Here is a 55,193-nt window from a genome sequence, read left to right as displayed (position 1 = left end):
CTGTTTCGGATCGCCCGCGAAACGCACGTCGCGGTTGGTGAGGATACCCACGAGCTTGCCGTCCGCTTCCACGACCGGGATGCCGCTGATCCGGTGGCCCGACATCAGCGCCTGCGCCTCGCCGAGAGTCGCGGTCGGCTTGATCGTAATGGGGTTGACCACCATGCCCGACTCGAACCGCTTGACCTGACGGACCGCAATGACCTGCTCCTCGACGGTCAGGTTGCGGTGGAGCACGCCGATGCCGCCGAGCTGTGCCATGACGATGGCCATGTCGGCTTCGGTGACGGTGTCCATCGCGGACGACAGGATCGGAATGTTGAGCGCGATGCCGCGCGTCAGCTGAGTCCGGGTATCGGCCTGGCTTGGCAGCACGTCCGATTCCCCCGGATACAGGAGGACGTCGTCGAAAGTGAGGCCGAGGCGGATATCCATGAGAGCTGCCGTTCCTGGGTGTGGGGTGGCGCGCCATGTAACCAAACGCGCGGCGTACGGCTAGGCCCCACCTTCGCGGACGTGCTATAGCGGTGCGATACACGGATGGGGGATTGTTCGATGGGCCTGATCGTTGCCGCGCTCCTGCTGGCGCTGGTGCTGCTGTACCTCTTCACCAGCATCAAGATCGTCCATCAGGGCTATCAATACACGATCGAGCATTTCGGCCGCTTCACCACGGTCGCGCGGCCCGGGTTCAATTTCTACCCCGCGTTCTTCTACCGCGTCGGGCGGAAAGTGAACATGATGGAGCAGGTGATCGACATCCCCGGCCAGGAGATCATCACGAAGGACAATGCGATGATCTCGACTGACGGGGTCGTGTTCTTCCAGGTGCTCGACTCGGCCAAGGCTGCGTACGAGGTGTCGGACCTGTACCAGGCGCTGTTGCAGCTCACGACGACCAACCTGCGGACCGTGATGGGCTCGATGGACCTCGACGAGACGCTGTCGAAACGCGACGAGATCAATGCGCGGCTGCTGAACGTGGTGGATCATGCGACGACGCCGTGGGGGGTGAAGATCACTCGGGTCGAGATCAAGGACATCCGTCCGCCGGCCGATATCGTCAACGCGATGGGACGGCAGATGAAGGCCGAGCGCGAGAAGCGGGCGAACATTCTCGATGCCGAGGGCTCGCGGGCGTCCGAGATCCTGCGCGCCGAGGGGCAGAAGCAGGCGCGTATCCTTGAGTCCGAGGGGCGGAAAGAGTCGGCGTTCCGCGATGCCGAGGCGCGCGAGCGGGCTGCCGTTGCAGAAGCTTCGGCGACGCGCGCGGTGTCTCAGGCGATCGAGGAGGGTGGCGCTCAGGCGATCAATTATTTCATCGCCCAAAAATATGTCGAGGCGATCGGCAAGTTCGCGACCTCGCCTAATGCGAAGACGATCCTGTTCCCTGTCGAGGCTACGCAGTTGATGGGGACGCTTGGCGGGATCGGCGAGCTGGCGAAGGATGCTTTGCGGGATGCCGTTGCGTCGCCGCCGGCCAAGCCTCCCGCTCGGGGGCCGTTCGAGTTGTCGAAGTCGACTGAGATTCCGAAAAGCTGATGGACGTGATCGGGGCGGCTGGCGCGTGGCTGATCGCGGCGCTGGTGCTGGGGATCGCCGAACTGGTGGTGCCGGGCGTGTTCCTGGTGTTTCTCGCGATTGCAGCAGCGGTGACGGGCGTGGCGGTGTTCGTGTTGCCGGACTTGCCGGTGCCGGTGCAGCTGGCGGCGTTCGCGGTTTGGAGCGTGGTTACCGTGCTGATCGGGAAGCGCTGGTACCGGGATTACCCGGTCGAGGGTGGGGATGCGATGTTGAACGATCGGTCTGCTCGGTTGGTGGGTCAGGTTGTGGTGGTGGAGGCGGCGCTGGTTGGCGGGCGTGGCCGGGTACTGGTGGGCGACGGGAGTTGGCCAGCTCGGGGTGCGGATGCTGAGGTCGGAGCGCGCGTTCGGGTAACGGCGGTTGTCGATGGTGAGGTGGTGGTGGAGGCGCTCTAAACCCTCTCCAAGCCGCGTAGCGGCGCGGGTGAGGGCACGCCGTATAACGTGCCCTCACCTTCCCACCCGACTTCGTCGTGCGGGCCCCTTCCTCTCCCCGAGGGGAGAGGAATTTAGGCCGCCACTCTCACCTTCGGGGCCGCCTGACGGACCCCTTCGTCGACGTGTTCGGCGAACTGGGCGAAGTTTTCTACGAACAGATCCACCAGCTTGGCCGCAGTCGCATCATAGGCGTCCTTGTCAGCCCACGTCGCGCGCGGATCGAGGATTGCGCTATCCACGCCGGGCACGCTGACCGGGACCTGGAAGCCGAAATTCGGGTCCGTCCGGAACTCGGCATCGTTTAGGCTCCCATCCAACGCGGCGTTCAGCAAAGCCCGCGTCGCCTTGATCGGCATGCGGTTGCCGATACCGTACTTGCCGCCGGTCCAGCCGGTGTTGACCAGCCAGCAATCGACCCCACCCTTCGCGATGCGCTCCTTGAGCAAATTGCCGTATACCGAAGGATGCCGCGGCATGAACGGCGCGCCGAAGCACGTCGAGAAGGTCGCGTCCGGCTCGGTCACGCCGATCTCCGTCCCGGCGACACGCGCGGTGTAGCCCGAGAGGAAATGGTACATCGCCTGGTCGGGCGTCAGCTTGGCGATCGGCGGCAGCACGCCATACGCATCCGCGGTCAGCATCACGATGTTGCGCGGCACCGGCCCCATATTCTCGGCGGACGCATTCGGGATGAAGTCGATCGGATAAGCCCCGCGGCTGTTCTCGGCGAGCGTGTGGTCGTTGAGATCGAGCAGGCGCGTCGCCGGATCCATCACGACATTCTCGAGCACCGTCCCGAACCGCTTTGTCGTCGCGAAGATCTCCGGCTCGGCGTCGGCGGAGAGGCGGATCATCTTGGCGTAGCAGCCGCCCTCGAAATTGAAGACCGCGGTGTCGGACCAGCCATGCTCGTCGTCGCCGATCAGCGTCCGGCTGGCATCGGCCGACAGCGTCGTCTTGCCGGTGCCCGACAGCCCGAAGAACACCGCGGTGTCGCCGTTCGCGCCCATGTTCGCCGAGCAATGCATCGGCATCACGCCGGTCGGCGGCAGCAGATAGTTGAGCAGGCCGAACACCGACTTCTTCATCTCGCCGGCGTATTTCGTGCCGCCGATCAGGATCAGCTTGTCGGTGAAGTTCACCGCGATCACCGTCTCGCTGCGACAGCCGTGCCGCGCGGGATCGGCGCGGAAGCTCGGCAGGTCGACGATCGTATAGTCGGCGACGAAATCGTTCAGCGCCGCCTGTTCGGGCCGGACCAGCATCGTCCGGATAAACAGATTGTGCCACGCGAGTTCGGTGACGACGCGAACGTTGACGCGGTGATCGGCCTGCGATCCGCCGTACAGATCCTGCACGAACAGCTCGTCCTTCTGCGCCAGCACCGCGAAGAAATCTTCCTTCAGCGCGGCGAAATGCGTGGGCTCCATCGTCTTGTTGCTCTTGCCCCACCACACGGTCGCGTCGGTCTCGGCATCGCGGACGATGAACTTGTCCTGCGCCGATCGCCCGGTATGCGCGCCGGTCTCGACGACCAGCGGACCGTCGGCGGACAGCGTCCCCTCGTTCCGCTCCAGCGCGGCCTCGACGAGCTGCGCGGTGACCAGGTTCCAGTGTAAATTGGCGCGGGTTTCGATCCCCTGCGCGGATAGGCCGACGGCCGGAATACGCTCGCTCGACACGGGCTCTCTCTCCTAAGTTTTTATCGCATACGTATGTATGTCGTTGCGCCCGGCTGTACGGGTCAGCTTTCCACCGGTCAAATCCACTGAGCCACGACGCTGTCCCGATACGGCTCTAGTTGAGTGCCGCGGCGGTTTGCCCTACGCCGACACGCCAACGACCGAGGCAAAGCTTCCCAGATGACGGCAACGATCGCGCTGGTCGACGACGACCGCAACATCCTGACATCCGTGTCGATCGCGCTGCAGACCGAGGGCTTCGTCACGCGCGTCTATTCGGACGGCGAGACCGCGCTGAAGGCGCTAACCGACAATCCGCCCGATCTCGCGGTGTTCGACATCAAGATGCCGCGGATGGACGGGCTCGAACTGCTCCGCCGGCTGCGCGAGAAGAGCCAGATCCCGGTGATTTTCCTCACCAGCAAGGACGACGAGCTCGACGAGGCGCTCGGGCTCGCGATGGGCGCGGACGATTACATCGCCAAGCCGTTCTCGCAACGTCTGCTGATCGCCCGCATCCGCGCGATCCTGCGCCGTACCGAGCTGACGCAATCGCCGGGGACGGAGACCGAGGCAGAGGCTGCCGGGCCGCTGGATCGCGGTCGTCTCAGCATGGACCCTGCGCGGCACCGGACCCTGTGGGGTGGCGAGCCTGTTACGCTGACCGTCACTGAATTCATGATCCTCGAGACGCTCGCGCAGCGCCCCGGCATCGTCAAGACGCGCAACCAGCTAATGGATGCGGCGTACCAGGACGACATCTATGTCGACGACCGGACCATCGACAGCCACATCAAACGACTCCGCCGCAAATTCAGGCAGGTCGATCCCGCGTTCGACGCTATCGAGACATTATATGGTGCCGGGTATCGATTTTCTGAGGAATGAGCTGGGGGTCGACGGGCGCGATCTCACGCTGCGCTGGTCGGGCCAGATCTCGCTCACGCGGCGGATTCTCGCGGTCAACATCTTCGCATTGCTGCTGCTGGCGGGCGGGTTCTTTTATCTCGATTCCTACCGCAGCCGGGTGGTCGACAACCGTGTCGCACAGACCGCGCGTGAAGCGCGGCTGATCGGCGAGGCGATCGCTGCGGTCGACCCGGCGTTACGCGATCCACTGGTGCTCAGGCTGGCGCGCGATACCGGCTCGCGGATCCGGTTGTTCGACGGGACGGGACGGACGACCGTTGACAGCCGCGTGCTGGGCCTGCGCAATTTCGTGCTGATGGACCCGGACAAGGAAGATTGGGACCAGACGATCGCCCGCTTCCTGGACGCGGCGATCGACGTCATCGTCATGGCACCACGCCCGCCGCTCTACCGAGAGCGCAGCGGTACGCAGCAATGGCCCGACGTGACGGCGGTCCGCGGACGCAGCATGGTATCGACGACGGTCTGGCGGGCGCCCGATCGTACGCCGGTGCTGACCGCCGCCGCGCCGCTGCCGATGGGCGGCGTCGTGATGACCACGGTCAACGCACGCGATATCACCAAGACGGTGCGCATCGAGCGGTTCCGGCTCAGCATGGTGCTGCTCGGCGTGTCGATCGTCTCGATCCTGCTGTCGCTGTTCCTCGCGCGTACAATCGTTCGGCCGCTCCGCCGCCTTGCGCGTGCCGCGGTGCGGGTTCGCCTGGGTCGTGCTCGCGAAGTGGTGGTTCCCCGCCTCCCTTCGCGCCGTGACGAACTCGGCATGCTCGCGCGCGCACTCTCCGACATGAGCCTCGCGCTCAGGGCCCGCATCGATGCCACCGAGGCGTTTGCCGCCGACGTCACACACGAGATGAAGAACCCCCTCGCCTCGCTCCGGTCCGCGGTCGAGGGGCTTTCGCGCGTCAAGGATCCGGCGCTCCAGGCGCAGTTGCTCGCGATCGTCCGCGACGATGTCCGCCGGCTCGACCGCCTGCTCTCCGACATCTCCGAAGCGTCGCGGCTCGACGCACAGCTCAGTCGGGCGAAGTTCGAGCCCGTCGACGTCGCGGCGATGATCGACGGGCTCGTCGCGCAACGCGACGCACGCGGGGTCGAGCGTGGTATCCGCCTCCGGTTCGATCGCAACCCCGACGATCGCACGGTCATACTCGGCGAAGGCGCGAGGCTCGAACGGGTCTTCGAAAATTTGATCGACAACGCGCTCTCCTTCTCGCCCGACGCAGGCCTGATCGCGATCTCCGCCATCCGCGAAGGCGAGGACCTCGTCATCCGCGTCGAGGACGAAGGTCCCGGCGTTCCGGAAGAAGCGCGCGAAGACGTGTTCAAGCGCTTCCACTCGGTCCGCCCTGACAGCGAGACGTTCGGCCAGCATTCTGGATTAGGGCTGGCGATCGCGCGGACGATCGTCGACGGCCACCAGGGCACGATCTTCGTCGAATCCCGCGAAGACCGGCTCGACGGCGCGCGGTTCGTGGTAAGGCTACCGCTCGCCGACATGCCGGAGTAAAGACGCTTGGTGGTCGTCCCCTCCTCCGACAGGCTCCACGCCACCACGGTCGCCATCGGCGGCGTGGCGGTCATGATCGAGGGCGTGTCCGGATCGGGCAAGTCCGACCTCGCGTTGCGCCTGATCGACCGCGGTGCCGTCCTCGTCAGTGACGACCAGACGCTCGTGATCCGCGCCGGCAAAATGCTCCGCGCCCGCGCACCGGCGACGATCGCCGGCCGGATCGAAGTCCGGGGGATCGGTATCCTCGCCATGCCCTATGTCGAGGATGTTCCCGTCGGCCTGCTTGTCCGCGTCGATGGCGCGATAGACCGCATGCCCGAACGCCGCGCCCGAAAAATCGCCGGGATCGAAATCCGTCAGTTCGCGGTCGATCCGTTCGAAGCTTCCGCCCCGATCAAGGTCGAACTCGCATTGCGCAATCCGGAGCCTCTAGAATGATGTGTTCGCCATGACTCGACCGAAGGACATCCTACTCGTCACCGGCATGTCTGGGGCGGGCAAGTCGACCGTCCTCAAGACGCTCGAGGATCTCGGCTGGGAGGTCGTCGACAACCTCCCGCTGTTGCTGCTCGACCGCCTCCTCGATGCACCGCTTCCCGAAGGATCGACCGACGATTCGCGACCGCTCGCGATCGGTATTGGCGCAAGGACCCGCGATTTCGATCCGGAGCGGATCATCCGCCGGATCCGCGATCTGCGTGATCGGCACGGCTTGGAGGTCGGGATCCTGTTCCTCGATTGCTCCGGTAGCGAGCTCGAACGCCGCTATTCCGAGACGCGGCGGCGGCACCCGCTCGCGCTCGATCGTCCCGCCAATGACGGCATCGGTCGCGAGCGCGAGCTGCTCGCCCCGTTGCGCGACTGGGCGAACCGGCTGATCGACACCACCGACATGGCGGCGAACGAGCTCGCCCAACAAATCCGCACGAGCTTCGGTGGCGACGACCTCGGTGAGCCGACGCTGTCGATCCGATCGTTCGGGTTCGCCCGCGGGCTACCGCGCAACGCCGATCTGGTGTTCGACATGCGCTTTCTCCGTAATCCGCACTGGGACGCAGCACTGCGTCCCGGTACCGGGCTCGACGCAGACGTCTCTGCCTACATCATCGAAGATCCCGCCTACGAAGCCGCAGTGAGTCGAATCGAGGAGCTGCTGATGTTGTTGCTCCCGCGCTACCGGGCGGAGGGCAAGTCCTACGTCACGGTGGCATTCGGGTGTACCGGAGGGAGACACCGGTCGGTGCATGTCGCCGACCGTGTCGCCCGACGGTTGCGCGACGCGGGATTTTCGCCCAGTATCGTCCACCGCGACCTGGGGGCCGCTCCACAAGATGCGCTCGAAGGATCACCGGTCGTCTTATGAGTATGAAACGCTGATATGATCGGCCTTGTTCTAGTAACCCACGGTCGATTGGCTGAGGAATTCGTTCGCGCGATGATCCATGTCGTCGGCCCGCAAGAACGCGTCGAGCCGATCGCGATCGGTCCCGACGACGATATGGAAGAGCGCCGCGCGGATATCGCCGCCGCGATCCAGGCGGTCGATGTCGGCCGCGGCGTGATCGTGCTGACCGACCTGTTCGGCGGCACACCCTCCAATCTCGCCATCTCGCTGATGGAGCGCGGGCGGATCGAGGTGATCGCGGGGATGAACCTGCCGATGCTGATCCGGCTCGGCTCCGCGCGGAAATTGATGACAGTCGTCGCTGCGGTCGCGGCCGCACGGGAGGCGGGTCGCAAATATATCTCGGTAGCGTCCGAGGTTCTCGGCGAGGCAGCTGCGTGAGCCAGGTCTCGCGCACCGTCCAGATCACCAACCGCCGCGGGCTTCACGCGCGGGCCAGCGCCAAGTTCGTCACGCTCGCCTCCTCGCATCCGGTCGAGGTTAGCGTCACGAAGGACGGTTCGGATCACGTCACCGGCACTTCGATCATGGGGCTGATGATGCTTGGCGCGGCGATGGGCGACGCGATCACGATCAGCGCGAGCGGCGATGGCGCGGAGCATACGGTGGCTGCGCTGGCCGAACTGGTCGAGGCGAAGTTCGGCGAGGATTGACGATCTTCCCCCCTCCCGCTTGCGGGAGGGGTCGGGGGAGGGCATGAGCGACGGCGTGTTTACAAACCCCTCCCCCAACCCCTCCCGCACGCGGAAGGGGCGCTAGATGCCCCGCGAGATAACCGCCTTTTCGAACCCGCTGATCAAGTACGTCCGCGATCTGCGCGACAAGCGGCATCGGCGTGCGGCCAGGCAATTCCTTGCCGAGGGCCTGCGCATCCTCACCGAAGCGCGCGAGACCGGCCGCCTGCCCCGCACCTTGTTCTATGCAGCGGCCAGCGCGAACCATCCGTTGGTGCACGCGCTGTCGATGGACGTCGAGGATGCCGGCGGTGATTCGATCCAGACAACGCCCGATATTCTGTCGAAGCTGTCGGGCAAGGATAACCCGCAGGCGGTCGTCGGCGTGTTCGACGAGTTCGACGCGACGCTCGAAGACCTCGACCGCACCAGCGCCGGCATCTGGCTCGTCGCGGAACGGCTGCGCGATCCCGGCAATCTTGGCACGATCCTGCGCACCGGCGACGCGGTCGGCGCGGGTGGACTGATCCTGATCGGCGAGTCGGTCGACCCCTTCTCGGTCGAGGCGGTCCGCGCGAGCATGGGCGCGCTGTTCACGATACCCGTGGTGAAGACCGAATGGGCGCCGTTCCACACCTGGCTGCGCACCGGTCCTGGCCAGCTCGTCGGGCTCAGCCTCGACACCAACACCGACTACCGGTCCGCGACCTACACCGGCCCGACCTTCCTGCTCACCGGCAACGAAGCGCAGGGGATGCCGCCCGAAATGGCCGAGGCGTGCGACGTGCTCGTGAAGATCCCGATGCTCGGCAAGGCCGACAGCCTCAATGCTGCCGTCGCGACTGCCGTGATGGCCTACGAAGTGCTTGCACGGCAGGGGAAATCCGAAACTCTCGCCTGAACCTACGAATTTGGCCCGTTTGGCGATGCTTAGCGAGTCCGGTTCAGCTAAGGGAGAGCTGCGACGTGCGATAGCGTCGACCAGATACGGCAAGACAGGACGATTATGGCGCGCGGTTTCGACGATGGACGTTTCAAGAACGGCATGATGCGATCGGCGATTGCGGTGGTCGCAACGCCGATGCTGATGGCGACACCGCTGTTCGCACAGCAGGTTACGCCGCCCGTTGTCGTGCCGACTGTGCCTGCGGTCATGCCGACGCCGACGCTGGCGCCTCCGGTCATCACCGTACCGCCCCTGAGCGACACGCAGGCCGCCTTGCTCGACAAGCTGCTCAATGGCGACATCGTCGCACAGGGCCTGAAGTCCGCCGCCACGGTATCGACCAGCGCGCCGAGCAAGGACGAACTCGTCCGTGCCGCGCTCGACCATGCGCGCGCGGTGCATGCCGGTCGTCTCAGCGGCGCCGATTTCCAGAAGGATTGGGGCCTGCGCCCGCCCGCCTATGATCCAACCCCGGCGTTTGCCGACGCGGTCCGGCTCGATCGGATCGCCGCGTGGTTCGCGTCGCTGCCGCCGCCCTATGCCGGCTATGACGGGCTTCGTAAGGGCCTCCAGAATTACCGATCGATCGCCGCTACGGGGGGCTGGTCTCCGCTGGCGTCCGGCCCGGACTTCACGATCGGCGCATCCGGTCCGCGCGTGCTGGCGCTGCGCAAGCGGCTGGCGGCCGAGGACAAGGACGTCTCGACGAGCGGCGACAAATTCGATGCCGCGCTCGTCGACGCGGTGCGCCGTGCGCAACGACGCTACGGCCTCAACCCCAGCGGGATCGTCTCGACGCAGACGCTGGCTGCGCTCAATGTGTCGGCAACCGACCGCGTGCGTCAGATCATGGCGAACATGGAGCGCTGGCGCTGGCTGCCGCAGGACCTGCCGCGCGACCGGATCCAGGTGAACATCGCCGCCGCCGTGCTGACCGTGTTTGATGGCGACACGCCGGTGCAGTCGATGCGCGCGGTCACCGGGCGACCGGGCGACGAAACGCCGATGCTCTCGTCGACGATCCACAGCATCGTCATCAACCCGCCCTGGAACGTGCCGACGTCGATCGCTACGAAGGAATTGTGGCCGAAGGAACGCGCGAACCCGGGCTATTTCAAGCGCAACGGCATCAAGGTGATCGACGGCACGCGACTTCAGCAACAAGCTGGCGACCAGAGCGCTTTGGGGCGGTTCAAGTTCGACTTCGCCAACGATTATTCGGTGTACCTCCACGACACGCCGAGCCGTGCGAAGTTCGCAAGCTTCAGCCGGCTTGCGAGCCATGGCTGCGTTCGCCTTGAAAAGCCTGCCGAACTTGCCGACTTGTTGCTCAAGGGTGACCCCGCGTGGACGCCCGAGATGGTCGATGCCGCGGTTGCCAAGGGTGACACGGTCCGTGCTCGCCTGACCAAGCCTGTGTCGGTCTATCTGCTCTACTGGACCGCGTTTGCCAGCGGCAACGGCCAGATGAACTTCCGCGCTGATCCCTATGACTGGGACGGTATCCTCGCCTCCAAGATCGAGGCGCGCACCGCACGCCAGACGATCGCCGCACGCTGAGAGGGTCAGACATGACGATTTCCACCCGCACCCGTACCGCCATCGCCGGCGGCCTGCTAGCCGCCATGGCGCTGGCCGGCTGCTCTCGTTCCGAGCCTGAGCAGCCGCCGACGGACACCAACATGGTCGAGGATACCGGCGTGACCGAGACCGAGGCGGCCCCTGCCCCGGTCGAGGCGGCACCGGTCGAAGCCGCACCGGCAGCACCCGCTGTGGTCGAACCGCCACGCGAAAAACCGGTCGCGCCGGACGAGCAGATGCTTGACGATGCCGACGCCACGGGCATGACCGCTCGGGTTACGCGCGATGAGGCTCCGGTAGAGAACGACGCCGAACCGCAGCAGTAATGTGTTCTCCTGCGCATGCAGGAGTCCAGGGTTACGGGTGTTGACGTTTGTAACCCTGGACTCCTGCCTTCGCAGGAGAACCTAAGCCATCACGCCGCCATCGCCGCCATGACCCGGTCGCGCAGTGCAACGGGGCAGATCAGCAGGTCGGGCATGTAGACATCCCGACAATTATACACCAACGGCGACCCGTCGATCCGGCTGCAATGCAACCCGAACGCCGCCGCCACCGCGACCGGCGCGGCGGAATCCCACTCATACTGCCCGCCAGAATGCAGGTAGATATCCGCCTCGCCGCGGACCACCGCCATCCCCTTTGCGCCGGCCGAGCCCATCGGGATCAGCATCGCTCCCAGGACCTCGGCGACCTTCACCGCCTCGGGCGCGGGCCGCGTCCGGCTGACGACCATCCGCAGCGGATCGGCCGGTGGCGGTACGGGCACGGGTTGATCCGAGCGCAGGACGAGCCCCAATCCCGGCAGCGCGACCGCGCCGACCGTCGCGACCCCGTCGATCGCAAGCGCGACATGCACCGCCCAGTCGTCGCGCGCCTCGCCATATTCGCGCGTTCCGTCGACCGGATCGACGATCCACACGCGCGACATCGCCGTCCGCGTCCCGTCGCACCGCCGCTCCTCCGACAACAGACCGTCGTTCGGCCGCGCATCCTGCAGCGCGTGAACGAGGAAGGCGTTCGCGGTCTCGTCCCCGGCCTTGCCGAGCGCGCCGGGCGAGAACACGCCCGACCGTCGCACTTCGAGCAGCAACCGCCCCGCCGTCTCGGCCAGATGCGCGGCGAGTTCGCCGTCGGTCATCACGCTCATGGGATCAGCATCGCGACGATCGCATCGGCCGCCTCGTCGGGAGTCATGCCCGACGTGTCGATCCGGATCTCCGGGTTGGCCGGCGCTTCATAGGGGGAGTCGATCCCGGTGAAGTTGGTCAGTTTCCCCGCCCGGGCCTTCGCATACAGCCCCTTCACGTCGCGGCGCTCCGCCTCCGCGAGCGGCGTGTCGATATGCACCTCGATGAACTCGCCCGGCGCCATCATCTGCCGCACCATCTCACGCTCGGCGCGGAACGGCGAGATGAACGCGGTGATCACGATCAGCCCGGCATCGGTCATCAGCTTGGCGACCTCGCCGACGCGCCGAATATTCTCGACCCGGTCGGCATCGGTGAAGCCGAGGTCGCGGTTCAGCCCGTGGCGGACATTGTCGCCGTCCAGCAGGAACGTGTGCCGGTTCATCCGGGCCAGCTTCATCTCGACCAGATTGGCGATCGTCGACTTGCCCGCACCCGACAGCCCCGTGAACCACAGCACCGCCGCCTTCTGGTTCTTCAGCGCGGCGTGCGCCTCACGGCCGATATCGGTCGCCTGCCAGTGTACGTTCTGCGCACGCCGGAGCGAGAAGTGCAGCATCCCCGCCGCCACCGTCGCGTTGGTGATCTTGTCCACTAGGATGAACCCGCCGAGCTGGCGATTATCCCCATAGGACTCGAACACCAGCGGCCGGTCGGTCGAGAGGTTAGCAACGCCGATCGCGTTCAGTTCGAGCGTCTTGGCAGCAAGCCGCTCCATCGTATTGACATTGATCTGGTATTTCGGCTGCTGGACCGTCGCCGTCACGGTCTGCGTGGCGAGTTTCAGCCAATAGGGACGTCCCGGCAGCATCTCCTCGTCCGCCATCCACACGACGGTCGCCTCGAACTGATCGGCAGCCTCGGGCGGCGATTCCGCGGCAACGATGACGTCGCCGCGCGAGCAATCGATCTCGTCCGCCAAGGTCAACGTCACCGATTGCCCGGCGACGGCCTTCTCCAGGTCGCCGCCAAAAGTAACCACGCGCGCGATCGTCGAGGTGCGTCCGCCCGGCAGGATGCGCACCGGATCTCCCGGTGCGATCGAGCCACTCGCGACCAGCCCTGAAAAACCCCGGAAATCGAGGTTTGGGCGGTTCACCCACTGTACCGGCATCCGGAACGCGTCGGCCTGATCCTCGCTGACGTCGAGCGTCACCGTGTCGAGATGGTCGATCAGCGTCGGGCCGTCGTACCAGCGCGTGTTCGCACTCTGGGTCGTGATGTTGTCGCCCTTGAAGCCGGAGATCGGCATCGGCGTAAAACCGGCGATCCCGATCGACTCCGCGAACGCCGCATAGTCCGCCACGATCCGGTCGTAGGTCGCCTGCTCGTACCCGACGAGGTCCATCTTGTTCACCGCCAACACGAGGTGCCGGATGCCGATCAGGTGCGCGAGATAGCTGTGGCGCTTGGTCTGCGTCAGGATGCCCTTGCGCGCATCGACCAGGATCACCGCGAGATCGGCGGTCGACGCACCGGTGATCATGTTGCGCGTATATTGCTCGTGCCCCGGCGTATCCGCGACGATGAACTTGCGCTTCTCGGTCGAGAAATAGCGATAGGCGACGTCGATCGTAATGCCCTGCTCGCGCTCGGCGGCGAGCCCGTCGACCAGCAACGCGAAATCGATCTCCTGGCCTTGCGTACCGACCTTCTTCGAATCGCTCTCCAGCGCAGCGAGCTGATCCTCGAAGATCATCTTAGAATCATACAGCAACCGCCCGATAAGCGTGGACTTTCCATCGTCCACTGACCCGCAGGTGATGAACCGGAGCAGGCTCTTATGCTGGTGCTGGAACAGATAGGCGTCGATGTCCTCGGCGATGATGTCTTGCACCTGATAGGCGGACTCTTGCACGCGCGTTGCCATCAGAAATAGCCCTCCTGCTTCTTCTTCTCCATGCTGGCCGAGCCCGCGTCGCGGTCGATCGCGCGGCCCTGGCGTTCGCTGGTAGTAGTCAGCAGCATCTCCTGGATCACCGCGGACAGGTTGTCGGCCTCGCTCTCGACCGCGCCCGTCAACGGATAGCAACCCAGCGTGCGGAAGCGGATCGAGCGTTCGACCGGCACCTCGCCAGGCTCGAGCCGAAAGCGATCGTCGTCGACCATCAGCAGCATGCCGTCGCGCTCGACGGTAGGGCGCGGTGCAGCGAAATAGAGCGGGACGATCGGGATGTCCTCGAGCTGGATATATTGCCAGACATCGAGTTCGGTCCAGTTCGAGATCGGGAAGACGCGGATGCTCTCGCCCTTCGCTTTGCGCGCATTGTAGAGGTTCCACACCTCGGGGCGCTGCTTCTTCGGGTCCCAGCGATGATGCGCGGCGCGGAACGAGAAGACGCGCTCCTTCGCGCGGCTCTTCTCCTCGTCGCGCCGTGCACCGCCGAACGCCGCGTCGAACCCGTGAAGATCGAGCGCCTGCTTGAGCCCCTCGGTCTTCCACATATCGGTGTGGAGCGCGCCGTGGTCGAACGGGTTGATCCCGCGCGCCTCGGCCTCGGGGTTCTTGTAGACGAGCAGCTCCATGCCGCTCTCCGCCGCCATCCGGTCGCGCAGGTCGTACATCGCCTTGAACTTCCACGTCGTATCGACGTGCAGCAGCGGGAATGGCGGCGGCGACGGGTAGAAGGCCTTGCGCGCGAGATGCAGCATCACCGCGGAATCCTTGCCGACGCTGTAGAGCATCACCGGGCGCTCGCACTCGGCGACCACCTCGCGCAGGATGTGGATGCTCTCCGCCTCGAGCCGCTGGAGATGCGTGAGCGACACGGGGCCGGTATCTGGAAGTTTCGTCATCCCCCTCGACGTAGGGCGTCGGGGCGGCGCGTACAGCATCGTATTTCTCGCCCGCCCCAAAGATCGAGCATTACCCCTTGATCGGGTCCATCATCAGCGGGGCATGGCGATCGACCAGCGTTGCGCTCGCCGTGTTGAGGCCGATGACCTCGACCTCGCGACCGTGGCGACGCAGTTTGCCGACGACATCTTCTAGCGCGGCGACTGCCGTGACGTCCCAGAGATGCGCGTTGGTCAGGTCGATACGGACAGCGCGGGCCGCCTCGCGCAGGTCGAACCGGTCGGCGAAGATGTCGGCGCTGGCGAAGAAGATCTGCCCGCTTACTCGGTAGATACGCGTGTCGCTTGCCACGTCATGATCGATTGCGACGTCCATCATCCGCGTCACCTTCCACGCGAAGAACACGCCGCTGAGCAGCACGCCGACCCCGACTCCGAGCGAAAGGTCGTGCGTCGCGACGGTGACGACGACGGTCGCGACCATCACCACGCTCGACATCTTCGGGTGCCGCGCGAGGTCGCGGAGCGAGCCCCAGGAGAAGGTGCTGATCGACACCATGATCATGATCGCGACCAGCGCCGCGACCGGCACCTGCGCGACCCATGGCCGCAGCGGGACCATGACGATCAGCAGGAACACGCCCGCGACCATCGTCGAGAGCCGCCCGGTGCCGCCATAGCGGACATTGCCGACGGTCTGGCCGATCATCCCGCACCCGGCGATGCCGCCGAACGCGCCCGCCGCGATGTTGGCGAGGCCGAGCCCCGTGCACTCGCGCGCCTTCGAACTGGTGGTCTCGGTGAGTTCGTCGACCACGCTGGCGGTCATCATCGATTCAAGCAGGCCGACCGCGGCCATCGCGAACGCATAGGGCGCGACGATCCGCAGCGTGTCCCAGGTGAGCGGCACGTCCGGCAGCCCGAACGACGGCAGCGAATCCGGCAGGCGACCGAGATCGCCGACCGTCTTCAGCGGCATCGGGAACCACATCGCGATCGCGGTGAGGACGACGATGCAGATCAGCGGCGACGGGATCGCGCTAGAGATGCGAGGCATGAGGTAGATGAGTGCGAGGCCGCCGGCGATCATCACATACGCCTGCCAGCTGACGCCGACCATCTGCGGCACCTGCGCCGAGAAGATCAGGATGGCGAGCGCGTTGACGAAGCCGGCATGGACTGACTTCGAGACGAACCGCATCAATATGTCGAGCTTGGCGAGCCCGAAGGCGATCTGGAGTGCGCCCGCGAGGATCGTCGCGACGAGCAGATATTGCAGGCCGTGCGCGTGGACGAGCGCGGCGGCGACCAGCGCGACGGAGCCTGCCGCACCGGAAATCATCGCGGGGCGCCCGCCAGCGACCGCGATGACGATGCCGATCACGAAAGAGGCGAACAGGCCGACTTGGGGATCGATGCCGGCAACGAACGAGAAGGCGATGACCTCGGGGATCAGCGCGAAGGTGCCGACCATGCCGGCGAGAACGTCACGGCGCGCAGCCGTGGGGCCGCTGAACCATTCGGCTCGGTAACGAGAATATGATGTCATGTGTGTATCCGCATAGGACGCGAGAACCGCGGCGGTTGCGCGGGCGGTTCGTGATAAAAGCGTCGGTGCGTTGTCCGGCGGATCGGCGGCCGGAATAGCCACCCGGAATTGCACCGGGTCCAAGCGAGTGGGGGTTCGTTAGCGGAGAGTGTGCTGCGTGGCAACAATCGGCCTGTATTACCCCGTCGGTATAATCCTCGATCGCGACGTCGCGCATGCGCCCCTCCACCTACCTGCCGTCACCCCAGCAAAAGCTGGGGTATCTCTCGGGGCAGATGTCGCACGCCAAACAGGGATACCCCAGCTTTCGCTGGGGTGACGGATAGAGCGGGTAACGGACAACGCGGCGTGACGGGGTTTTACGAAGAGGCGGCTAGCCCGGCCTACGTATAAAGATCCACGACCTCTGCCCCCTCGCCCACCGCCTGCAACAGCAAGGTTCGGTGGCAATGGCATGGGTCGCGTTCGTAACAGAGCAGCGCGCTCGGCTTCTCCGCGGCGAGCCCGAGCATGATCGCGGCCTGCGCCTGCGCCTCGGGAAGTTCGAGTTGCTCATCGTACACCGCGGTAAGCGTCGCTACGTCGCCCTTCTTTGCCGCGTCACGTCCGCGCTTCGGCGTTCCGAGCGCCTTCAGATGCACATAGTCGATATCGACCTCGCGCAACGACGCAGCCAGCGAGGTCTTCGAGAACCCCGGCCGCCGCGACAACGGGAGCGCGCGGACGTCGATCACCCGCTCCACCCCCGCCGCCTTCAGCGTGCTGAGGAAATCGGCCATCGTCGTGGCTTCGTAGCCGATCGTGAAGATCTTCGCGGGGTGGGTCATGAAGGCGAAGTGGGATTACACCGCTGGCACGACAACCGCTGACATGACACGCGTCCCGCGCTATCTGACCGGAATGACCCACGATATTCACGTCATCGGCGGCGGCCTCGCCGGTTCCGAAGCCGCCTGGCAACTCGCAGAAGCGGGCCTCAAGGTCCGCCTTTCCGAAATGCGCGGCAGCGGCGAAGGCACGCCCGCGCACCAGACCGACGGGCTCGCAGAACTCGTCTGCTCGAACAGTTTTCGCTCGGACGATGCCGACAGCAACGCGGTTGGCCTGCTTCATCAGGAACTGCGCACGCTCGGTTCGCTGATCATGCGCCAGGCGGACATCCACCGCGTCCCCGCGGGCTCCGCGCTCGCGGTCGATCGCGACAATTTCTCGAACAGCGTGACCGAGGCGATCGACCAGCATCCGAACATCACCCTCGTTCGCGAACGCGTCGACGCACTCCCGGATGGTCCGACGATCATCGCCACCGGTCCGCTCACCGCCGCATCGCTGGCGGCAGGCATCGGCGCGGAGACCGGCCGCGAGGCGCTCGCCTTCTTCGATGCGCTCGCGCCGATCGTCCACCGCGATTCGATCGACATGGACACCGCCTGGTTCGCATCGCGCTGGGACAAGGGTGAGGGCAAGGATTACATCAACTGCCCAATGGACAAGGACCAGTATCTCGCCTTCCACCAGGGCTTGGTCGACGGCGAGAAGACCCCGTTCAAGGACTGGGAGAAGGACACGCCGTATTTCGACGGCTGCATGCCGATCGAGGTGATGGCGGAGCGCGGCGTCGATACGCTGCGCTATGGTCCGATGAAGCCGGTCGGGCTCGACAACCCGAAGACCGGTCGCTGGCCGCACGCCGTCGTCCAGCTTCGGCAGGACAATGCGCAAGGCACGCTGTGGAACATCGTCGGCTTCCAAACCAAGCTGAAGCATGCCGACCAGGTCCGTCTATTCCGCACGATCCCCGGTCTCGAGAATGCGGAGTTCGCGCGGTTGGGCGGGCTGCATCGCAACACCTTCATCCGCTCGCCCGAACTGCTCGACGAGACGCTGCGATTGAAGTCGCGCCCGAAGATCCGCTTCGCCGGGCAGATCACCGGGTGCGAGGGGTATATCGAGAGCTGCGGGATCGGCATGCTCGCAGGGTTGTTCGCGGCGGCCGAACTGACGGGCAAGACGTTGACGCCGCCACCGTATGCAACCGCGCTCGGCGCGTTGCTCGGCCACATCACCGGCGGTGCGGAGGCGGAGACGTATCAGCCGATGAACGTGAACTTCGGCCTGTTCCCGCCGATTCCCGGCCGCACCAAGAAGACCGATCGCAAGAAGATGTACACCGATCGCGGCCGCGCGGCGTTTGCGGAGTGGCTCAACTCTCCTCGGCAGCAGCCTGAACCGGTGGACAATTTACCCGAGCTGGCCCCTTCCGCTTGACCGCGGTCGTGGCGAATTCGGGCGCGGTCATCGCGCCCGATTTGTCACGATCCGCGTCGGCGAATTTGGTCGCCGCCTTCACCGCCCACTCGTCGAACGAAAGCTTCCCGTCGCCGTCCACGTCGAGCCGCGCGTAAGCCTTGCGCCGCTGGACGAGGTATTCCTCCCGCGTGATCTTCGCATCGCGGTCCTTGTCGTAGCGATCGAAGCGCTTCTGCTCGCGGGTCTTGTCGGTGGCTTGGGGCACGGCGTCGGGTAGCGGATCTAAAGCGAGTGCGGACCCGCCGATCTGCGACGTGGGTTGCGCTGGCAGAATGGGCCCCGGCCTCGCTTTGCCGCTGAACAGCATGAACCCCGCGACGATCAACCCTATCACCGCCGCACCACCCGTCAGGTATCGCCACATCGTCCCGCCCCCGCTGCCGCCCGTCATCCGGCGGGATGCTAGGCGCCCCGACGATCGTTCCCAACCCGATTGGTCAGTATCCGGTCAATCTGTGCCGCAGTAGACGCGCGATCCGTCGGGTGGGGGCAATTGCACCGTCGGCGGCCGCTGTTGCGTCGAACTGGGCCATCAGCGCCATCGCGCCCAGGGATCGACCGCGACGGGGCCATCGTCCGGTAAAGGCCGCTCGGAACCGCACCTTCGCCAGACTTCGCGCCCGCGCCGCGACGCGCGGATCCGTCATGCCGAGCGCCAAGTCGACGAGTGCCCAGCCCTCTCCGGCCAGCGCGATACGAGGATCATGCACGCCCAGGATCGTTCCGGCTGCTGCGAACAGCCGCCCGCCCCGATCCTTAGCGAACAGCGCGATCGCCGTGTCCGTAAGCTCTTCCTGCAGCAGCATTTCCCAGCCATCGGTCATCGCCGCGAGCGAACTGCCCGATACGCCGTGCGGCTGAACCACCTGCGCGATCGCCTGCAACATTGGCTCCTGCGGCGCCGCAGCCTCGTCGAGCCGTCCAAGCGCCTCGTACCACCATGTCAGCCGCATTTGTCCGACCATCGGCTCGCGCGTCGACCGGACGATCGCCGCCAACCGGTCATCAAGCGCGAACAGGGCCGCGAGACCGGGCCGCATTGCGGTCGGGGCGTAGCTGAGGGCAAGCGCGAAGGTGGCGGTGTCTCGGGTCATTCGGGTGCGATAGCGGAGCAACCCCCCGCACAGAAGCCGCATCGAGCGCCGAAGCCCGTTGGTTACGGCGCTGTTTACCATCTCTCTTGAGCCAAGCTTACCGGGTCATCCCGCATGGCACACCGGGCTCATCACAAGCCGACACGGGAATCGACGATGCGAAGTAAAGTGGCAAAGGCAAATACGGTTCTGGGACGCCTGCGCCGCGACATCCGGGGCAATACGCTCGCGATCATGGCCGCAGCCTTGATACCGTTATGTGCCATTGCCGGTTCGGCGATCGACATGGCACGGCTGTATGTCGTGAAAAGCCGCATGCAGCAGGCCTGCGACGCGGGTGTGCTGGCAGGACGGAAGTTCATGACCGACAGCGAGAGCAAGACGCTGGAGAAAACCGCGGCCGACCAAGCAGGGATATTCTTCGCGAACAACCTGCGCGCCGGCTGGATGGGCACGTCGAACGTCAATTTCGTACCCGTCAAGACAACCGAGAACCGGGTCGCCGGCACCGCGACGGTCGTGGTGCCGATGACCATCATGAAGGCGTTCATGGCGCCAGACGTCACGCTCAGCGTCACCTGCGAAGCACGCTACGACGTTGCCGACACCGACGTCCTATTCGTCCTTGATACAACCGGATCGATGGCGTGCCTGCCGTCGGACAGCGAAGCCACCTGTTCGGCCTATGTGAACACCCAGGTCAACAATAACGCCATCACGAGCTATTCTCGCCCGGCCAGGGTGCCGGCCGATGCAGCCTCCGGATACGACGGTCTGGACCAGACCAATGGGTATGCCGGGACGGTCGGCTATGCCGTTCCCGAAAAAAGCGGATCGCGCATTGCCGCGCTCCGCAAGGCGGTGGTCGACTTCTATTCGACGATGGATTCGAACATTCAGGCGACGACGCATGTTCGCTACGGTTTCGTGACCTACAGTTCCAGCGTCAATACGGGTGCCGCAGTGCAGGCCAAATCGATGGGCTACATGATCGGCAGCCCGGGCGCGCGGACGACATGGGACTATCAGTCCCGTAAGGTGACTGCCGACAGGAAAGAAGGCATTCCGATAATCACGACGAACACGACGAGCCAGAAGCTCTGCCCGACGGCGGCCAACCCGATGGTCACGCGGACACCTAGTGCAACCCCTAGTCAACCTTTCACCTACAACCCCTCCACTCTGCGCGCCACGGTCGCGACCCAGTATTGGGATACGGTCTTCAAGGTGTGTACGACGTCCACGCAGACCGTCAGCGCCGTATGGACGTACCAATCCTATCCCTGGGACGTCACGAACTATGTCGCCGGGAACAGCGTCACCGATCCCACCGAAATCAATGGCGCATCGTCGGCGTGGCTGGGCTGTATCGAGGAACGCGTCACCACGGCCAAGGCCATGACGTTCGATACGGATAACCTGCCTGCCGACCTCGATCCCGATCTCGTGCCATCCAACGATGACACACGGTGGCGTCCGCTCTGGCCGGACGTCGAGTATCAGCGGTTTTCGTCGACCAACGTCTTTACCACCAACACGATCAACGTGAACGACAATGGCGGCAATGCAAATCTTTGGGAAAAGATGAACTCGCCAACCAAGCAGAAGGGAGGATGGGTCGCGTGCGGCAAGCCCGTCCAGCGGTTGACTACAATGACCAAGGCGCAAGTACAGGCGTATGTTTCTGCGGCGGATTTCGTGGCTCTGGGCGGGACCTATCACGATGTCGGGATGATCTGGGGTACTCGAATGATGTCGACGTCCGGCATTTTCGCGGATGACAATGCGCCATGGCCCGGCCGCGGCGCAACCAACAAGGTGATCATCTTCCTAACCGACGGCGACATGTCGCCTTCCCCCTATGGCTATGGCTTGTACGGGATGGAATATTATGACGGGCGAGTAACCGGCGGCGATCTTGGGACGGACCGGCAGAAAGCCTATCACAATGCTCGATTACTGGCGGAATGCGCAAAGGCGCAGGACATGCAGATCGACGTCTGGACCGTATCGATCGCGCCAAGCGCCACCGCGGAGATGACGAAGTGCGCCACGACGGCGGATCAGGCGCTGTTCACCACGAGCGGCGAGGATCTGTCGGCGGCGTTCATCAGGATCGCCAAGCAAGTTGCCCGGCTACGGTTGTCGAAATGATCCGCCAAACCAAGATCCGCGTTCGCCGCAGCCGAAACCTCGCATCGGACCGAAGGGGCGCGACAATCATCGAATTCGCGATGGTGATCCCTGTCCTGATGATCCTCCTGATGGGGCTGTTCGATCTGGTGCATCAAATCTACGCGCAGTCGATTCTGGACGGCGCCCTGCAGAAGGCGGCACGGGATTCCGCCATCGAGGGCGGCGCAGCAAACGCGGGGACGTTCGACGATCAAGTCTGGAAGATGGTCAAGATGGTGGCGCCCGGCGCGACCTACGAGGCAAAACGCAAGAGCTATTCGACATTCCAGTCGATGAAACCCGAAGACTTCACTGACAAGAACGGCGACAAGATCTGCAACAACAGCGAAACCTTCACCGACATCAATGGTAACGGCACCTGGGATGCGGATCCCGGGCTGACCGGTCAGGGCGGTGCCGAGGACGTGACCCAATATACGATGACCGTCACCTACCAGCGCCTGTTCCCGGTAGCGGGACTGATGGGCTGGCCATCGACGATGAGCATCGCGGCAACCACGTTACTGAAGAACCAGCCGTATGATTCTCAACGCGTCCCGGTCGCCAATCCGAATGGGAAATGCAAGTGAGCAGGTTGAACGCTCTGCCGATGGCATCGGCCGCCCGTAAGGATCGCGCGGTCACCCGGCTGCGAACCGACCGCAGCGGTCTGGCGCTCATGGAGTTCGCGCTCGGCCTGCCTCTGGTGCTGACCATTGGCCTTTACGGCGTAGAGACGGCGAACTTGGCGCTCGCCAATCTTCGCGTCAGTCAGATCGCACTCAATCTTGCCGACAATGCGTCGCGGGTCGGGCTCGCGAGCAGTCTCACCACGGTGCAGTTGCGCGAAGTCGACATGAACGACGTGCTGCAGGCTTCGCGCATTCAGGGCGGGCGGATCAACCTGTCGAAATATGGACGGGTCACCGTCTCCAGCCTGGAGAACGCATCGGGGACGCAGCGCATCCACTGGCAGCGCTGCTTCGGTTTGATGAAGGGCGCCGGGTATGATTCGACTTACGGCACGACGTTGGCCACTGACGGTACCGACGACAAGCCGGCTACTCAGGGTACCGATGTGAGTACCGGCAAGGGCGCTAATGCCGGCATGGGTGACGCTGGAGCGAAGGTGACCGCACCGTTGTATTCAGGCGTCATGTTCGTCGAGGTCAATTATCAATATCAGCCGATTGCGCCGTATTGGATGACGGGCCCGAGGCGCCTTCACTACATCGCGTCGTTCATCGTGCGCGACAACCGCGACTTTACGCAGATCTACAATCCCAATCCGGGTGCGAGCAAATCCACCTGCGATATCTACGCAGCGTGACTGGACGGGACCGCGGCCGGATGGTCGCAGTCCCGTCGTAATCAATTACTTGTAGGTCACCTTCTTCACCGCCGTCACGACCTTCGCGACATCGACCAGCATCAGCTTTTCGAGGTTGGCCGCGTAGGGCATCGGCACGTCTTCGTTGGTCACGCGTAGCACCGGGGCGTCGAGGTCGTCGAAGCCGTGTTCCATCACCACCGACACGATCTCCGAGGCGATCGAGCAGGTTGCCCAATTCTCTTCGACGATGATCATGCGGTTGGTCTTGGCGAGGCTCTTCAGCACCGTCTCGGTGTCGAGCGGGCGCAGCGTGCGCAGATCGATGACCTCCGCGTCGATGCCTTCCTCGGCAAGCTTCTCAGCGGCTTCGAGCGAAATGCCGACGCCGATCGAGTAGCTGACGATCGTCACGTCCTTGCCCTCGCGGACGATCCGCGCCTTGCCGATCGGCAGGACGTGGTTGTCGAGCTTGGGGACGTCGAAGCTGCGGCCGTACATAAGTTCGTTCTCGAGGAACACGACCGGATCCTCGGTGCGGATCGCTGCTTTCAGCAGGCCCTTCGCATCCGCCGCATCATACGGCGCGATCACGATCAGGCCGGGGACGCTGGCATACCACGCCGCGAAGTTGTGCGAATGCTGAGCACCCACACGCGACGCCGCACCGTTGGGACCACGGAACACGATCGGGCAGCGCATCTGGCCGCCCGACATGTAGTTGGTTTTGGCGGCCGAGTTGATGATGTGGTCGATCGCCTGCAACGCGAAGTTGAAGGTCATGAACTCGACGATCGGGCGGAGGCCACCCATCGCCGCGCCTGCGCCGATGCCGGCAAAGCCGTATTCGGTGATCGGCGTGTCGATCACGCGACGGTCGCCGAACTCGTCGAGCAGCCCCTGCGTGACCTTGTACGCGCCCTGATACTGCGCGACTTCCTCGCCCATCACGAAGACGCGGTCGTCCTCGCGCATTTCCTCGGCCATCGCGTCGCGCAGGGCTTCGCGGACGGTCGTCTTGACCATCTCGGTGCCCTCGGGGATCGCCGGGTCGGAGAGGCCGACCTTCTCCGCCGACGCGACGAGCTGCTGCGTGCCGCTCTCGGCCTTGGCGGGCGACGCGCCTTCGGGAACCGGGGGTGCCTTGTCGTCCGATGGCGTTTCCTTCGGCGCGGCGTTGGCCGCATCGCCGGAGCGTGCCTCGGTTGGCTTGGCGTCGCTCGCGCTCTCGCCCTCTTCGAGGATCGTCGCGATGACGGTGCCGACCTTCACGTTGTCGGTGCCCTCGGGGACGGCGATCGAACCGATCGTGCCTTCGTCGATCGCCTCGAACTCCATCGTCGCCTTGTCGGTCTCGATCTCGGCGAGGATGTCGCCCGACTTGACGCTGTCGCCTTCCTTGACGAGCCACTTGGCCAGTGTGCCCTCTTCCATCGTCGGGGAGAGCGCGGGCATCTTGATCTCGATCGCCATCAGTACTTCTCCACCAGAACGTCGGTGTAGAGCTCGGCAGCATCCGGCTCCGGGGTCTGCTCGGCGAAATCGGCGGCTTCGTTCACGATTTTCCTGATTTCCTGTTCAAGGGACTTGAGGTCCGCCTCGGTCACGCCCTGCGCATCGAGCAGCTTCTTCATGTGATCGATCGGATCCGACTTGTCGCGAACCGCCTGGACCTCGTCACGCGTGCGGTACTTCGCCGGATCGGACATCGAATGGCCACGGTAACGGTACGTCTTCATCTCGAGGATGACCGGACCCTTGCCTGCGCGGACCCATGCCAGCGCTTCCTCGGCAGCACCGCGGCAGGCGAGCACGTCCATGCCGTCGACCTGGATGCCGGGAATGCGGAAGCTCTCGCCGCGGCGATACAGCTGGTCTTCGGCCGAGGCGCGATTGACGCTCGTGCCCATCGCGTACTGGTTGTTCTCGATCACGAAGATGATCGGCAGCTTCCACAGCTCGGCCATGTTGAAGCTCTCGTACACCTGGCCCTGGTTCGCGGCGCCGTCGCCGAAATAGGCCATGCAGATGCCGCCGTCGTTCGAGTATTTATGCTTGAACGCGAGGCCGGTGCCGAGCGAGACCTGCGCACCGACGATGCCGTGGCCGCCGTAGAATTTATGCTCGGTCGAGAACATGTGCATCGACCCGCCCTTGCCCTTCGAGATACCCGAATTGCGCCCGGTCAGCTCGGCCATGATCACCTTCGGGTCGATCCCGTAGGCGAGCATGTGGCCGTGATCGCGGTAGCCGGTGATCACCGAATCGGTCTCGCCGTTGAGCGCGGACTGAAGCCCGACAGCGACGGCTTCCTGGCCGATATACAGATGGCAGAAGCCACCGATCAGGCCCAAGCCATAGAGCTGGCCCGCTTTTTCCTCAAAACGGCGGATCAGCAGCATCTGCCGATACATTTCGAGCAGTTCGTCCTTCGACGCTTCGTACGGCTTTGGTTCGGCCGGTCGTTCGCGGTTCGTAATCGGCGGTTCGGCGATTGCGCGTGCTGGTGGGGGGGTCTTGGCCACGATGTGGGAAACCTCGTTTTCCGTAGGGGAGTTAAGGGAGCCTATAGGCGCGGACGGGGCGGAACATCAATTCCCGTCTGGGGTATGTCGGTTTTGGGGGCTTGGGATGGGGGTACGGTACGTCGCGCGAGCCCTAGTGATCAGCCTACCACCACCCCGGCGAAAGGCTGGGGTCCAATTGGTGAGGCTGCAGTAACGATGCCCATCGCTCAGTTGGCGACGTCTCCCAATTGGGCCCCGGCCTTCGCCGGGGTGGTGCCGATATGCTGGGGTAGCGGTGGTGACGATCCGGTTGCTCAGACGGGACACCTCCCGCTTCCTTGTTCTCCCGCGAAGGCGGGAGCCCAGTCTGGGTCCCCGCCTTCGCGGGGAAACATGCTTTCTTTGGTTGGGCATCCTCGGCCAGTCCACTATCCCCACCCCAAGCAAAGCTCCGGTTGCCCTGCCCGTTCACCCAAGCCTAAAGCCAACCGCAATGGCCACCACCGCAGACCCCCACCAGCATCCCTTACGGATCGCCAATTTCCGCGCCTATTGGCTGTCCCGCTTCACCGGCACGATAGCCGTCAGCGCGATGTCGATCGTGATCGGGTGGCAGGTCTACAACATCGCCCGTGAGACGATGGACATCCGCCAGGCCGCCTTCATGCTGGGCATGATCGGGTTCGCACAGTTCGTGCCGCTGTTCCTCCTCACCCCGATCACCGGCCTGGTCGCGGACAGTTTCGACCGCCGTTGGATCGTCCGCGGCACGACCGCGCTGCTGGTGCTCACCGCCGCGACCCTGTGGTTGCTGACCTGGACGGGCCACCTGACGCTCGGCGTGCTGTTCGTCGCCGCGGTCGCGTTCGGCGTGGCGCGTGCCTTCTCCGGCCCAGCCTATTCCGCGCTGGCCCCCAACCTCGTTCCCCGCGCTGTCCTCCCGACCGCGATCGCGATCAGCTCGATCGCCTGGCAGGTCGGCACCATAGCTGGCCCCAGCGTCGGTGGCCTCCTCTACGCGATCCATCCAGAGGTCGCGTACGGCGTCGCGACGATCCTGTTCGTCGTCGCGCTGCTCTTCATGTTCCTGATCGGCCCCGTACCGCAGCCCGCCGCGCAGACCGATCATCGCCCCCTCGCCCGGATCATCGAGGGCTTCACCTATGTCCGCCGCAATCGGCTCGTCCTCGCGACCATCACGCTCGACCTGTTCGCAGTGCTGCTCGCCGGCGCGACCTCGCTGCTCCCGGTCTATTCGCGCGACATCCTCCACGTCGGCTCGCAAGGCCTGGGCGTGCTTGCCGCCGGTATGGGCATCGGTGCGGCGATCACCGCCGTGTGGTTCTCGGTCCGCCCGATGAGCACCAACGTCGGCGTGAAGATGCTCGCGGCCGTCGTCGTGTTCGGCCTCGCGATCCTGACCTTCGGCGTCGCCACGCCGATCGTGAACCTGCTCGGCATCGCGCCCGGCACGATCGGCGGCATCCCCGTCCAGCCCGCCTTCGTCCTCAGCCTCGTCGCACTGATCGTCGCGGGCGGTGCGGACATGATCTCGGTCTATGTCCGCCAGTCGCTGATCCAGCTCCACACCCCCGACGCGATGCGCGGCCGCGTCAGCGCGGTGTCGCAGTTGACCATCTCCGCGTCGAACGAACTGGGGGAATTCGAGAGCGGCGTGATGGCGTCGCTGCTCGGCCCCGTCGGCGCGGTGGTGTTCGGCGGCGTCGGTGCTATTGCGATCACGATCGGCTGGGCGCGACTGTTCCCGGAACTTGGCCGCGCGAAAACCTTTGATCCCCCAGAGATCCTAGAGACCGAACCCGAACACGGAGAAGCCAAGCCATGAAGGCCACCTCGATCCTCGATACGATCGGCAACACGCCGCACGTCCGCCTGTCGAAGCTGTTCCCCGAATCAGAAGTCTGGGTGAAGTCCGAGCGCTCGAACCCCGGCGGCTCAATCAAGGACCGCATCGCGCTCGCAATGATCGAGGCAGCCGAGAAGGACGGCCATCTCCAGCCCGGCGGCACGATCATCGAGCCGACCAGCGGCAACACCGGCATCGGGCTGGCGCTCGTCGCGGCGGTGAAGGGATATAAAATCGTCCTCGTCATGCCCGAGAGCATGTCGATCGAACGGCGCCGCCTGATGCTCGCATACGGCGCGACGTTCGACCTGACTCCGCGCGAGAAGGGCATGAAGGGCGCGATCGAGCGTGCGAAGGAACTCGTCGAGCAGACGCCCGGCTCGTGGATGCCGCAGCAGTTCGAAAACCCTGCGAACATCGCCGTGCATGTCGCTACGACTGCACAGGAAATCCTTTCCGACTTCCGCGATACGCCGATCGACGTGATCATCACCGGCGTCGGCACCGGCGGCCACATCACCGGCGTCGCCGAGGCGCTGAAGAAGGAATGGCCGTCGCTCAAAGTCTACGCGGTCGAGCCCGCCGCCTCGCCGGTCATCGCTGGCGGCCAGCCCGGCCCGCACCCGATCCAGGGCATCGGCGCCGGCTTCATCCCGGTCAACCTCCACACCCAGGCGCTCGACGGCGTGATCGAGGTCGATGCCGCGGTGGCCAAGGACATGGCGCGCCGCTCGGCGACCGAAGAAGGCATGCTGGTCGGCATCAGCTCGGGCGCAACGCTCGCGGCGATCCTTCAGAAGCTCCCCGATCTGCCTGACAACGTTCGGGTTCTCGGGTTCAACTACGACACCGGCGAGCGCTATCTGTCGGTCCCGGACTTCCTGCCCGAACAGTGACAAAGCCTCTATCCCCGCGCGGCACGACGGTGCTGCGCGCCACTATCGTCGGAATTTCCGCGCTAGCGATCCTTGGGCCCGCGCTCGTGGTCGCCAACGCGCCGACGATCGTCCACGTGTCGAAGCGGGTTAAACTGCCGCCGGGGCGGGTCGTGCCGCAAGCCGAAGTGCCTCAGGTCGAACCGGTAAAGTTCGTCGACCTGACGCCCGACGATGCACGCGCGTTCAATGCGACCGTGCCGTTCTCGACCGCGCCCAACCCCGCCGCGCGGCCGTTCCTCTTCGCTGGCGGTGCAGAGGATCTGGCACGCGCCACCGACTGCATGGCGGCGGGCACCCTCTACGAGGCCGGGGATGATACGCTGGGTGAACGCGCGGTCGCTCAGGTCGTGCTGAACCGCCTGCGCCACCCGGCTTTCCCCAAGACGGTATGCGGCGTCGTATTCGAGGGCCAGGACCGTTCAACCGGTTGTCAATTCAGCTTCAGTTGCGATGGCGCGCTAACCCGCTGGCACCCGACTGATGACGCTTGGCGGCGTGCGCGCGAGGTCGCCGCGGCGGCGCTTAACGGCGCGGTGTTCAAGCAGGTCGGCTATGCTACCCACTATCATACCGACTGGGTCGTGCCATACTGGCAGTCGAGCCTCGACAAGATCACCGCGGTCAACACGCACCTGTTCTTCCGCTGGTCCGGCTGGTGGGGGACGCCCTCAGCATTCGGCCGTCACCCCGAAACCATCGAGCCCGTGATCACGCAGCTTGCCGCGCTCTCCGATGCGCACAAAATTGGCGCTGCACTCGTCGAGGCCAATGCGGCCTTGGCTGAAGCATCGGTCGCAATGGGGTTCGCTGCAGGGACGGAGGCGGAAGCTTCGGTCACGGCGAGCGCAGTCGACGGTGATACGGTTCTCGTTACATTGCCGCGCAATCAAACGGCCGATGGCCTCGTCGCACTCGCAACCCAAGCCTGCGGCGATAAACCATTCTGCCGCTTCATGGCCTGGACGGACGCCACAAAGACAGCGACGTCGATCCCGCTGGACCTCGCGCAAATGGCCGCATTGAGCTTTAGCTACATGCGCGATCGGGGGAGCAATTATGAACGTTCGCTCTGGAACTGTCGCCAGTTCAAGCGTGCGGACCCGACGCAATGCATCGTGACACGGGCGACGATGACTGCAGTACCGCAGTCTTCTCCAGTCGCACCGAACGCAGCCGCAGCGGCGGGAGAACTCAGCGGTGTTCGGCAAAAATCGAGCGCTGCAGCGTCGTCATCGCCAACGCAAACATCGTCTTCTGCAGCCGCCACGGTTACAAAATAGCGCCAACGCATCGCTCCCCGTCAGAGGGAAGCATACGGGGCGGATAGCTTTGGCGATCCGCCCCGTCTCCGATCAAGCCGCCATGAACATCTCGGGCGGCAGCGCCATCAGCGACTCAGCCCCACCCTCGATCTTGCGACGCAATGCGCCCGCATCCGGCAGGATCCGCTCGGCATAGAAGCGCGCGGTTACGAGCTTGGCCTCGAGGAACGCAGCCTCGCCCTCGCCCGCCGCCTTAAGCTTGGTCGCCGCGACCGCCATCCGCAGCCACATCGTGCCGACCGCGACGATGCCCATCAGGTGCATGTAGCTGACCGCGCCGGCACCCACGTTCTCGGGGTTCTTCATGCCATTGGCCATGAACCACATCGTCGCCGCCTGGAGCTGGCCGTTCGTCTTCTCCAGCGCCTCGGCGAACGATGCCGTCGCCGGATCGGCCTTCGCCGCAGCAACGTCGTCCGCCACCAGCTTGAAGAACGCCTGGATTCCGCGCCCGCCATTCTGCGCGAGCTTGCGCCCGACCAGATCCATCGCCTGGACGCCGTTGGTGCCCTCGTAGATCATCGCGATCCGTGCATCGCGGACATACTGCTCCATGCCCCATTCGGCGATGTAGCCGTGACCGCCGTAAACCTGCTGCGCGTTGGTCGCGATCGCATAGCCCATGTCGGTGCCATAGCCCTTGATGACCGGGGTCAGCAGCGAGATCATGTCACCGGCAATCTGCCGTTCTTCCTCGGTTTCGGCATGATGCTCGAGATCGGCCTGGAGCGCGGTCCACAGGATCAGCGCGCGCAGGCCCTCGGTCAGCGACTTGCCCTCCATCAGCATGCGGCGGATGTCGGGATGCACGAACAGCGTGTCCGCCTTCTCCTGCGGCTCCTTCGGCCCGGTCAGCGCGCGACCCTGGCGGCGGTCCTGCGCGTACTGGACGGCATTCTGGTACGCGACTTCCGCCACGCCGAGACCCTGGAGGCCGACGCCCAAGCGCGCGGCGTTCATCATGATGAACATCGCGGCGAGGCCCTTCATCTCCTCGCCGACGAGCCAGCCGGTCGCCGAATCATAGTTCATCACGCAGGTCGAATTTGCGTGAATTCCCATCTTGTGCTCGATCGAGCCGCACGTGACGCCGTTGCGTGCGCCCAGCGAACCGTCTTCCTCGACGAGAAACTTCGGTACCACGAACAGCGAGATGCCCTTCGAGCTGTCCGGCGCGCCCGGCGTCTTGGCCAGCACGAGATGGATGATGTTCTCTGTCAGGTCATGCTCGCCCGACGAGATGAAGATCTTCGTGCCGGTGATGGCGTACGAACCGTCCGCCTGCGGCTCGGCCTTGGTGCGGATCAGGCCCAGATCGGTGCCGCACTGCGGCTCGGTCAGGTTCATCGTCCCGCCCCATTCGCCCGACACCATCTTCGGCACGTACATCGCCTTCTGCGCATCCGAGCCCTTGGCGATCAGCGCGGCGATCGCGCCGTGCGTCAGGCCGGGGTACATCGCGAACGCCATGTTCGACGAGATCATGTATTCCTGGAACGCGGTCGACACGACGTGCGGCATGCCCTGCCCGCCATATTCGGGCTGGTTGCCGAGCGTCGCCCAGCCGCTCTCGACATACTGCTTATACGCTTCCTTGAAGCCGTCCGGCGTCGTCACCGAGCCGTCCTCATGCCGCGTGCAACCCTGCTGGTCGCCCGACAGGTTGAGCGGGAACAGCACCTCGGCGACGAATTTGCCGCCTTCTTCGAGCACCGCGTCGACGACGTCGGGCGAGGCCGCATCGAAGCCCGGAAGGTTATTGTAGCGATCGAGGCCGACGACATGCTCGAGGACGAAACGCGTGTCGCGGACGGGGGGCGTATACTGGGGCATGGTTTATCCTTGGTTGTCCTGGGCGCGGCTCACTTCGAGGAGGGCCACGAAACTGGTGAGTTCGTCGATGGCGAGATCGATATCGCGCTTCTGTGCGGTCAACAGCGCGATCCGCGCCTGGCTGCGCTCGATCACGACCTGCCGCTGCGCACGCCGACCATCGCCAAGATCGTAGAGGTCGATCATCTCGCGGATCTCGCCGAGGCTGAACCCGACGCGCTTGCCGCGCAGGATCCAGGCGAGACGCGCGCGGTCGCGGTGCGAATAGATGCGCTGGGTCCCGCGGCGCTCGGGCGCGATCAGCCCCTCGTCCTCGTAGAACCGCAACGCCCGCGCGGTGACGTCGAATTCGGCGGAAAGATCGGAGATCGTGAAGCTCTCGCGATCATGCCGCGGCTCGATCACCGCGTAGGATTGCGGGGTCGCCTGCAATCGAGGGGATGCTTGTGTCGCCATCCCCGGAGAAATAACTCTCGTTTACGTCAACGTCAATTGCCGCAGAGCAACTTTCCCTTCGTCGATCGTAGCGTTGCAGCCTCCGATCGCGACTCGCTGAGCCGGTCGACGGTCAGTGCAGCGAGCGAGGCGCGGCCGGTGCAGAGAGACTCGCAGGCTTCGGGGACTTCGGCGGGAAACACGATCCGGTCACCGTCGAAGCGCGCGTCGAACTTGCAGGTACCGAACGCGAGTTTCAGCGCATCGCCCGACCGCTCGACGGCTCCCGACGCGGCGCACGCCTGATCCTCGCCATAGTCGATACTGACGCCGATCCGGGCGGTTTTTCCGATGCCGACCACGCAGACCCGGTCCGTATCGCGCGCCCATGATCCTTGCAGTGGCGCATTCGGGTCGGGCACGATCCCCGCCGTCTCGGCCGCAGCCTCGAGCCGAGCCCCCGCGCTGTCAGCCACAGCAGTCGCCGGCTCCCGTCCACACGCGCCGAGCATGAGCGCGAGCAGCAGCACGCGCTTCATTCGGCCGGCACCAGCCTGCCTCCCTCGATCCGCCGGAAGAAGCAGGTGCGCTCGCCGGTATGGCACGCCGGCCCCGCCGCATCGGCGATCACCCACACCGCGTCCTGATCGCAATCGATCCGTAGCTCGGCAACACGCAGCACGTTCCCCGACGTCTCGCCCTTCTTCCAGAGCTTTTCCCGGCTCCGCGACCAGAAATGCGCTTCGCCGGTCGCCTGCGTCTTGGCTAGCGCCTCGGCATTCATGTGCGCGACCATCAGAACGTCGCCCGATACGCGATCGGTGACGACCGCGGTCAGGAGCCCGGCGGAATCGAATTTCGGATCAAGCGTCAGGCCCGTGTCGCGGCTGTGTGTCATGCCCTGGATATACCCGAAACCCGGCCCGATGCGACCAGCGGCGCGCAATGTTATTACAAACAGGCGACAAGCCGGCGATCCGCTCGTATAGGGCAGCTTCCGCACGACGTGAGAACCGGCATGCTGACGACAAACCCTTATGATGACGACAAACTCCGCGAAGAATGCGGGGTGTTTGGCGTTTCGGCCACCGATGGCGCGGCCGCACTCGTGGCGCTGGGGCTGCACGCGTTGCAGCACCGTGGCCAGGAAGCCGCCGGCATCACGACCTTCGACGGCGCGCATTTCCATACGCACCGCGCCATGGGCCACGTCGCCGGGAACTTCGACCGCGACGACGTGATCCGGTCGCTGCCGGGCACCGTCGCCTGCGGCCATGTCCGCTATTCGACGACGGGCGAGACCGCGCTGCGCAACGTCCAGCCTCTTTACGCAGAGCTGTCGACCGGCGGCTTCGCGATCGCGCATAACGGCAACATTTCCAATGCGATGCGCCTGCGTCGCGAGCTCGTTCGCCGCGGTTCGATCTTCCAGTCGACCAGCGATACCGAGACGATCATTCACCTCGTCGCGACGTCGAACTACCGCACGCTGCTCGACCGCTTCATCGATGCGCTCAAGCAGATCGAAGGCGCGTATTCGCTGATCGTGATGACGCCCGAGGGCATGATCGCCTGCCGCGATCCACTCGGCATCCGCCCCCTTGTCATGGGCAAGCTCGGCGACGCGGTGATCTTCGCCTCGGAGACGGTCGCGCTCGACGTCGTCGGTGCCACCTTCGTCCGCGCGATCGAGCCGGGCGAGCTGGTCATCGTCCAGGGCTCCGAGATCCGATCGATCCGTCCGTTCGCACTGATGGCGGCGCGGCCGTGCATCTTCGAATGGGTGTATTTCTCGCGCCCCGACTCGATCGTCGACGATCACTCGATCTATTCGGTGCGCAAAGCGATCGGCGCGCAGCTCGCGATCGAATCGCCGGTCGATGCCGACCTCGTCATTCCGGTCCCCGATTCGGGCACCCCCGCGGCGATCGGCTATGCGCAGCAATCGGGCATCCCGTTCGAGCTCGGCATCATCCGCTCGCACTATGTCGGCCGCACGTTCATCTCGCCGGGCGACAAGGTCCGCCACCTCGGCGTGAAGCTCAAGCACAACGCCAACCGCGCGCTGATCAAGGGCAAGCGGGTCATCCTCGTCGACGATTCGATCGTTCGCGGCACGACCTCGCTCAAGATCGTCGAAATGATGCGCGAGGCAGGCGCTGCCGAAGTCCATATGCGGATTGCCAGCCCGCCGACGCGGCACTCGTGCTTCTACGGCGTCGACACGCCCGAGCGCGAGAAGCTGCTCGCGGCCAAGCTCGATCTGGGCGGCATGACCGGCTTCATCCACGCCGACAGTCTCAATTTCATCTCGATCGATGGGCTCTACAAGGCACTCGGCGAGGCGAAGCGCGCGGATGTCCGTCCGAAATATTGCGATGCGTGCTTCACCGGGGATTACCCGACGACGCTGACCGACCATGACGAAGGTTCTGAAGTCGACCAGTTCGCGATGCTCGCCGAACGCGTCATCTGATCATCCCGGAGCGATTATGACGGACAAGCCTCTCGAAGGCCGGCTGGCGCTGGTCACCGGTGCCAGCCGCGGCATCGGCGCTGCGACTGCGATCGCACTCGCGGCAAAGGGCGCGCATGTCGTTCTGACGGCGCGAACGCCCGGCGGTCTCGAAGAGGTCGAGGCGACAATCCACGCGGCCGGCGGTTCAGCGACGATCGCTCCGCTCGATCTGGCCGAAAGCGAAGCCATCGCGCGGCTGGCGACGGCGATTGGCCATCGCTGGGATGCGCTCGACATTCTGGTGCTCAATGCGGGCATGCTCGGCTCGCTGTCGTCGGTGCCGGCGATCGATCCGAAGGAAATGGCGCAAGTCCTGACACTCAACGTCAGCGCGCAGGCTGCCATGATCGCTGCGTTCGACACGATGCTGAAGAAGGCCAAGTCGGCTCGCGTGATCGGCGTAACGTCCAGCGTGGGCCGCAAGCCTCGCGCGTACTGGGGCCTTTATGGTGCCTCGAAGGCTGCGTTCGAAACGCTGCTCGGCGCGTACGGCGACGAGATGGCCGAGATCAGCGCGATCCGCACCGCGATCGTTGATCCCGGCGCGACGCGGACCAAGATGCGGGCGCGGGCGTATCCAGGCGAGGATCCGAACTCGGTCAAGGAACCAACAGTAGTGGCCGACCGCATCGTCGCGCTGGCGATCGAAGGCTTCGAAGCTGGTCACTTCGAGCGGGTCGCCTAACCGTTCTCCTGCGAACGCAGGAGCCCAGGGTCACAATCGCCACCGCCCGCTACCCTGGATTCCTGCGTACGCAGGAAAGCGTTACCGCTTCACCAGCGTAACCTGCGCGACGTCGATCCCACCGCCGAGGAACCCGCCCTCGCAATACATCAGATAGTAGCGCCACAACGCCACGAACCGCGCATCGAACCGCGCCGGCAACCGCCCTTCCGCAACCGCGGCATCGAACGCAACGCGCCACCGCCGCAACGTCTCGGCATAATGCAGCCCGAACCCACGCCGGTCCTCCCACACGAGCCCCCGCGCCTCCGCCAACGCGCGAAACCGCGGCTCCGACAACAGCATCCCGCCCGGAAACACGTAGCGCTGGATGAAGTCGACACTCCGCGAATAGGACTCGAAGATCGCATCGTCGATCGAGATATACTGCAACGCCGCCCGCCCTCCCGGCTTCAACGCACGCCCGATCGCGCCGAGGTACACCGGCCAGTATTCCTCGCCGACCGCCTCGACCATCTCGATGCTCGCCACCGCATCATAGGTACCGGTGACGTCACGGTAATCGGTCAGTGCAACGCGGACACCGTCGAGGCCCGCTGCCGTGATCCGCTCGTCGACCTGCCGCTTCTGCTCAGTCGACAGCGTCAGCGCGTGCACGCCGACCCCCGCGCGCGCCGCCATCTCGGCGAACGATCCCCAACCGCAGCCGATCTCCAGGATCGTATCACCCGCCCGCGCGCCGGTCCGGTCGAGGATCGCGCGCAACTTGGTCGCCTGCGCCGCCTCATGCGGTTCGGCATCGTCGAACGGCTCGGCGAAGATCGCGCTCGAATAGGTCAGGCTCCGGTCGAGCCACGTCTCGTAGAAGTCGTTGCCGAGGTCGTAATGCGCGGCGATGTTCTTGCGCGAGCCAGTCGGGTCGTTACGCCGCATCCGGTGCCACGCGCGCGCTGCCAGCCGCACCACGCCGCCCGACCGTGCCGAGCTCCCGAGCGAGCGCCGGTTGCGCATGAACAGGTCGAACAGCGGCACCGGATCGGGGCTCGACCAGTCGCCTGCCGCCCAGCCCTCGTACCAACCGACCGATCCTGCCGTCGCGAGCCGCACCAACGCGCGCCAGCGATGCACTGTCACTACCGGCAAAGGCCCCAGCGCACGTCCGCCAATCAGCCGCCGTGTGCCGTCGGGCAGGCTCGCATCGATCCCGCCGCTCTCAAGCCCCGCGTCGATCCGATCGAGCAGACGGTGGAACACCGGCGCGACGATGCGCGCAACCGGGGAAACCTGGGCGGTGGGCACATCATCGAAAGCAGGAACGGCAGTCATCGCGGCGCTCCATGCAACAGGGGCGGCGGCTAGGAAAGAGGTGTCGGCGCGGAAACGGCTGGAACGTAATCAAGGCCACAACGCACTCCCCTCCCTGGAAGGGAGGGGCCGGGGGTGGGTTGGCGGGTTCGAGCCACTGACGGTCGACCGAGCGGAACCCGACCCACCCCCAACCCCTCCCTTCCAGGGAGGGGAGAAGATGCGACCCTAGCGCGCGTGCCGCCCGGCTTCGAGCGCGCGCTCACGGCCTTCGCGGTGGCCGACGATCTTCGCCGGGTACGCTTTTGGCCGACAGCCGGACTCCTCCGGATCATGAATCGCGTCGCCAGTTACCTTCGCCAGTTCCGGCACCCATTCGCGAATATAGTCCCCCGCATCGAACTTCTCCGACTGCGTCAGCGGCGCCATGATCCGCCCGAACATGTTCGAATCCACCCCGGTCCCGGCGACCCATTGCCAGTTCACCGAATTATTCCCGTAGTCCGCATCGACCAGACAGTCCCAGAACCAGCGCTCCCCCTCGCGCCAGTCGATGAGCAAATGCTTCACCAGGAAACTCGCCGTGATCATCCGCACGCGGTTGTGCATCCAGCCGGTCGCCCAAAGCTGGCGCATTCCGGCATCGACGATCGGATAGCCGGTCTTGCCCTCCTGCCAGGCCTTCAGGTCCGCTTCGGCCTCCTTGCCGGACCGCCACGGCAGCTTGTCGAACTTCGGTCGCCCGTTCGTATCGCCGTAATCCGGCATCGTCAGCACGACGCCATCGGTGAAATCCCGCCACGCCAGTTCCTTGCGGAACGTCGTCGCGTCGCCGTGGCCATCGACCGCATGCCACACCGCACGCGGCGAAATCTCTCCGAAATGGAGATGCGGGGAAAGGCGCGAGGTGCCCTCGATGGACGGCATGTTGCGATCGACGTCATAGGCCTCGACGATCGGCGCCATCGCCTTCGCGTTCTTCAACGCCTGAGCCTCGCCCGGCGTCCAGTCGCCGAACCCCGTCGACCAGTCCGGCTTGGTCGGCAGCAGATCCCACTCCGCCAGCGTCTCGCTCTTCGGCCACTTCGACGGCGCCGGGATCGTCCGCGGCGCAGGCTCGGGGTCGCCCGGCGGCATCATCTGGTTGAGCGCCTTCCAGAACGAGGAATACACCTTGAACTGCCCGCCCGACCCCGTCTTCACATCCTCGACGCGGGCAAGATGGTTGCCGTCATGCAGGCACAGCCGATCGCCGAGCGCAGCCTCGGCTTTGCGCCACCACGGCTCGTAATGGCGAATCGCATGCACCTGCCCGGCGCCGGTTTCGTCCATCAGCGCCGTCAGCACCTCGACCGCGTCCCCGCGCCGGAGGATCAGCTTCGACCCCTTGTCCGCTAGCGACTTGGCGAACGCGTCGAGCGTGTGGTGCAGCCACCACCGCTGCGCGCCGCCGATCTTCCATTTCCCCGGCGCGTCGTCGTCGAGGACATAGACCGGGATCACCGGCCCGGCATGCGCGGCGGCGATCAGCGCGGGGTGATCGTGAAGGCGGAGGTCCTGGCGCAGCCAGAGCAAAGAAGGTGTCGTCATCGCGCGTTCAATGCACCAACCCGCAGTCCGGCGTCACCCGCGGCGGCAAAAGTTTCGCCCAGCGTCAGGATCGACGCGACGTGCCGCTCGGCGATCGCCAGCGCATCGTCACCATAGCCGCCGCCGACCGTACTCGCGAGCGGCATGCCGCGATCGATCGCGAGACCAGCGACCAGCCGCTCGCGCTGCGCCAGCCCGTCCAGCGTGAGCGACAGCCGGCCGAGCCGATCGCCCTCGAACGGATCGACCCCCGCCTGATAGAGGATCAGCTCAGGCCGGAATTCATCGAGCAGCGGCACCAGGGTCGACTCCAAGGTCGCCAAATAGACTTCGTCGCCGACCTTGTCGGGCAGCGGCACGTCGACCGTCGACCGCGCCTTGCGCACCGGAAAATTCTTCTCTGCATGGATCGAATAGGTGGCGATTTCAGGCCGTCCCGCCAGCAGCGCCGCAGTCCCGTCGCCCTGATGCACGTCGCAATCGACCACCAGCACGCGCGCCACGCGACGCTCGTCGATCAACCGCGCCGCCGCCACCGCCAGATCGTTGAACACGCAAAATCCAGCGCCGGTATTCGCCAGCGCATGATGACTCCCGCCCGCCGTATTTGCCGCAAACCCGTGCTCCAGCGCGAGACACGCCGCCAGCCACGTCCCTTGCGGGACGATTGCGGCACGCGATGCCACCGCCGCCGTCACCGGAAACCCGATCCGCCGCTCCTTCTCCTTGGGCACCTGCGCCCCAAGCACCTCGGCGACGTAATCCTCGTCATGCACCGCCTCGAGCCACGCGGTCGGCGTCGTCTCGGCTCGATGCCACGTCACCGCATCGCCCTTGTCGAGAAGCAGGTCGCGGATCAGCCCGTTCTTGTTCCAGCGATAGGTCGAGCGCGTCGGCGCTGGCGTGACATAGTCGGGATGGTGGACGACATGGATCATGCTCCGTAGGTAGGAGCGCGCTGCCCGAGCCCCAAGCGGTTCGCCGCACAAGCGCCTGCGTTCCGGAGATTTTCGTGACCGATTACTCGACCCTTCCCTACCGCCCCTGCGCCGGCGTTATGCTCGTCAACGCCGACGGCAAGGTCTTCGTCGGCCAGCGCAACGATTCGCCCTCCGAGGCTTGGCAGATGCCGCAGGGCGGGATCGACCCAGGCGAGGACGCCGAAGCCGCCGCTCTCCGCGAGCTCGGCGAGGAAACCGGCGTCATGCCTGACAAAGTCGCGCTGATTGCGGAAGCGCCGGGTGAATTCGTCTACGACCTCCCGCCCGAACTGCTCGGCAAGGTGTGGAAGGGGAAATGGCGCGGCCAGGCGCAGCGCTGGTTCCTGTATCGGTTCAACGGCACCGACGCGGACATCGACATCGCCACCGAGCATCAGGAGTTCCGCGTCTGGCGCTGGAGCGATCCCGCCGACCTGCCGCGGCTGGTCGTGCCGTTCAAGACTGCGCTCTACGAACAGGTACTCGCCGCCTTCGCGCCACATCTCGGCGCATAACCGCATCGGTCCGCAGTTCCCATCGCGTTGCGCTGCCGTTACGGAATCCAGCGTGCGCCGCTTAACATGCCTCATCTTCGCCCCGCTGTTGCTCGCCAACGCGCCCGATCCGCAATCGGTGATGATTCCGGAAACGATCCGCGCGATGCTCGACGCGGCGCTGGAGGCGGGCAACGAGGCCGACGTCAACACGATCGCCAAATACGCGCGCGCCGCCGACCCTCTTAGTGGCGACGCGGTGCTCGCGATCGCCGAAAAGTGGAAGGCCGACCGCGCGGCTCAACGCACGCAGGTCATCCGTCAGGCCAGCTTTCTCGATCTGTGGAGCGGCAAGGCGGAAATTGGCGGCTATCTGACTACCGGCAATTCCGACACCGCCGGCGGCACCGCGGTGCTCGATCTCAACCGCGAAGGCCTGCGCTGGCGGCATAAGTTTCATGCGCAAGCCGATTATCAATCGAACCTCAACATAACGACGCGCGAGCACTACCTCGCTTCGTACGAACCCAACTACAAGATCGACGACCGTGCCTATGTGTACGGCGTCGCGCAATATGAGAGCGATCGGTTCCTCGGCTATTTCAACCGATATTCGACCTCGGTCGGCGCCGGTTACAGCGTCATCAAGACTGCGGGCACCAAGCTCGATCTTGAACTTGGGCCGGCGTATCGTGATACCGAGTTTACCGACAATACCGTACAGAGCAGCATCGCCGCGCGTGGCACCGCCAACTTCAGCATCCGCATTCTCAGCGGGCTGTCGGTCAGCCAGGTCGCGTCGGCCTATGTCCAGCGCTACAACAGCACGCTCAGCGGCACGACCTCGCTCAACGCCAAACTGATCGGGCCGCTGTCCGCCGCGCTGTCGTACAGCGTCCAGTATGAAAGCGAGCCGCCGGTCGGATCGGTCTCGACCGACACCACCAGCCGCGCGTCGCTCGTCTACAGCTTCTGACGCTGTTCCCTCTCCCGGCCGGTTTCGCTAGGGTCGGGTGATGAGGGGACTTTCAACGATAGAGCGCGATGCCGTCGACAAGGCGCACGCGGCTCCGATGCTAGGGCAGGTCGAGACCTGGGCGGCGATCAATAGCGGGACGCGCAACCTGCCCGGACTCGCGACGATGGCCGGTTTGCTAGGCGACGCATTTGCGGCCCTGCCCGGCGAGATCACACTGGTGGAGCCGACCCCGGTCGACAGCGTCGCGACGGACGGCGTCGTGTCGTCGATCGAGCACGGCAAGCATCTGCATCTAGTCGTCCGACCAGAGGCGCCAGTAAGGATGCTGTTCACCGGGCACATGGACACGGTCTATCCGGTCGATCACGCGTTCCAGTCGCTCCAGTGGCTCGACGACGGTCGGCTGAACGGGCCGGGTGTTGCGGACATGAAGGGCGGGCTTGCCGTGATGCTCGCTGCTCTTCAGGCGGTCGAAGCGAGCCCACTCGCCACCCGTATCGGCTATGACGTCGTCATCAACTCGGACGAGGAAACCGGCTCCTTCTCCTCCGCCCCGCTGCTGGCCAGCGCCGCGCACGGCAAAATCGCCGCGCTGACCTACGAGCCAGCACTCGCCGACGGCACATTGGCGGGCGCACGCGGCGGCACCGGCAACTTTTCGATTATCGTTCGCGGCCGTAGCGCGCATGCCGGCCGCAACCCGGAAGACGGTCGCAACGCGCTCGTCGCCGCCGCGGATATCGCGGTCCGGCTTTCGAAGGTCCGCGGCCCGCGTTTGGCGGTGAACCCGGCACGGATCGAAGGCGGCGGCCCCAACAACGTCGTCCCCGACCTCGCCATCCTCCGCATCAACTTCCGCCCTGCCACGCTCGACGACATTGCCCGCGCCCAGTCTCACATCGACTCCGCGGTCGCGATGGTGACTGCCGAGCATGACGTCCGTATCGAAGTCCATGGCAGCTTCAACCGCCCGCCCAAACCAATCGACGACGGCGCCGCTCGCCTGTTCGACCTCGTCAAGGCGTCGGGCAGCGATCTCGGCCTCGATATCGCCTGGAAAGCGACCGGCGGGGTGTGCGACGGCAACAACATCGCGGCGGCGGGCGTGCCGGTCGTCGACACAATGGGCGTCCGCGGCGGTGCGATCCACTCGACCGACGAATTCATGATCCCCGACAGCCTGCCCGAGCGGGCAGCGTTGTCGGCGGTCACCATATTGCGCATCGCGGAGGGCCGGTTGTGAGCTTCAGGATCCGCGCCGCGGTCGACGACGATCTCCAGCATCTCTACGAAATGGCTAAGCTCACGGGTGGCGGCTTCACCAACCTGCCGCCTGATCGGCGTGCGCTGACCGCCAAGCTTGAGCGTAGCCACGCCGCCTTCGCGCGCAGCGATGGCCCGGTTCAGGACGAGCTGTTCGTGCTGAACCTCGAAAACACCGAGACGCGCGAAGTCCGTGGCACCTGCCAGATCTTCACGCAGGTCGGCCAGAGCTATCCGTTCTACAGCTACCGGATCGGCCAGCTCACGCAGCACAGCAAGGAGCTAAACCGCACCTTCCGCGCGGACATGCTGTCGCTCGCCACCGATCTCGAAGGCGCGAGCGAGGTCGGCGGGCTGTTCCTCCACCCCGGCGAACGCGCCGGCGGTCTCGGCCTGTTGCTCGCCCGCAGTCGCTATCTGTTCATCAAGATGCACCGCGCGCGCTTCGCCGACCGCATCCTCGCCGAACTGCGCGGCGTGATCGACGAAGCCGGCGGCTCGCCCTTCTGGGACGGTCTCGCCGGCCGCTTCTTCGGGATGAATTTCCAGGACGCGGATCAGTTCAATGCGATCAACGGCCACCAGTTCATCGCCGACCTCATGCCCAAGCACCCGATCTACACCGCGATGCTCACCGAGAGCGCTCGCGCGGCGATCGGCCTGCCGCATCCCTCGGGTCGCGCGGCGATGCGTATGCTGGAGAACGAGGGGTTCGCGTTCGAGAATTATGTCGACATCTTCGATGGCGGACCGACGATGACCGCGCGCACCGACCGGGTCCGCTCGATCGCCGATGCGCGCGAAAGCCGTGTCGTCGCGATCGACCAGGACGGCGGCACCGAAGCGCTGGTCGCGACCGGCAACCTCGCCGAGTTCCGCTGTGCCTTTGGTCATGTCCGCGAGACGGCCGACGGCGTCGCCCTCTCTTCCGACAGCGCCGCGGCACTCGCGCTAGCCGAGGGCGCGCTCGTGACGCATGTGGCACGGCTATGACCATGGTCGAGATCAACTTCGACGGGCTGATCGGCCCCAGCCATAATTTCGCCGGGCTCAGCCCCGGTAATCTGGCCGCGACGCAGCATGCCGGGCAGATCGCGCATCCGCGGGCGGCGGCATTGCAGGGCATCGCGAAGATGCGCGCGAACCTCGATCTCGGGCTCGTGCAGGGCGTGCTGATGCCGCTTACCCGCCCCGACCATCGCTGGCTCGAAACTTTGGCGACCACCTACGACCAGGCGCCGCCGCATCTTCGCGCGCAGGCCTTGTCGGCGTCGGCGATGTGGGCGGCGAACGCGGCGACGGTCTCGCCCGCGGCCGACAGCCGCGATCGCCGCTGTCACCTGACCGTCGCCAACCTCGTGACGATGCCGCATCGTAGCCACGAATGGCCGGGCACGCTCGCCCAGCTTCGGACGGCATTCGCAAACCCCGCCTTCGCCGTGCATCCCCCCGTTCCCGCCCCATTCGGCGACGAGGGCGCCGCCAACCACATGCGGCTCTGCGCCGACCACGCCTCACCCGGGGTCGAGGTCTTCGTCTACGGCAAGCCCGGCGGACGCTTCCCCGCCCGCCAGCACCGCGACGCGAGCGAAGCCATCGCGCGCGCGCACGGTCTCGATCCGGCACGGACTGTGTTCGTCCAGCAGTCCGACATCGCGATCGCCGCGGGGGCGTTCCATAACGACGTCGTCGCGGTCGCCAACGAGCGCGTGCTGTTCGCCCACGAACATGCCTTCGAGGACAAGGATGCGTTCTACGCCGATCTGCGCCGCATCCTGCCCGAGGTCGAGATCGTCGAGGTTCCCGCTGACCGTGTCAGCCTCGCCGATGCGATCGCGTCCTATCTGTTCAACGCGCAGCTCGTTTCGTTCGCCGATGGCATGGCGCTAATCCTGCCCGAGGAGGCGCGCGCCAATGCCGCGGTGTGGTCGTGGCTCCAAGCGCACGTCGCAGGCAATGGTCCGATCCGCCACCTGTACGTCGTCGACGTGCGCGAATCGATGAGCAATGGCGGCGGCCCTGCCTGCCTCCGCCTGCGCGTGGTCGCCGATCCGGCAACCGTCGATCCCCGCTTCCTCGTCGATCACGCCAAGCTCGACCGAATCGCCGCAATCGTCGCCGTGCACTGGCCCGAGGCGATCGATCCGGCGTCGATCGGCGATCCCAAGCTGATCGTGGCCATCCAAGCCGCGCGGAATACGCTCCTCGCCGACCTGAATCTTGTCGGGTTAATTTACACATAACCCGAGATGGCTGTAATGCGCGAGTCGCGAGCGGAGTTTTCCACTGTTTGTAAGTTCACGATTTGCTCTCCCATGCCTCCATTGCGGCATCGGCGAGCGTCGATTGATTGCGGCGGCGGGCGTACCACTCCACCATTGTGAGGGATTGGCCGCTGACCGCGGCGGTCTGAGCGACCGAGCAGCCGGCCTCTAGCAGCGCGATCACAGCGTTCTTGCGCAGCCCATGCGGGACGCTCGGTGCGCCGGCGGCGGCCGAGAACGCCTTGAGGATCTTGCGCGCGTTGTCGTCGCGCATCGGCTTGCCGTGGATCGTCAGGCAGATCGGGCCCTCCCCTCGCACCCGCGTGGCGAGCTCGGCCTTCAGCGCGCTATGGATCGGGATGCTCAGCGGCTTCTTCGTCTTGTCCTGGACGACCTCGACCCGATCGTCCGCGACGTCCGACCACTGCATCTTCAGCACATCGCCCAGCCGCTGCGCGGTATAGTAAAGCAGGTTCACCAAGAGGCGAACGGCAGCGTCCTCGGCGGCCAGGCCCGCGCGCAGCACGGCGGCAGGCCATGGCTCGTGCTCGCCACCTGCCAACGGCGGGATACCGTCGCAAGGGTTCTTTGCGATGTGCTCTCGATCAAGCGCCCAGGCGAACAGTGCGCCGCTGGTCCGAAGGAAGGCGTTCGACGCTCCCGGCGTGCTCGCCATCTTATCGAGCACTGTGCGCATGTCGCCGCGCGTGATCCCGGTGACAGGCGCGGTCGGCAGCGCCTTTTCCAGCCGGCGCAGGTAGATGTCGTAAAGCTTGCGCGATGCCGGTGCCAACGCCCCGTAGGCCGCACCTCGCTGATACAGATCGACCAGAACGGGAAGCGTCATCAGCGCAGACTTGGTCTTGCGATTCCGGTGGCCCATCAGCGCTGCATAGCTGCCCCCGAACTCCATCGACCGGAGCGGCGGCAGGCGCGTCATCAGACGCTTCCCGTCGACCACCTTGCCAGTGTCGAAGTACAGGTACTCGCGCCCCTTGGACCGAACCCGCTTCACATATTTGGGGAGATCATGCGGCACTGCGCAGCCCCGGTTGATCCTTGCGCCAGTCGTTGCCCCCGCCTGACATCTCGTCGAGGCTGGTGTCCAGGGCGGCGCGGTCCCACCGCGGCCCGCCGGCCATCGCTACCGACACCGGCAGGCGGCCAGCGTAGACCTCCGCATCGAACTGCTGCGGGGTGAGCTCGCAATACTGGGCGGCCGTCGATCGCTTGAGCATGCGCGGCCAATATGGTGCCGCACTCATGATGCCGTCGCCCCCTGAGAAGTGAGGGCCTGGCAATCGAAGATTGAGGTCAGATCCTTGACTCGCCTGAGGCGGCAAACAAGGGTCGCGTAACGCTGGGAGGGCGATGGTTCGATGGTTAGCGAAGACGGCGCATTCTTAGTTGAACTCGAATACCCCGGCGTTCCTGGAGTGGTCGAGCCTTCGGTAGCAGCTGTGCGAGGAACGCTTTCCCCAAAAGCGTTAGATCGCTTCCGTAGCGTCGAAGTGAAGAGAACAGCTGCCAAGGCAGAAATGGAACTCAAAGCAGCAGTCCGGCGACGCTTGGGGAAACGCGGACGCGGCTCGAATTTGGTCCACGTAGTGCTTGCCGATTTTAGCGAGTAGCTGCGGTTTGCCAACGCTAACGGTCTGAGGTTGCGGTCCTTAAGCACGGGCATATCCCTTCTCAGGTTCACGACAGCGCGCGCAGCGACCCATCACGAGGCGCAGGCTATCGTCGCAGCAATCGCTGCATTCGCCGGGGACGCCAATCGGGATCGGGGCACGGGCGGCGCGGATGCTGCGATCGAGCGCCGCTTGGGCGAGGTCGTTCGCCATGTCGGCTACGTCAGCCATCACGCGGCCTTGTCTGTTAGCTGGGCGTCGGCCTCGACAGCGCGCAGCGGGGGTACAGACGTCCTGAGGGGCAGGACCGAGGCAGTCGGGGAAGAGGGGTGGCGCGCGATCGGCCAAGGGCGCCCGCAGGCGGTGTCCCAGATGCGCGCCCAGTTCGGAACGAGCGAGGTGAAGAGCGACCATGCGCCGCAACCGGCCATCGTGACGAGGCAGGCGACACCGGCGCAATGCATGAACAGGTTCCACGTCATCGACGATCTCCGCGGTTGAGGATTGCGAGCATGAGCTCGGTGAGGGTCTCGGGATCGGTCCGGCCGTAGAGGTCGGGCACCGGGGGCAGCGGGCGCGGCATCAGCGGCCACCCCCGTAGGTCGAGCGCTTGCGCGGCGCCGCGCGCGGATCGGGATAGGCCTCGCCCTGCTCAATCAGTGCCCCGTGACGGAGTTCGACCTTCCGCTGCTCGCGCAGGGAGTTGGGCGGGAAGCCGACCTTCGTGACCTTTGACGGTGCGCGCAGCCGGCCCACGTCAGGGATGCCGACCGTCTTTCCGTCGACCAGCAGCGACCGGACCGCGGCGAACACCTTGTCCGCTGCCCATGTCGCTTCGTCGCGCGCAATGCCGGTCTCGACCAAACGATCAATCAACTGCTTATCGGCCACGGGGAAGCTCCATCCACTGAGTCCAGCCTGACGGAAGGATGACCTTCGCCCGCTTGCCGTCCTTGGTGATCGCGAGGCATGGAAGCACCACCTCGACCTTCGGGGGCGCCATGAACCAGTTGACCGCGTCGACCTCGCCGGGGCGCAGGATCGTCGCGGTGCGAACGACCAGCGGATCCTTGCCCAGCTTCATGAGGACGCTGACCTGCTGGACCGTCCAGCGCGAGCCATCCTGTTCGGTGCCCTGCCAGTTCGATGAGGGGGTGCAGACCATCGTCATGCGACCTTCCTCAGGTACGCGATCGCGCCGGCCGCGCTGCGCTCGTCGCGCTTTGCGAGGCGTTCGGCGTATTCGGCCTCGATGCGGAGGATCTCGGCCTCGTGAGCGGCGCAGGCGGTGGTGTGCGCGACGATCTCGACCGCGTTGTGCAGCTGCTCGATGTTCGGGCGCCGGCCCATCCGCTTCTTCAGGACCTCATGCGCGACGCCGAGCACGCGAACTTCATAATGAGATAAACCTAGTTTACGCGCACCATAACTAATCTGTGTTCGAATATTATCCGCTCGCGCCTTTGCAAGGGCGAAGTCCTTCAAGGCGCCACTCGTCGAGTGGATTCGCTTTTCTTCGTACTCAGCAAGGCTTAGAAGGTGGAGATGACCATCAAGATCATGAAGAACCTGGTCTAGATCTTCATCACATGACTTGATCGTTCTCCCGGTCATCTCCGAGTCCCCGCGTAAATCATAGAGGTGCGCATGACGAACATACCCTGGCGAGAAGGTGCGTCGCTGATCCGCTCAATGCGTGATTCCGAAACGCAAGAAGCAATGCGTGAAGTCGTTCGGGAGGGATCTCTCCGGACGATTGTCGAAATGCTCGCTAAGTTTAGTCTTGGGGAGCGTGAAAAATTCATAATTACGCTTCCTGATCGGGGCGCGAGGCCTTTCAGATATTTGCCCTCCGATTTTGCTATGCTCATAGAAGAGTTGGGCCGCGTGAAGTTCGAAGAGTATGGTCGCTGCATCGGAGCAAGCTCACGGGGCACCTCGTAAAGCACCCAGTCGCGGCTGGGCTGAAAACGGGGGCTCATGCGACATTAGCCCATCGACCACGATGCGGAGACTTCGCAGCATAGGCGGCGGCCGCAGTGACCAAGTCGATCCGATGCTTGGCTTCGAACGTCTTTGCGCCCCGGTGGAGCTCGGCGTGGTGGCCCTGACAAAGCGGGACCGCTTTGTAATCGGCGACCTTGAGGGATGCGCCCTTCCCGCCCGCGTGGTCGACGTGCGCGGCTTCCATGCGGCCCTCGCAACCGCCAGTGGCAGCGACGACGCACGGGCGCCCGCGCAACCACTGAAGGTGAGGAAGATGGCTACGCTCGATTGCAGCCTTCCCGCTGTTCTGCCGGCGCGGGCGGGTATCGACGCGCATCACGCGACCACCCGGTATTTCATGATGTCAGAACCGGCTTCCTGATGCGTCCAGCAGTCGCGCAGGCCGTACGCCGGAACGCCGTCTACGTGGTTGGAACGCTCGGCGGCCCGGGCATCGCGGTCGAACCGGAACCACACCTGGACCCGAGCCAAATCCGAGACAGGACACCCTGCCCCATTATGCTTGATCCAATCTGAAGAAGCCTGCTCGGCCACGATCGTCTCCCGACAAGCCGGGATGGCCTGTTGGGGTGATGTTAGTAGGAGGTGTCCTACTATGTCAAGGATATAGTGGGACGCTTCCTACTTATTCAAACTTGCGTGACTTCGTCAACCTTCGAGATACCTGTGCGGCGGAGACGTTCTCCCTGACCCCATTTCTAACACGTGCGAACGGCACTCCCGAGATCCGACGTGCGCAGACAATGACGGCGTGGTTCAAAAATATAACAGAGTACCATTCGCGATGGTGGGGTGGGGCGCGACTAGCCCCTATCCTCTTTCAAAATGTCCGCCCTGAAACCGCGAATGGCTCGGTTACACTGCGCTAAGTCAAGTTTCATTTCGGCATCATCGAGCCCAATGTCGAAAGACTTTAAGTAGTATCCGCGCGCACGAGCATCCTGAGACTTTCCGAATTCGGATACTAAGGCATCCGACCGAGCTTTGCCAATGACTGAGCGGCACGTGCCGGCGATCATCATCATGCTTCCTCGAGCTTGAATGGCAGGCGTCTGCCAGCTGGCCAGCCCGCCATCTTCGAGCATGCTGTCCGCCGATTTTGTCGCAGCACCTTCAGGGGTAAAACCTAAAGGTTTGACAATGACCTTCGAGAAGATGAGATCCTCGGTGGCTTCGACACACGTGCGGGCGTAGCCGAGCAAAACGGTCCCGAGGTTCCGTAGCTGCTTCTCGCTTTTCGCATTGTCAGCCTCGGCGCCTAAATCCTGAAGGAATAGCTTGGTCTGCCGGTCAGACGATTCTGCAGCGAGTTGCTCTATTTTTTGCGGATCTATGCCCCAACCGGTTGTCTCGGCCTTGAATGCTTCTGCCACTTTGGCCGGAAGATCGCGGTCGATGGTCATTCCGAGGCGGCCGCATAAAGGGGCCGTGACGACTAGACGAGAAACACGATCGATCCGATCCTGCTGCTGCTGCGTCTGCGCGTTTGCCGCTGCGAACGGTATACTTGCACTCAACGTGAGCGCGCCGACCCAACGTGAAAATCTGTTAATTGCGCATATTCCCATCCAATCGACAGCTTAAAGAAGCGTCCCCGCTGCGTAGGCGTTCGCTGCCGCAACCTTACCAATATCGTCCCGGTTAACAGCGATGACGCGCCGGAGCGGCCGCCTACGCGTTGAGCAATATGACGGCCGCGAACATCACAGATCGCGGGCGAACCTGATGACCCGCCCACCGATACGTAGTTCGTTCGGGTCCACTTCGTAATTGTCGACAGCCGGGTTGTCCGAGACGACGAGAATACGCCCCTCCCTCACCGGGCGCAGGCGTTTGATCGCTGCGGCGCCATTGATCGAGACAGCCCAAATACGATCGGCCTGGTTGAGCGTTCTTTGCGTCGTGTCGATCCAAACAAGGTCGGCGCTATTTAGCGTGGGGTGCATGCTGTCGCCTACGCCGTGCGCGATGCGGAGCATGTCGGGCGCGGTCCGCGTAAATGATCGGACGTAGCCCAAGTCGAACGAAACCCGCTCTTCCTCGACATAGTCGTCGACATTCGCCCCAGCACCCATTGAGAAGGCGAGATCCAGCTTGACGATCTCGACCGTGTCACCCCCATCCGCAGCATGCGCAACGGGCTGGTCTGGCTCAGGAGCGATCGCAGTCAGATTCTGGCCGTAGACGATGCGCACAAGCTTTTCTGATTCCAAACCCATGACCTGAGCGATCGCGCGCAATGTGTCCGGCTGGGGACGTTTGCTGACGCCACGCATGATGTCGTAGATCGGCTTCCCAGTCTTGCCCATCTTCGTGCGGTAGAGGGTGTCGAAATGCTCGCGCGTCTTTCCGGACATCGAGATGGTTTTTAGCAGAACCTCCTGCAAAGGGGTCACTTGTTCGGTCTCATCCATGTAGGACGCATCCCACATTTCAGGAACAGCTTGAACGATAGGACTGTTCCTACTGTTCGCGCTTGACGGTAGGACGTCTCCTACGTACATGGTTGATCCATGGACACGCCACTTCCCCCGCTGCCGGAGACGATCGAAGCGTTCCTTACGCTGCACGATATGGCTCCGGTCACGTTCGGCCGGCTGGCCGCCAAAGACCCGCACTTCGTTCGTGATATCCGCGGCGGTCGCCGGGTCTGGCCGGAGACGGATGCCAAGATCCGCGCATTCATGGCGAACCACTCCACCCCCATAGAACAGAAGGAAGCGGCATGATCACCATTGGTGCTCCAGCCAGCAATCATGGCACTGCCGTCGATCTTCTTCGCATTTTGCCCCGCACTCGCGGCATATCCCGCCTGATCGGATGCGTTTCCAGGCAACTGCGGCAAGTAAAAGAGCTTCGGAAAGGCGTTCATATAGATGCCTTATTAAATGACGAATCGAAGACACGCCGCATATCCTCCCCTGTTTCGAGCACTTCTAACATCGTCTTGGTTCCTAGACTCGGTGATTCCGGACCGCTTGTAAGAAAGCGCGGAGTAGCTGAATAATGATACTTACCCTGCCTTTCGAGATCAGCGCCAAGGTCACGGCCGCCCCATCGGTCGTGATGCTGATCGGCGGCAAGTGCGTTGCGGGTTTCACAGTCAGTGAGCCTGAGCACGCTGAGATCCCGGCGATCGTCGTCGCGCACTGTTCGCGCTGCCGGTTGACCGGTGAGTCTGCGGTGCGTGCGTGCATCTCCCCTGACTGTCCCTCCCGTGATCGAAAGGCTGCCTGATGCGTAAGCTTGGACTGATCGTCGTTGCTGGCCTGCTGATCGCTCTGCTCGCCGCGACGGTGCTGGGCCTTCCCCTTCGCCATATCGGCGCGGGCTACCTGGCGGGTGCTGCATGGATGGTCGTCGTTTCGATCATCATGAACACGGCGAACGGCCGCGCCGGTGATCCCTCCGAATATGGCGAAGAGCTCGCCTGGATGGGCGCTGGCAGCATGGATGGCTTCGAACTTCATGAGCCGGATATGCGGCGCGACCGCGTTCGGCGTCATCCGGAACCTTGCCCAGTCAGCTGCTGCCAGCCGTGTCATCGAACTTCAGGCGAAGGCGAAAGCTCAGCAGGATAGCATCGCTGCGGCCGAACTGAGCGTGCAGCGCACCCGCGTCGACCTCGCTGCGGAAGCGGCCAAGCGGTCGGCCGATCCTATGGAGCGGATCAAGAAGCTCTATGACGATCAGGCTGCCGCGGCACAGCGCGCGGCTTCGGCCGAGGCCGCACGCGGCAAGCAGGTCGATGCGTCGCTGACGCGCGAACTGGCGGCGATCGAGAAGAAGCGCCAGGCCGCGATGAAGACGGAGCGCGATCGCCAGTCGGCCGCGAGCCGCAAGCCCACGCGCGACCCTGATCTTGCAACGCCGGCATCGATCTCGAAGCTGCTGCGCGATGCCCTCCCGGGCGTGCGCATCACCAGCACGACGGGCGGCAAGCACGTCGCAAACTCGGACCATTATCGCAGCGCCGCGCTCGACTTCGTGCCGAAGGGCGGCATGGCCTCGATGACGAAGCCTGATGTCCGCGAGATCTTCGAGAAGGCCGGCGTCTCGATCCGGCGCAATGCAGGCGGCGTCGAGCAGTTGTTCGGCCCCGGTGACAAAGGGCATTCCGACCACTTCCATGTCGCATGGGAGAAGGGGAAGCTCGCCGTCGATAATTACCGGGCATCGGTAAAGGAGACGGCGAAGGCGGAACGCGAGGCCGCGGCCGAGCAGAAGAAGCTCGACACCGCGCTCGACCAGATCCTCGGCAAATTCGATCCAGCGGCCGACGCAGCACGCAAATACCGTGAGGAGCTCGAGGAGATCGACAAGCTGGCCAAGGCCGGCAAGATCACGCCCGATCAGCAGGTCGCCTATGCCGAGTCCGCGCTGACCGGCGACACCCTGTCGGCCGTGCTCGCGCGGTTCGAGACAGGCATGAACGTCTCCGCGATCGAGAATGCGCGCATCGAGGCGGTCGCGCAGAAAGCCAAGCGCGACATCAAGGTGGCAACGACCGCTGCTGCGAAGCGCGCCGCGTACGCCGCCATCAACTGGAATTGGTCGGCCTGACGGCCGTCGCATCCGAGGATCGACCATGAGCAATACAAGCTTCGCGGCCCAGGCGGTCGCGGGAAGGGATGACGCATGACCGCGACAGCCACCAGCAATTACATCGGGCAAGCGATGCACGCGACGACCGCGCTCGCGCCGCCCTCCCTCGCCGACAATCCTGGTCTGCTTGCGTGGAACCTGTTCGTCATGACCGCGGCGATGTGCCTCGGTCTGATGATGGCGGGCAAGCAGGCGCGGCGGATCTGGGACAAGCGCAACTTCGACCATCCGACTGACCCGGTATCGATCTATCGCATCATGATCCTGCTCGCCGGCTGCGCGGTCGCAAGCCGGGGCGGCGCCGAGGCGGTCAGCCTGTGGTCATGGTCCTCTGGTGATGCAGCGACGATCGAGCGCGTTGCCCAAATGAAGCGCTGGCTCGACCCGCTGTCGGTCGGCTGCGGGTTCATGTGGATGGCGCTACATATCCTCGCCGAGCCAATGATCGAGCACCAGCTGCGCAAGGCCCCCCTGCCCGTCGATATGTGGTCGCGCTGGCCCCAGCTGCGAAGGCCCGCGCTGATCCTGCTGGTCAGTCTCCTGATGGCTGCTGCTGCGGTCGGCCTGCGGTAATGCGCGAGGGGGCTATCGCTGCGGTGCCGAGCGTAACGGTACCGGTTATCTGGTCTGTCCTTGGATACTCGTTCCCTGCCGGTTCTATGATCGTCGGGCTGCTCGCGTGCTTCATGGTCAGGCTGTTCATCACTTTCGATACGCCGGGCCCGAAGCGCTGGGTCTTAGACAGCATCATCACTGGGCTTGCGATGCTCATCACCGCGGTCTGGATCGTAGAGCACCAGGTCGATCTGTTCGCCGCGCTCGGCACGGGGGGCGGCGCGGGCGCGGTCGGCACGGGTATCATCACGTTCTTCAAGCGACGAGGGCAGAGCGCGATCGACGCTCTCGATGCGGCGTTGCCCGGCAAACCTATCGTCCCACCCGAGATCGCCTCCGCGTTACGGAAGCTTGATCAGGTCGACTGACGTTAGGGGAAGCGTCCTGCCTAAGCGGGGGGAGCATTAATAGGCAGGACGCCGGCACACTCCCCGGACGCTTACTCGAGGTCTGCGCCTCCGGTTCTGTATCTCATCGATATGTTGCGATCTCGATAACGGCCCGCCTCAAGCGCCGGTGTCAACGCGAGGCGGGCCGGCCGGGGCCGTTCGTTCCCGGCACCCAAGATACGCCTACCGAGCCGATTTTCTTCAGACAGGGAAGAATAACTATGACGACGGCATCAAAGCCGGCGACCGCCCCTGCGCGCCCCGCGCGAGGGCTGACGTCGCCGGACAAATTCTTCGCATCGATTCGCCCGCTGTTCGGGAAGATGACGTCGGCGCAAGTCGAGGGCGTCGAGGCCAAGCTTGCCGCGTTCGCCGCGCAGGGCTCGCCTCTGGCGTACGTCGCATACGGGCTCGCCACCTCGTTCCACGAGACCGCGCAGAAGATGCAGCCGGTCCCAGAGATCGGCCGCGGTCGCAACTATCCATATGGCAAGCCGGGAAAGCATGGCGGCCAAGTCGCGTACGGGCGCGGCGATGTCCAGCTGACGCACGACTATAATTACGAGCGCGCCGACGACGAGCTCGGGCTGAAGGGCTCGCTGACGGCGAACTACGACCGGGCGCTGGAGACCGAGATCTCCGCGCAGATCATGGTTCTCGGCATGACCGGGGGCTGGTTCACCGGGAAGCGGTTCGCCAGCTACCTGCCAGCGAAGGGTCCAGCAACGACCGTACAGTTCACGTCGGCGCGTCGCATCATCAACGGGATCGATCGCGCAGAGAAGGTCGCCGGGTACGCAATGTCGTTCCAAGCGGCGCTGGTCGCTGGTGGTTGGGCATGACGCGCCTTCTTTCGCCAGTGCTCGCCGATGTGCAGCCTGATCGCGTCGCTTTCTGGTGCCCTGGCTGCAAAAGCTCGCACACGCTTTCCGTCAGCGGTGACGAGGCGATCTGGGGTTGGGATCGGAACGCTGACCGTCCGACCTTCACCCCTTCCGTCTTATTCCGCTCCGGGCATCACATCCCGAGCCAAGCTGGCAAGCGGTGCTGGTGCGATGCCAACCGCGAGCGCGTCGAGCAGGGCAAGGAGCCATACGGCTTCACCTGCGGCGTCTGCCATTCCTTCGTGACCGACGGCCGCATCCAGTTCCTGTCGGACTGCACGCACGCGCTCGCCGGTCAGACCGTCGACCTCCCCGACTACCCCGCCTGAAAGGATTACCATGAGGAAACTGCTGACCCTCGCCCTGGCGGCGAGCCTATCCGCATGCGTGGGAACGCCTCACCTCGACGTGTGCAAGGGCGCTGAACTGCGGCGCACTGCCTACTTGACCGCGATCGAGGCTGTCGCCGTCCTTGAGTTTTCCGGCCGTCCCGTGCCGCAGGCGGCATTGATCGCGCGCGACGCCGCGCAGCTGGCGCTGTCAGTCCTAAATCGGAACTGCCCGCGGGCCGCACCGACCTCCACCACCACCGCTGCCAACTGATCCAAGGGGTTAAGCCATGAAGACGATTCTCCTTTGGGATCCTCGGTTCCCAGATCGCCGACCAGCGCGGCTCACGCTTGAGGACACGGTAGCTTCCGCCGCAGTGCGCGCCGGTGTAGCTGCGGCTGCCAACCCGGCTGAAGCTGGAGCGCTATCCGCTGGCGGCGCGCTGGATCCCGGCCTGATCACGGAGGTCGTTCTGCAGCACGGTACTGGAAATCTAACCCGACGCGTGTTTCTACCATACAGCGTGGCGTTGGTGGGCGCAGCGGCTGGGGTCTTG

63 protein-coding genes and 1 other annotated feature (1 of these 64 running past the window's edge) are annotated in these 55,193 nt (G+C 64.7%); of the genes, 34 read left to right on the top strand and 29 right to left on the bottom strand.

Annotation, left to right across the window (positions count from 1 at the left end; all coding sequences use genetic code 11):
- On the bottom strand, positions 1–435 hold the start of the coding sequence (gene guaB / locus C8J46_RS00310; RefSeq protein ID WP_056048837.1) for an IMP dehydrogenase. Its footprint begins 1,023 nt before the window's first position; the window shows 435 of its 1,458 coding nt (coding positions 1–435); the start codon lies at positions 433–435; its stop codon lies off the left edge, out of view.
- 120 nt (positions 436–555) lie between these two features.
- Here guaB and C8J46_RS00305 point away from each other — a divergent pair, with 120 nt between their 5' ends.
- The gene (locus C8J46_RS00305; protein WP_132734003.1) at positions 556–1,542 is read left to right on the top strand and encodes an SPFH domain-containing protein; all 987 of its coding nucleotides are present in this window, start codon (positions 556–558) and stop codon (positions 1,540–1,542) included.
- Positions 1,542–1,979: an NfeD family protein gene (locus C8J46_RS00300; protein WP_132734001.1), complete on the top strand. Its 438-nt coding sequence runs from the start codon at positions 1,542–1,544 to the stop codon at positions 1,977–1,979. The genes C8J46_RS00305 and C8J46_RS00300 overlap by 1 nt, the downstream gene beginning before the upstream one ends.
- A 113-nt stretch (positions 1,980–2,092) precedes the next feature.
- Here the strand turns inward: C8J46_RS00300 and C8J46_RS00295 are convergent, their stop codons facing one another.
- Positions 2,093–3,703 carry a phosphoenolpyruvate carboxykinase gene (locus C8J46_RS00295; RefSeq protein WP_132733999.1) on the bottom strand — a complete coding sequence of 537 codons (1,611 nt, stop codon included), beginning with the start codon at positions 3,701–3,703 and terminating at the stop codon, positions 2,093–2,095.
- A 180-nt stretch (positions 3,704–3,883) separates the two neighbouring features.
- On the opposite strand from C8J46_RS00295, the gene C8J46_RS00290 reads away from it, so the two are divergent.
- The 9 genes from C8J46_RS00290 to C8J46_RS00250 all read left to right on the top strand — a co-directional run bounded on the left by C8J46_RS00290 (position 3,884) and on the right by C8J46_RS00250 (position 11,078).
- On the top strand, positions 3,884–4,591 hold the full coding sequence (locus C8J46_RS00290; RefSeq protein ID WP_056058673.1) for a response regulator transcription factor: 708 nt from the start codon (positions 3,884–3,886) through the stop codon (positions 4,589–4,591).
- The gene (locus C8J46_RS00285) at positions 4,560–6,143 is read left to right on the top strand and encodes a stimulus-sensing domain-containing protein (RefSeq protein WP_132733997.1); all 1,584 of its coding nucleotides are present in this window, start codon (positions 4,560–4,562) and stop codon (positions 6,141–6,143) included. Before C8J46_RS00290 ends, C8J46_RS00285 begins: the two co-directional genes overlap by 32 nt.
- A 6-nt stretch (positions 6,144–6,149) precedes the next feature.
- On the top strand, positions 6,150–6,584 hold the full coding sequence (locus tag C8J46_RS00280) for an HPr kinase/phosphatase C-terminal domain-containing protein (protein ID WP_132733995.1): 435 nt from the start codon (positions 6,150–6,152) through the stop codon (positions 6,582–6,584).
- Positions 6,585–6,594: 10 nt separating this feature from the next.
- On the top strand, positions 6,595–7,509 hold the full coding sequence (gene rapZ, locus C8J46_RS00275) for an RNase adapter RapZ (RefSeq protein ID WP_132733993.1): 915 nt from the start codon (positions 6,595–6,597) through the stop codon (positions 7,507–7,509).
- Between the two features lie 15 nt (positions 7,510–7,524).
- Positions 7,525–7,932, top strand: coding sequence for a PTS sugar transporter subunit IIA (locus C8J46_RS00270; RefSeq protein ID WP_132733991.1), 408 nt, complete (start codon positions 7,525–7,527; stop codon positions 7,930–7,932).
- A complete protein-coding gene (locus C8J46_RS00265; RefSeq protein ID WP_132733989.1) occupies positions 7,929–8,204 on the top strand; it encodes an HPr family phosphocarrier protein in 276 nt (91 codons plus the stop codon). Before C8J46_RS00270 ends, C8J46_RS00265 begins: the two co-directional genes overlap by 4 nt.
- 106 nt (positions 8,205–8,310) lie before the next feature.
- Complete coding sequence (locus tag C8J46_RS00260; RefSeq protein WP_132733986.1) at positions 8,311–9,126, top strand: RNA methyltransferase; 816 nt, start codon at positions 8,311–8,313, stop codon at positions 9,124–9,126.
- Positions 9,127–9,273: 147 nt separating this feature from the next.
- Positions 9,274–10,731 (top strand): L,D-transpeptidase family protein, encoded by a 1,458-nt coding sequence (locus C8J46_RS00255; RefSeq protein WP_132735230.1) that lies wholly within the window; start codon positions 9,274–9,276, stop codon positions 10,729–10,731.
- An 11-nt stretch (positions 10,732–10,742) separates the two neighbouring features.
- Positions 10,743–11,078, top strand: coding sequence for a hypothetical protein (locus C8J46_RS00250; protein WP_132733984.1), 336 nt, complete (start codon positions 10,743–10,745; stop codon positions 11,076–11,078).
- A gap of 89 nt (positions 11,079–11,167) precedes the next feature.
- Here the strand turns inward: C8J46_RS00250 and C8J46_RS00245 are convergent, their stop codons facing one another.
- The 5 genes from C8J46_RS00245 to C8J46_RS00225 form a co-directional block, all read right to left on the bottom strand.
- Positions 11,168–11,893, bottom strand: a complete 726-nt coding sequence (locus tag C8J46_RS00245) for a 3'(2'),5'-bisphosphate nucleotidase CysQ (protein ID WP_132735228.1) — start codon at positions 11,891–11,893, stop codon at positions 11,168–11,170.
- Between the two features lie 5 nt (positions 11,894–11,898).
- Positions 11,899–13,812, bottom strand: coding sequence for a sulfate adenylyltransferase subunit CysN (gene cysN, locus C8J46_RS00240; RefSeq protein WP_132733982.1), 1,914 nt, complete (start codon positions 13,810–13,812; stop codon positions 11,899–11,901).
- Complete coding sequence (cysD, locus tag C8J46_RS00235; protein WP_132733980.1) at positions 13,812–14,738, bottom strand: sulfate adenylyltransferase subunit CysD; 927 nt, start codon at positions 14,736–14,738, stop codon at positions 13,812–13,814. Before cysD ends, cysN begins: the two co-directional genes overlap by 1 nt.
- Positions 14,739–14,808: 70 nt before the next feature.
- Positions 14,809–16,287 (bottom strand): SulP family inorganic anion transporter, encoded by a 1,479-nt coding sequence (locus C8J46_RS00230; RefSeq protein ID WP_132733978.1) that lies wholly within the window; start codon positions 16,285–16,287, stop codon positions 14,809–14,811.
- A gap of 68 nt (positions 16,288–16,355) precedes the next feature.
- Positions 16,356–16,411 (bottom strand) — a sequence feature (sul1 is cis-regulatory element that is thought to sense ions involved in sulfur or methionine metabolism; They are found in Alphaproteobacteria).
- 259 nt (positions 16,412–16,670) lie between these two features.
- Complete coding sequence (locus C8J46_RS00225; protein ID WP_132733976.1) at positions 16,671–17,114, bottom strand: DUF488 domain-containing protein; 444 nt, start codon at positions 17,112–17,114, stop codon at positions 16,671–16,673.
- Positions 17,115–17,187: 73 nt separating this feature from the next.
- Between C8J46_RS00225 and trmFO the strand changes: the two genes are divergently transcribed.
- Positions 17,188–18,555: a methylenetetrahydrofolate--tRNA-(uracil(54)-C(5))-methyltransferase (FADH(2)-oxidizing) TrmFO gene (gene trmFO / locus C8J46_RS00220; protein ID WP_132735226.1), complete on the top strand. Its 1,368-nt coding sequence runs from the start codon at positions 17,188–17,190 to the stop codon at positions 18,553–18,555.
- Here trmFO and C8J46_RS00215 read toward each other — a convergent pair.
- Positions 18,491–18,961, bottom strand: a complete 471-nt coding sequence (locus tag C8J46_RS00215) for an EF-hand domain-containing protein (protein WP_132733974.1) — start codon at positions 18,959–18,961, stop codon at positions 18,491–18,493. The genes trmFO and C8J46_RS00215 overlap by 65 nt on opposite strands.
- A gap of 73 nt (positions 18,962–19,034) precedes the next feature.
- Positions 19,035–19,691: a squalene/phytoene synthase family protein gene (locus tag C8J46_RS00210; protein ID WP_132733972.1), complete on the bottom strand. Its 657-nt coding sequence runs from the start codon at positions 19,689–19,691 to the stop codon at positions 19,035–19,037.
- Positions 19,692–19,847: 156 nt separating this feature from the next.
- Here C8J46_RS00210 and C8J46_RS00205 point away from each other — a divergent pair, with 156 nt between their 5' ends.
- The 3 genes from C8J46_RS00205 to C8J46_RS00195 are packed head-to-tail and all read left to right on the top strand — an operon-like array spanning position 19,848 to position 23,196.
- Positions 19,848–21,845: a TadE/TadG family type IV pilus assembly protein gene (locus tag C8J46_RS00205; protein ID WP_132733970.1), complete on the top strand. Its 1,998-nt coding sequence runs from the start codon at positions 19,848–19,850 to the stop codon at positions 21,843–21,845.
- Positions 21,842–22,456, top strand: a complete 615-nt coding sequence (locus C8J46_RS00200; protein ID WP_132735224.1) for a TadE/TadG family type IV pilus assembly protein — start codon at positions 21,842–21,844, stop codon at positions 22,454–22,456. Before C8J46_RS00205 ends, C8J46_RS00200 begins: the two co-directional genes overlap by 4 nt.
- Complete coding sequence (locus C8J46_RS00195; RefSeq protein WP_243643139.1) at positions 22,453–23,196, top strand: histidine kinase; 744 nt, start codon at positions 22,453–22,455, stop codon at positions 23,194–23,196. Before C8J46_RS00200 ends, C8J46_RS00195 begins: the two co-directional genes overlap by 4 nt.
- Before the next feature lie 45 nt (positions 23,197–23,241).
- Here the strand turns inward: C8J46_RS00195 and C8J46_RS00190 are convergent, their stop codons facing one another.
- Together C8J46_RS00190 and pdhA are read right to left on the bottom strand one after the other, a co-directional pair.
- Positions 23,242–24,669: a pyruvate dehydrogenase complex E1 component subunit beta gene (locus C8J46_RS00190; RefSeq protein ID WP_132733968.1), complete on the bottom strand. Its 1,428-nt coding sequence runs from the start codon at positions 24,667–24,669 to the stop codon at positions 23,242–23,244.
- Positions 24,669–25,676 carry a pyruvate dehydrogenase (acetyl-transferring) E1 component subunit alpha gene (gene pdhA / locus C8J46_RS00185; protein WP_107955681.1) on the bottom strand — a complete coding sequence of 336 codons (1,008 nt, stop codon included), beginning with the start codon at positions 25,674–25,676 and terminating at the stop codon, positions 24,669–24,671. The genes C8J46_RS00190 and pdhA overlap by 1 nt, the downstream gene beginning before the upstream one ends.
- Before the next feature lie 520 nt (positions 25,677–26,196).
- Here pdhA and C8J46_RS00180 point away from each other — a divergent pair.
- Genes C8J46_RS00180 through C8J46_RS00170 form a run of 3 tightly spaced genes read left to right on the top strand, consistent with a single transcriptional unit; the run spans position 26,197 to position 29,788 of the window.
- Positions 26,197–27,549, top strand: coding sequence for an MFS transporter (locus C8J46_RS00180; RefSeq protein ID WP_132733967.1), 1,353 nt, complete (start codon positions 26,197–26,199; stop codon positions 27,547–27,549).
- A complete protein-coding gene (gene cysK, locus C8J46_RS00175) occupies positions 27,546–28,466 on the top strand; it encodes a cysteine synthase A (RefSeq protein WP_132733965.1) in 921 nt (306 codons plus the stop codon). Before C8J46_RS00180 ends, cysK begins: the two co-directional genes overlap by 4 nt.
- Entirely contained in the window at positions 28,463–29,788 is a 1,326-nt protein-coding gene (locus C8J46_RS00170) for a cell wall hydrolase (protein ID WP_243643138.1), read from the top strand. The genes cysK and C8J46_RS00170 overlap by 4 nt, the downstream gene beginning before the upstream one ends.
- Positions 29,789–29,860: 72 nt before the next feature.
- On the opposite strand, the gene C8J46_RS00165 is transcribed toward C8J46_RS00170, so the two are convergent.
- From C8J46_RS00165 to hisI, 4 genes are read right to left on the bottom strand one after another with little or no spacing between them, the layout of a single operon-like run.
- Complete coding sequence (locus C8J46_RS00165) at positions 29,861–31,663, bottom strand: acyl-CoA dehydrogenase C-terminal domain-containing protein (protein ID WP_132733963.1); 1,803 nt, start codon at positions 31,661–31,663, stop codon at positions 29,861–29,863.
- A gap of 3 nt (positions 31,664–31,666) precedes the next feature.
- Positions 31,667–32,119, bottom strand: coding sequence for a MerR family DNA-binding transcriptional regulator (locus C8J46_RS00160; protein ID WP_056049049.1), 453 nt, complete (start codon positions 32,117–32,119; stop codon positions 31,667–31,669).
- A gap of 32 nt (positions 32,120–32,151) precedes the next feature.
- Positions 32,152–32,637, bottom strand: a complete 486-nt coding sequence (locus tag C8J46_RS00155) for a hypothetical protein (protein WP_132733961.1) — start codon at positions 32,635–32,637, stop codon at positions 32,152–32,154.
- Entirely contained in the window at positions 32,634–32,996 is a 363-nt protein-coding gene (gene hisI / locus C8J46_RS00150) for a phosphoribosyl-AMP cyclohydrolase (protein WP_132733959.1), read from the bottom strand. Before hisI ends, C8J46_RS00155 begins: the two co-directional genes overlap by 4 nt.
- A 120-nt stretch (positions 32,997–33,116) precedes the next feature.
- Here hisI and purF point away from each other — a divergent pair, with 120 nt between their 5' ends.
- Entirely contained in the window at positions 33,117–34,574 is a 1,458-nt protein-coding gene (gene purF / locus C8J46_RS00145; protein ID WP_132733957.1) for an amidophosphoribosyltransferase, read from the top strand.
- A 16-nt stretch (positions 34,575–34,590) separates the two neighbouring features.
- Positions 34,591–35,301 carry an SDR family NAD(P)-dependent oxidoreductase gene (locus C8J46_RS00140; RefSeq protein ID WP_132733955.1) on the top strand — a complete coding sequence of 237 codons (711 nt, stop codon included), beginning with the start codon at positions 34,591–34,593 and terminating at the stop codon, positions 35,299–35,301.
- An 81-nt stretch (positions 35,302–35,382) separates the two neighbouring features.
- Here C8J46_RS00140 and C8J46_RS00135 read toward each other — a convergent pair whose 3' ends face one another.
- The 3 genes from C8J46_RS00135 to C8J46_RS00125 form a co-directional block, all read right to left on the bottom strand.
- The gene (locus C8J46_RS00135) at positions 35,383–36,627 is read right to left on the bottom strand and encodes a cyclopropane-fatty-acyl-phospholipid synthase family protein (protein ID WP_132733953.1); all 1,245 of its coding nucleotides are present in this window, start codon (positions 36,625–36,627) and stop codon (positions 35,383–35,385) included.
- 207 nt (positions 36,628–36,834) lie between these two features.
- Positions 36,835–38,196 carry a deoxyribodipyrimidine photo-lyase gene (locus tag C8J46_RS00130; protein WP_132733951.1) on the bottom strand — a complete coding sequence of 454 codons (1,362 nt, stop codon included), beginning with the start codon at positions 38,194–38,196 and terminating at the stop codon, positions 36,835–36,837.
- On the bottom strand, positions 38,193–39,134 hold the full coding sequence (locus tag C8J46_RS00125; RefSeq protein WP_132733949.1) for a histone deacetylase: 942 nt from the start codon (positions 39,132–39,134) through the stop codon (positions 38,193–38,195). Before C8J46_RS00125 ends, C8J46_RS00130 begins: the two co-directional genes overlap by 4 nt.
- A gap of 74 nt (positions 39,135–39,208) precedes the next feature.
- On the opposite strand from C8J46_RS00125, the gene C8J46_RS00120 reads away from it, so the two are divergent.
- The 5 genes from C8J46_RS00120 to C8J46_RS00100 are packed head-to-tail and all read left to right on the top strand — an operon-like array spanning position 39,209 to position 44,155.
- The gene (locus C8J46_RS00120) at positions 39,209–39,691 is read left to right on the top strand and encodes an RNA pyrophosphohydrolase (protein WP_132733947.1); all 483 of its coding nucleotides are present in this window, start codon (positions 39,209–39,211) and stop codon (positions 39,689–39,691) included.
- A gap of 52 nt (positions 39,692–39,743) precedes the next feature.
- Positions 39,744–40,646 carry a DUF481 domain-containing protein gene (locus C8J46_RS00115; RefSeq protein ID WP_243643137.1) on the top strand — a complete coding sequence of 301 codons (903 nt, stop codon included), beginning with the start codon at positions 39,744–39,746 and terminating at the stop codon, positions 40,644–40,646.
- Positions 40,647–40,686: 40 nt separating this feature from the next.
- Positions 40,687–41,892, top strand: coding sequence for a hydrolase (locus tag C8J46_RS00110; protein WP_132733945.1), 1,206 nt, complete (start codon positions 40,687–40,689; stop codon positions 41,890–41,892).
- Positions 41,889–42,905, top strand: coding sequence for an arginine N-succinyltransferase (locus C8J46_RS00105; protein WP_132733943.1), 1,017 nt, complete (start codon positions 41,889–41,891; stop codon positions 42,903–42,905). The genes C8J46_RS00110 and C8J46_RS00105 overlap by 4 nt, the downstream gene beginning before the upstream one ends.
- Complete coding sequence (locus tag C8J46_RS00100; protein ID WP_132733941.1) at positions 42,902–44,155, top strand: N-succinylarginine dihydrolase; 1,254 nt, start codon at positions 42,902–42,904, stop codon at positions 44,153–44,155. Before C8J46_RS00105 ends, C8J46_RS00100 begins: the two co-directional genes overlap by 4 nt.
- A gap of 55 nt (positions 44,156–44,210) precedes the next feature.
- Here C8J46_RS00100 and C8J46_RS00095 read toward each other — a convergent pair whose 3' ends face one another.
- The 11 genes from C8J46_RS00095 to C8J46_RS00045 form a co-directional block, all read right to left on the bottom strand.
- The gene (locus tag C8J46_RS00095) at positions 44,211–45,116 is read right to left on the bottom strand and encodes a tyrosine-type recombinase/integrase (RefSeq protein WP_132733939.1); all 906 of its coding nucleotides are present in this window, start codon (positions 45,114–45,116) and stop codon (positions 44,211–44,213) included.
- A gap of 88 nt (positions 45,117–45,204) precedes the next feature.
- Entirely contained in the window at positions 45,205–45,441 is a 237-nt protein-coding gene (locus C8J46_RS00090) for a hypothetical protein (protein ID WP_132733937.1), read from the bottom strand.
- 405 nt (positions 45,442–45,846) lie between these two features.
- On the bottom strand, positions 45,847–46,038 hold the full coding sequence (locus C8J46_RS00085; RefSeq protein ID WP_132733935.1) for a conjugal transfer protein TraR: 192 nt from the start codon (positions 46,036–46,038) through the stop codon (positions 45,847–45,849).
- Positions 46,038–46,289 (bottom strand): hypothetical protein, encoded by a 252-nt coding sequence (locus C8J46_RS21080; RefSeq protein WP_132733933.1) that lies wholly within the window; start codon positions 46,287–46,289, stop codon positions 46,038–46,040. Before C8J46_RS21080 ends, C8J46_RS00085 begins: the two co-directional genes overlap by 1 nt.
- A gap of 100 nt (positions 46,290–46,389) precedes the next feature.
- Positions 46,390–46,698, bottom strand: coding sequence for a hypothetical protein (locus C8J46_RS00075; RefSeq protein WP_132733931.1), 309 nt, complete (start codon positions 46,696–46,698; stop codon positions 46,390–46,392).
- On the bottom strand, positions 46,688–46,978 hold the full coding sequence (locus C8J46_RS00070) for a hypothetical protein (RefSeq protein WP_132733929.1): 291 nt from the start codon (positions 46,976–46,978) through the stop codon (positions 46,688–46,690). Before C8J46_RS00070 ends, C8J46_RS00075 begins: the two co-directional genes overlap by 11 nt.
- Complete coding sequence (locus C8J46_RS00065) at positions 46,975–47,193, bottom strand: hypothetical protein (protein ID WP_132733927.1); 219 nt, start codon at positions 47,191–47,193, stop codon at positions 46,975–46,977. The genes C8J46_RS00070 and C8J46_RS00065 overlap by 4 nt, the downstream gene beginning before the upstream one ends.
- A 592-nt stretch (positions 47,194–47,785) precedes the next feature.
- A complete protein-coding gene (locus C8J46_RS00060; protein ID WP_132733925.1) occupies positions 47,786–48,130 on the bottom strand; it encodes a DUF968 domain-containing protein in 345 nt (114 codons plus the stop codon).
- Positions 48,130–48,348 (bottom strand): hypothetical protein, encoded by a 219-nt coding sequence (locus C8J46_RS00055; RefSeq protein ID WP_132733923.1) that lies wholly within the window; start codon positions 48,346–48,348, stop codon positions 48,130–48,132. Before C8J46_RS00055 ends, C8J46_RS00060 begins: the two co-directional genes overlap by 1 nt.
- A 269-nt stretch (positions 48,349–48,617) precedes the next feature.
- Entirely contained in the window at positions 48,618–49,217 is a 600-nt protein-coding gene (locus C8J46_RS00050) for a hypothetical protein (RefSeq protein ID WP_132733921.1), read from the bottom strand.
- Between the two features lie 300 nt (positions 49,218–49,517).
- Entirely contained in the window at positions 49,518–50,228 is a 711-nt protein-coding gene (locus tag C8J46_RS00045; RefSeq protein WP_165886422.1) for a S24 family peptidase, read from the bottom strand.
- 99 nt (positions 50,229–50,327) lie between these two features.
- On the opposite strand from C8J46_RS00045, the gene C8J46_RS00040 reads away from it, so the two are divergent.
- The 9 genes from C8J46_RS00040 to C8J46_RS21075 all read left to right on the top strand — a co-directional run.
- Positions 50,328–50,543, top strand: coding sequence for a hypothetical protein (locus C8J46_RS00040; RefSeq protein WP_132733917.1), 216 nt, complete (start codon positions 50,328–50,330; stop codon positions 50,541–50,543).
- A gap of 507 nt (positions 50,544–51,050) precedes the next feature.
- Positions 51,051–51,395, top strand: a complete 345-nt coding sequence (locus C8J46_RS00035; protein ID WP_132733915.1) for a hypothetical protein — start codon at positions 51,051–51,053, stop codon at positions 51,393–51,395.
- 22 nt (positions 51,396–51,417) lie between these two features.
- Positions 51,418–52,377: a hypothetical protein gene (locus C8J46_RS00030; protein WP_132733913.1), complete on the top strand. Its 960-nt coding sequence runs from the start codon at positions 51,418–51,420 to the stop codon at positions 52,375–52,377.
- 75 nt (positions 52,378–52,452) lie between these two features.
- Positions 52,453–52,992, top strand: coding sequence for a hypothetical protein (locus C8J46_RS00025; RefSeq protein ID WP_132733911.1), 540 nt, complete (start codon positions 52,453–52,455; stop codon positions 52,990–52,992).
- 86 nt (positions 52,993–53,078) lie between these two features.
- The gene (locus C8J46_RS00020; RefSeq protein WP_132733909.1) at positions 53,079–53,402 is read left to right on the top strand and encodes a hypothetical protein; all 324 of its coding nucleotides are present in this window, start codon (positions 53,079–53,081) and stop codon (positions 53,400–53,402) included.
- Between the two features lie 242 nt (positions 53,403–53,644).
- Entirely contained in the window at positions 53,645–54,265 is a 621-nt protein-coding gene (locus tag C8J46_RS00015; RefSeq protein WP_132733907.1) for a hypothetical protein, read from the top strand.
- On the top strand, positions 54,262–54,636 hold the full coding sequence (locus tag C8J46_RS00010) for a DUF6527 family protein (protein ID WP_132733905.1): 375 nt from the start codon (positions 54,262–54,264) through the stop codon (positions 54,634–54,636). The genes C8J46_RS00015 and C8J46_RS00010 overlap by 4 nt, the downstream gene beginning before the upstream one ends.
- Before the next feature lie 10 nt (positions 54,637–54,646).
- The gene (locus C8J46_RS00005; RefSeq protein ID WP_132733903.1) at positions 54,647–54,910 is read left to right on the top strand and encodes a hypothetical protein; all 264 of its coding nucleotides are present in this window, start codon (positions 54,647–54,649) and stop codon (positions 54,908–54,910) included.
- Between the two features lie 16 nt (positions 54,911–54,926).
- A partial coding sequence (locus C8J46_RS21075; protein ID WP_207894041.1) for a hypothetical protein occupies positions 54,927–55,193 on the top strand: 267 nt, incomplete at its 3' end.

Source organism: Sphingomonas sp. PP-F2F-A104-K0414 (assembly GCF_004340945.1).
Lineage (GTDB): Bacteria > Pseudomonadota > Alphaproteobacteria > Sphingomonadales > Sphingomonadaceae > Sphingomonas.
Note: the sequence above shows the minus strand (reverse complement) of the source record. Positions and strands in the feature narration are given on the sequence as shown.

Excerpts from the sequence above, each read along its gene's own strand:
- C8J46_RS00305 (WP_132734003.1), top strand. The coding sequence starts at position 556 with ATGGGCCTGATCGTTGCCGCGCTCCTGCTGGCGCTGGTGCTGCTGTAC.
- C8J46_RS00300 (WP_132734001.1), top strand. The coding sequence starts at position 1,542 with ATGGACGTGATCGGGGCGGCTGGCGCGTGGCTGATCGCGGCGCTGGTG.
- C8J46_RS00290 (WP_056058673.1), top strand. The coding sequence starts at position 3,884 with ATGACGGCAACGATCGCGCTGGTCGACGACGACCGCAACATCCTGACA.
- C8J46_RS00285 (WP_132733997.1), top strand. The coding sequence starts at position 4,560 with ATGGTGCCGGGTATCGATTTTCTGAGGAATGAGCTGGGGGTCGACGGG.
- rapZ (WP_132733993.1), top strand. The coding sequence starts at position 6,595 with ATGACTCGACCGAAGGACATCCTACTCGTCACCGGCATGTCTGGGGCG.
- C8J46_RS00270 (WP_132733991.1), top strand. The coding sequence starts at position 7,525 with ATGATCGGCCTTGTTCTAGTAACCCACGGTCGATTGGCTGAGGAATTC.
- C8J46_RS00260 (WP_132733986.1), top strand. The coding sequence starts at position 8,311 with ATGCCCCGCGAGATAACCGCCTTTTCGAACCCGCTGATCAAGTACGTC.
- C8J46_RS00255 (WP_132735230.1), top strand. The coding sequence starts at position 9,274 with ATGCGATCGGCGATTGCGGTGGTCGCAACGCCGATGCTGATGGCGACA.
- C8J46_RS00250 (WP_132733984.1), top strand. The coding sequence starts at position 10,743 with ATGACGATTTCCACCCGCACCCGTACCGCCATCGCCGGCGGCCTGCTA.
- C8J46_RS00245 (WP_132735228.1), bottom strand. The coding sequence starts at position 11,893 with ATGACCGACGGCGAACTCGCCGCGCATCTGGCCGAGACGGCGGGGCGG.
- cysN (WP_132733982.1), bottom strand. The coding sequence starts at position 13,812 with ATGGCAACGCGCGTGCAAGAGTCCGCCTATCAGGTGCAAGACATCATC.
- cysD (WP_132733980.1), bottom strand. The coding sequence starts at position 14,738 with ATGACGAAACTTCCAGATACCGGCCCCGTGTCGCTCACGCATCTCCAG.
- C8J46_RS00230 (WP_132733978.1), bottom strand. The coding sequence starts at position 16,287 with ATGACATCATATTCTCGTTACCGAGCCGAATGGTTCAGCGGCCCCACG.
- C8J46_RS00225 (WP_132733976.1), bottom strand. The coding sequence starts at position 17,114 with ATGACCCACCCCGCGAAGATCTTCACGATCGGCTACGAAGCCACGACG.
- trmFO (WP_132735226.1), top strand. The coding sequence starts at position 17,188 with ATGACCCACGATATTCACGTCATCGGCGGCGGCCTCGCCGGTTCCGAA.
- C8J46_RS00215 (WP_132733974.1), bottom strand. The coding sequence starts at position 18,961 with ATGTGGCGATACCTGACGGGTGGTGCGGCGGTGATAGGGTTGATCGTC.
- C8J46_RS00210 (WP_132733972.1), bottom strand. The coding sequence starts at position 19,691 with ATGACCCGAGACACCGCCACCTTCGCGCTTGCCCTCAGCTACGCCCCG.
- C8J46_RS00205 (WP_132733970.1), top strand. The coding sequence starts at position 19,848 with ATGCGAAGTAAAGTGGCAAAGGCAAATACGGTTCTGGGACGCCTGCGC.
- C8J46_RS00200 (WP_132735224.1), top strand. The coding sequence starts at position 21,842 with ATGATCCGCCAAACCAAGATCCGCGTTCGCCGCAGCCGAAACCTCGCA.
- C8J46_RS00190 (WP_132733968.1), bottom strand. The coding sequence starts at position 24,669 with ATGGCGATCGAGATCAAGATGCCCGCGCTCTCCCCGACGATGGAAGAG.
- C8J46_RS00180 (WP_132733967.1), top strand. The coding sequence starts at position 26,197 with ATGGCCACCACCGCAGACCCCCACCAGCATCCCTTACGGATCGCCAAT.
- cysK (WP_132733965.1), top strand. The coding sequence starts at position 27,546 with ATGAAGGCCACCTCGATCCTCGATACGATCGGCAACACGCCGCACGTC.
- C8J46_RS00165 (WP_132733963.1), bottom strand. The coding sequence starts at position 31,663 with ATGCCCCAGTATACGCCCCCCGTCCGCGACACGCGTTTCGTCCTCGAG.
- C8J46_RS00160 (WP_056049049.1), bottom strand. The coding sequence starts at position 32,119 with ATGGCGACACAAGCATCCCCTCGATTGCAGGCGACCCCGCAATCCTAC.
- C8J46_RS00155 (WP_132733961.1), bottom strand. The coding sequence starts at position 32,637 with ATGAAGCGCGTGCTGCTGCTCGCGCTCATGCTCGGCGCGTGTGGACGG.
- hisI (WP_132733959.1), bottom strand. The coding sequence starts at position 32,996 with ATGACACACAGCCGCGACACGGGCCTGACGCTTGATCCGAAATTCGAT.
- purF (WP_132733957.1), top strand. The coding sequence starts at position 33,117 with ATGCTGACGACAAACCCTTATGATGACGACAAACTCCGCGAAGAATGC.
- C8J46_RS00140 (WP_132733955.1), top strand. The coding sequence starts at position 34,591 with ATGACGGACAAGCCTCTCGAAGGCCGGCTGGCGCTGGTCACCGGTGCC.
- C8J46_RS00135 (WP_132733953.1), bottom strand. The coding sequence starts at position 36,627 with ATGACTGCCGTTCCTGCTTTCGATGATGTGCCCACCGCCCAGGTTTCC.
- C8J46_RS00130 (WP_132733951.1), bottom strand. The coding sequence starts at position 38,196 with ATGACGACACCTTCTTTGCTCTGGCTGCGCCAGGACCTCCGCCTTCAC.
- C8J46_RS00125 (WP_132733949.1), bottom strand. The coding sequence starts at position 39,134 with ATGATCCATGTCGTCCACCATCCCGACTATGTCACGCCAGCGCCGACG.
- C8J46_RS00110 (WP_132733945.1), top strand. The coding sequence starts at position 40,687 with ATGAGGGGACTTTCAACGATAGAGCGCGATGCCGTCGACAAGGCGCAC.
- C8J46_RS00100 (WP_132733941.1), top strand. The coding sequence starts at position 42,902 with ATGACCATGGTCGAGATCAACTTCGACGGGCTGATCGGCCCCAGCCAT.
- C8J46_RS00095 (WP_132733939.1), bottom strand. The coding sequence starts at position 45,116 with ATGACGCGCCTGCCGCCGCTCCGGTCGATGGAGTTCGGGGGCAGCTAT.
- C8J46_RS00090 (WP_132733937.1), bottom strand. The coding sequence starts at position 45,441 with ATGAGTGCGGCACCATATTGGCCGCGCATGCTCAAGCGATCGACGGCC.
- C8J46_RS00085 (WP_132733935.1), bottom strand. The coding sequence starts at position 46,038 with ATGGCTGACGTAGCCGACATGGCGAACGACCTCGCCCAAGCGGCGCTC.
- C8J46_RS21080 (WP_132733933.1), bottom strand. The coding sequence starts at position 46,289 with ATGACGTGGAACCTGTTCATGCATTGCGCCGGTGTCGCCTGCCTCGTC.
- C8J46_RS00070 (WP_132733929.1), bottom strand. The coding sequence starts at position 46,978 with ATGACGATGGTCTGCACCCCCTCATCGAACTGGCAGGGCACCGAACAG.
- C8J46_RS00060 (WP_132733925.1), bottom strand. The coding sequence starts at position 48,130 with ATGCGCGTCGATACCCGCCCGCGCCGGCAGAACAGCGGGAAGGCTGCA.
- C8J46_RS00050 (WP_132733921.1), bottom strand. The coding sequence starts at position 49,217 with ATGACCATCGACCGCGATCTTCCGGCCAAAGTGGCAGAAGCATTCAAG.
- C8J46_RS00045 (WP_165886422.1), bottom strand. The coding sequence starts at position 50,228 with ATGGATGAGACCGAACAAGTGACCCCTTTGCAGGAGGTTCTGCTAAAA.
- C8J46_RS00040 (WP_132733917.1), top strand. The coding sequence starts at position 50,328 with ATGGACACGCCACTTCCCCCGCTGCCGGAGACGATCGAAGCGTTCCTT.
- C8J46_RS00035 (WP_132733915.1), top strand. The coding sequence starts at position 51,051 with ATGCGTAAGCTTGGACTGATCGTCGTTGCTGGCCTGCTGATCGCTCTG.
- C8J46_RS00025 (WP_132733911.1), top strand. The coding sequence starts at position 52,453 with ATGACCGCGACAGCCACCAGCAATTACATCGGGCAAGCGATGCACGCG.
- C8J46_RS00020 (WP_132733909.1), top strand. The coding sequence starts at position 53,079 with ATGATCGTCGGGCTGCTCGCGTGCTTCATGGTCAGGCTGTTCATCACT.
- C8J46_RS00015 (WP_132733907.1), top strand. The coding sequence starts at position 53,645 with ATGACGACGGCATCAAAGCCGGCGACCGCCCCTGCGCGCCCCGCGCGA.
- C8J46_RS00010 (WP_132733905.1), top strand. The coding sequence starts at position 54,262 with ATGACGCGCCTTCTTTCGCCAGTGCTCGCCGATGTGCAGCCTGATCGC.
- C8J46_RS00005 (WP_132733903.1), top strand. The coding sequence starts at position 54,647 with ATGAGGAAACTGCTGACCCTCGCCCTGGCGGCGAGCCTATCCGCATGC.